Source organism: Vibrio mimicus CAIM 602, from assembly GCF_000338875.1.
GTDB classification, from domain to species: domain Bacteria; phylum Pseudomonadota; class Gammaproteobacteria; order Enterobacterales; family Vibrionaceae; genus Vibrio; species Vibrio mimicus.
Genome location: NZ_AOMO01000026.1, coordinates 1 through 57,104, shown reverse-complemented (window position 1 = coordinate 57,104; position 57,104 = coordinate 1). Strand labels below are relative to the sequence as shown.

Annotated in this window: 49 protein-coding genes and 4 pseudogenes; 29 read left to right on the top strand and 24 right to left on the bottom strand. The window is 46.2% G+C overall.

Annotation, left to right across the window (positions count from 1 at the left end; translation table 11 throughout):
* Positions 1-123: IS4 family transposase (locus tag D908_RS21825; protein ID WP_005523887.1), on the top strand; the 123-nt coding region annotated here is incomplete at its 5' end.
* A 43-nt stretch (positions 124-166) separates the two neighbouring features.
* Here the strand turns inward: D908_RS21825 and D908_RS11990 are convergent.
* Together D908_RS11990 and D908_RS11995 are read right to left on the bottom strand one after the other, a co-directional pair.
* Positions 167-2,038 carry a methyl-accepting chemotaxis protein gene (locus D908_RS11990; protein WP_005523882.1) on the bottom strand — a complete coding sequence of 624 codons (1,872 nt, stop codon included), beginning with the start codon at positions 2,036-2,038 and terminating at the stop codon, positions 167-169.
* A gap of 150 nt (positions 2,039-2,188) precedes the next feature.
* A complete protein-coding gene (locus D908_RS11995) occupies positions 2,189-2,797 on the bottom strand; it encodes a hypothetical protein (protein ID WP_005523881.1) in 609 nt (202 codons plus the stop codon).
* Positions 2,798-2,964: 167 nt separating this feature from the next.
* Here D908_RS11995 and D908_RS12000 point away from each other — a divergent pair, with 167 nt between their 5' ends.
* Positions 2,965-4,071 (top strand): 1-acyl-sn-glycerol-3-phosphate acyltransferase, encoded by a 1,107-nt coding sequence (locus D908_RS12000; protein ID WP_000204888.1) that lies wholly within the window; start codon positions 2,965-2,967, stop codon positions 4,069-4,071.
* An 83-nt stretch (positions 4,072-4,154) separates the two neighbouring features.
* Here D908_RS12000 and D908_RS12005 read toward each other — a convergent pair whose 3' ends face one another.
* Complete coding sequence (locus tag D908_RS12005; protein ID WP_005523880.1) at positions 4,155-4,754, bottom strand: hypothetical protein; 600 nt, start codon at positions 4,752-4,754, stop codon at positions 4,155-4,157.
* A 158-nt stretch (positions 4,755-4,912) separates the two neighbouring features.
* Positions 4,913-5,215 (bottom strand): YfcZ/YiiS family protein, encoded by a 303-nt coding sequence (locus D908_RS12010; RefSeq protein WP_001294882.1) that lies wholly within the window; start codon positions 5,213-5,215, stop codon positions 4,913-4,915.
* A 508-nt stretch (positions 5,216-5,723) separates the two neighbouring features.
* Between D908_RS12010 and D908_RS12015 the strand changes: the two genes are divergently transcribed.
* Positions 5,724-6,185 (top strand): TetR family transcriptional regulator, encoded by a 462-nt coding sequence (locus D908_RS12015; protein WP_001126281.1) that lies wholly within the window; start codon positions 5,724-5,726, stop codon positions 6,183-6,185.
* Positions 6,186-6,330: 145 nt separating this feature from the next.
* Here the strand turns inward: D908_RS12015 and D908_RS12020 are convergent, their stop codons facing one another.
* The 6 genes from D908_RS12020 to D908_RS12045 all read right to left on the bottom strand — a co-directional run bounded on the left by D908_RS12020 (position 6,331) and on the right by D908_RS12045 (position 10,791).
* Positions 6,331-7,110: a heme ABC transporter ATP-binding protein gene (locus D908_RS12020; RefSeq protein WP_005523879.1), complete on the bottom strand. Its 780-nt coding sequence runs from the start codon at positions 7,108-7,110 to the stop codon at positions 6,331-6,333.
* The gene (locus D908_RS12025; RefSeq protein ID WP_235047346.1) at positions 7,110-8,051 is read right to left on the bottom strand and encodes a FecCD family ABC transporter permease; all 942 of its coding nucleotides are present in this window, start codon (positions 8,049-8,051) and stop codon (positions 7,110-7,112) included. Before D908_RS12025 ends, D908_RS12020 begins: the two co-directional genes overlap by 1 nt.
* A gap of 101 nt (positions 8,052-8,152) precedes the next feature.
* Positions 8,153-8,986: a heme/hemin ABC transporter substrate-binding protein gene (locus tag D908_RS12030; protein ID WP_005523875.1), complete on the bottom strand. Its 834-nt coding sequence runs from the start codon at positions 8,984-8,986 to the stop codon at positions 8,153-8,155.
* Positions 8,987-8,996: 10 nt separating this feature from the next.
* Positions 8,997-9,413: an ExbD/TolR family protein gene (locus D908_RS12035; RefSeq protein WP_005523874.1), complete on the bottom strand. Its 417-nt coding sequence runs from the start codon at positions 9,411-9,413 to the stop codon at positions 8,997-8,999.
* Positions 9,410-10,096, bottom strand: a complete 687-nt coding sequence (locus D908_RS12040) for a MotA/TolQ/ExbB proton channel family protein (protein ID WP_005523873.1) — start codon at positions 10,094-10,096, stop codon at positions 9,410-9,412. The genes D908_RS12035 and D908_RS12040 overlap by 4 nt, the downstream gene beginning before the upstream one ends.
* Positions 10,096-10,791, bottom strand: a complete 696-nt coding sequence (locus D908_RS12045) for an energy transducer TonB (RefSeq protein WP_032467569.1) — start codon at positions 10,789-10,791, stop codon at positions 10,096-10,098. The genes D908_RS12040 and D908_RS12045 overlap by 1 nt, the downstream gene beginning before the upstream one ends.
* Positions 10,792-11,036: 245 nt before the next feature.
* Here D908_RS12045 and hutW point away from each other — a divergent pair, with 245 nt between their 5' ends.
* From hutW to D908_RS12090, 10 genes and pseudogenes are all read left to right on the top strand, one after another.
* Positions 11,037-12,398, top strand: coding sequence for a heme anaerobic degradation radical SAM methyltransferase ChuW/HutW (gene hutW / locus D908_RS12050; protein WP_005523870.1), 1,362 nt, complete (start codon positions 11,037-11,039; stop codon positions 12,396-12,398).
* Between the two features lie 23 nt (positions 12,399-12,421).
* Positions 12,422-12,925: a heme utilization cystosolic carrier protein HutX gene (gene hutX / locus D908_RS12055; RefSeq protein ID WP_005523869.1), complete on the top strand. Its 504-nt coding sequence runs from the start codon at positions 12,422-12,424 to the stop codon at positions 12,923-12,925.
* Between the two features lie 29 nt (positions 12,926-12,954).
* Positions 12,955-13,485, top strand: a complete 531-nt coding sequence (gene hutZ, locus D908_RS12060) for a heme utilization protein HutZ (RefSeq protein ID WP_000372765.1) — start codon at positions 12,955-12,957, stop codon at positions 13,483-13,485.
* A 379-nt stretch (positions 13,486-13,864) separates the two neighbouring features.
* On the top strand, positions 13,865-15,601 hold the full coding sequence (locus D908_RS12065) for a methyl-accepting chemotaxis protein (RefSeq protein WP_005523867.1): 1,737 nt from the start codon (positions 13,865-13,867) through the stop codon (positions 15,599-15,601).
* Between the two features lie 318 nt (positions 15,602-15,919).
* Positions 15,920-16,905: pseudogene (locus D908_RS0119170) on the top strand (cytochrome-c peroxidase).
* Between the two features lie 167 nt (positions 16,906-17,072).
* Positions 17,073-18,212 carry a PucR family transcriptional regulator gene (locus D908_RS12070; RefSeq protein ID WP_000599526.1) on the top strand — a complete coding sequence of 380 codons (1,140 nt, stop codon included), beginning with the start codon at positions 17,073-17,075 and terminating at the stop codon, positions 18,210-18,212.
* A 163-nt stretch (positions 18,213-18,375) separates the two neighbouring features.
* Positions 18,376-19,728 carry a GntP family permease gene (locus tag D908_RS12075; RefSeq protein WP_005523866.1) on the top strand — a complete coding sequence of 451 codons (1,353 nt, stop codon included), beginning with the start codon at positions 18,376-18,378 and terminating at the stop codon, positions 19,726-19,728.
* A 20-nt stretch (positions 19,729-19,748) separates the two neighbouring features.
* Positions 19,749-20,882 (top strand): glycerate kinase, encoded by a 1,134-nt coding sequence (locus D908_RS12080; RefSeq protein WP_005523865.1) that lies wholly within the window; start codon positions 19,749-19,751, stop codon positions 20,880-20,882.
* A 135-nt stretch (positions 20,883-21,017) separates the two neighbouring features.
* The gene (locus D908_RS12085; protein WP_005523864.1) at positions 21,018-21,857 is read left to right on the top strand and encodes a DUF6279 family lipoprotein; all 840 of its coding nucleotides are present in this window, start codon (positions 21,018-21,020) and stop codon (positions 21,855-21,857) included.
* A gap of 83 nt (positions 21,858-21,940) precedes the next feature.
* Positions 21,941-22,570: a hypothetical protein gene (locus tag D908_RS12090; protein WP_000831849.1), complete on the top strand. Its 630-nt coding sequence runs from the start codon at positions 21,941-21,943 to the stop codon at positions 22,568-22,570.
* An 82-nt stretch (positions 22,571-22,652) separates the two neighbouring features.
* Here the strand turns inward: D908_RS12090 and D908_RS12095 are convergent, their stop codons facing one another.
* The 4 genes and pseudogenes from D908_RS12095 to zwf all read right to left on the bottom strand — a co-directional run bounded on the left by D908_RS12095 (position 22,653) and on the right by zwf (position 26,622).
* Positions 22,653-22,793: a hypothetical protein gene (locus D908_RS12095; protein WP_000988286.1), complete on the bottom strand. Its 141-nt coding sequence runs from the start codon at positions 22,791-22,793 to the stop codon at positions 22,653-22,655.
* Positions 22,794-22,945: 152 nt separating this feature from the next.
* Positions 22,946-24,394 carry a decarboxylating NADP(+)-dependent phosphogluconate dehydrogenase gene (gene gnd / locus D908_RS12100; RefSeq protein ID WP_000675468.1) on the bottom strand — a complete coding sequence of 483 codons (1,449 nt, stop codon included), beginning with the start codon at positions 24,392-24,394 and terminating at the stop codon, positions 22,946-22,948.
* Positions 24,395-24,407: 13 nt separating this feature from the next.
* Positions 24,408-25,124 carry a 6-phosphogluconolactonase gene (gene pgl / locus D908_RS12105; protein ID WP_000607051.1) on the bottom strand — a complete coding sequence of 239 codons (717 nt, stop codon included), beginning with the start codon at positions 25,122-25,124 and terminating at the stop codon, positions 24,408-24,410.
* Positions 25,121-26,622, bottom strand: a pseudogene (gene zwf / locus D908_RS12110) (glucose-6-phosphate dehydrogenase). The gene pgl and the pseudogene zwf overlap by 4 nt, the downstream one beginning before the upstream one ends.
* 504 nt (positions 26,623-27,126) lie before the next feature.
* On the opposite strand from zwf, the gene D908_RS12115 reads away from it, so the two are divergent.
* The 6 genes from D908_RS12115 (at position 27,127) to D908_RS12140 (ending at position 36,757) form a co-directional block, all read left to right on the top strand.
* Complete coding sequence (locus D908_RS12115) at positions 27,127-27,873, top strand: phosphatase (protein ID WP_005523859.1); 747 nt, start codon at positions 27,127-27,129, stop codon at positions 27,871-27,873.
* Positions 27,874-28,063: 190 nt separating this feature from the next.
* Positions 28,064-28,447, top strand: coding sequence for a cytochrome b562 (locus D908_RS12120; RefSeq protein ID WP_005523858.1), 384 nt, complete (start codon positions 28,064-28,066; stop codon positions 28,445-28,447).
* Positions 28,448-28,904: 457 nt separating this feature from the next.
* Positions 28,905-33,665, top strand: a complete 4,761-nt coding sequence (locus D908_RS12125; protein ID WP_005523857.1) for a CHASE domain-containing protein — start codon at positions 28,905-28,907, stop codon at positions 33,663-33,665.
* Positions 33,662-34,606, top strand: a complete 945-nt coding sequence (locus D908_RS12130) for a GGDEF domain-containing response regulator (RefSeq protein ID WP_005523856.1) — start codon at positions 33,662-33,664, stop codon at positions 34,604-34,606. The genes D908_RS12125 and D908_RS12130 overlap by 4 nt, the downstream gene beginning before the upstream one ends.
* 154 nt (positions 34,607-34,760) lie before the next feature.
* Positions 34,761-35,108 (top strand): hypothetical protein, encoded by a 348-nt coding sequence (locus D908_RS12135; protein ID WP_001069518.1) that lies wholly within the window; start codon positions 34,761-34,763, stop codon positions 35,106-35,108.
* 236 nt (positions 35,109-35,344) lie between these two features.
* Positions 35,345-36,757: a PepSY-associated TM helix domain-containing protein gene (locus tag D908_RS12140; protein ID WP_005523855.1), complete on the top strand. Its 1,413-nt coding sequence runs from the start codon at positions 35,345-35,347 to the stop codon at positions 36,755-36,757.
* A gap of 50 nt (positions 36,758-36,807) precedes the next feature.
* Here D908_RS12140 and gloA2 read toward each other — a convergent pair whose 3' ends face one another.
* From gloA2 to D908_RS0119160, 3 genes and pseudogenes are all read right to left on the bottom strand, one after another.
* Entirely contained in the window at positions 36,808-37,191 is a 384-nt protein-coding gene (gene gloA2 / locus D908_RS12145) for an SMU1112c/YaeR family gloxylase I-like metalloprotein (RefSeq protein ID WP_005523854.1), read from the bottom strand.
* Positions 37,185-38,123 (bottom strand): LysR family transcriptional regulator, encoded by a 939-nt coding sequence (locus D908_RS12150; RefSeq protein WP_005523853.1) that lies wholly within the window; start codon positions 38,121-38,123, stop codon positions 37,185-37,187. Before D908_RS12150 ends, gloA2 begins: the two co-directional genes overlap by 7 nt.
* Before the next feature lie 146 nt (positions 38,124-38,269).
* A pseudogene (locus D908_RS0119160) lies at positions 38,270-39,539 on the bottom strand (O-acetylhomoserine aminocarboxypropyltransferase/cysteine synthase family protein).
* A 438-nt stretch (positions 39,540-39,977) separates the two neighbouring features.
* On the opposite strand from D908_RS0119160, the gene D908_RS12155 reads away from it, so the two are divergent.
* Positions 39,978-41,171, top strand: a complete 1,194-nt coding sequence (locus D908_RS12155) for a glycine C-acetyltransferase (protein WP_005523852.1) — start codon at positions 39,978-39,980, stop codon at positions 41,169-41,171.
* Positions 41,172-41,173: 2 nt separating this feature from the next.
* On the top strand, positions 41,174-42,205 hold the full coding sequence (gene tdh, locus D908_RS12160; protein WP_005523848.1) for an L-threonine 3-dehydrogenase: 1,032 nt from the start codon (positions 41,174-41,176) through the stop codon (positions 42,203-42,205).
* Between the two features lie 413 nt (positions 42,206-42,618).
* Here the strand turns inward: tdh and D908_RS12165 are convergent, their stop codons facing one another.
* The 3 genes from D908_RS12165 to D908_RS12175 form a co-directional block, all read right to left on the bottom strand.
* Positions 42,619-44,913, bottom strand: a complete 2,295-nt coding sequence (locus tag D908_RS12165; RefSeq protein ID WP_134815414.1) for a hypothetical protein — start codon at positions 44,911-44,913, stop codon at positions 42,619-42,621.
* 333 nt (positions 44,914-45,246) lie between these two features.
* A complete protein-coding gene (locus D908_RS12170) occupies positions 45,247-46,983 on the bottom strand; it encodes a hypothetical protein (protein ID WP_005523846.1) in 1,737 nt (578 codons plus the stop codon).
* Between the two features lie 51 nt (positions 46,984-47,034).
* On the bottom strand, positions 47,035-48,108 hold the full coding sequence (locus D908_RS12175; RefSeq protein ID WP_005523845.1) for a DUF4297 domain-containing protein: 1,074 nt from the start codon (positions 48,106-48,108) through the stop codon (positions 47,035-47,037).
* A gap of 514 nt (positions 48,109-48,622) precedes the next feature.
* On the opposite strand from D908_RS12175, the gene D908_RS12180 reads away from it, so the two are divergent.
* Positions 48,623-49,948, top strand: a complete 1,326-nt coding sequence (locus tag D908_RS12180) for a DUF3644 domain-containing protein (protein WP_005523844.1) — start codon at positions 48,623-48,625, stop codon at positions 49,946-49,948.
* Positions 49,949-50,183: 235 nt separating this feature from the next.
* Here D908_RS12180 and D908_RS20425 read toward each other — a convergent pair whose 3' ends face one another.
* From D908_RS20425 to D908_RS12200, 4 genes are all read right to left on the bottom strand, one after another.
* Complete coding sequence (locus D908_RS20425) at positions 50,184-51,407, bottom strand: Arm DNA-binding domain-containing protein (protein WP_082320925.1); 1,224 nt, start codon at positions 51,405-51,407, stop codon at positions 50,184-50,186.
* Positions 51,389-51,571 carry a hypothetical protein gene (locus tag D908_RS12190; RefSeq protein WP_000083580.1) on the bottom strand — a complete coding sequence of 61 codons (183 nt, stop codon included), beginning with the start codon at positions 51,569-51,571 and terminating at the stop codon, positions 51,389-51,391. Before D908_RS12190 ends, D908_RS20425 begins: the two co-directional genes overlap by 19 nt.
* A 5-nt stretch (positions 51,572-51,576) precedes the next feature.
* Entirely contained in the window at positions 51,577-51,840 is a 264-nt protein-coding gene (locus tag D908_RS12195; protein WP_005523838.1) for a hypothetical protein, read from the bottom strand.
* 218 nt (positions 51,841-52,058) lie between these two features.
* Positions 52,059-52,724, bottom strand: coding sequence for a LexA family protein (locus D908_RS12200; protein WP_000781499.1), 666 nt, complete (start codon positions 52,722-52,724; stop codon positions 52,059-52,061).
* Positions 52,725-52,842: 118 nt separating this feature from the next.
* Here D908_RS12200 and D908_RS12205 point away from each other — a divergent pair, with 118 nt between their 5' ends.
* From D908_RS12205 to D908_RS12230, 7 genes and pseudogenes are all read left to right on the top strand, one after another.
* Positions 52,843-53,079: a helix-turn-helix transcriptional regulator gene (locus D908_RS12205; protein WP_005523832.1), complete on the top strand. Its 237-nt coding sequence runs from the start codon at positions 52,843-52,845 to the stop codon at positions 53,077-53,079.
* Between the two features lie 43 nt (positions 53,080-53,122).
* A complete protein-coding gene (locus D908_RS12210) occupies positions 53,123-53,380 on the top strand; it encodes a hypothetical protein (protein ID WP_001260727.1) in 258 nt (85 codons plus the stop codon).
* Positions 53,380-53,544: a hypothetical protein gene (locus D908_RS22290; RefSeq protein ID WP_005523829.1), complete on the top strand. Its 165-nt coding sequence runs from the start codon at positions 53,380-53,382 to the stop codon at positions 53,542-53,544. The genes D908_RS12210 and D908_RS22290 overlap by 1 nt, the downstream gene beginning before the upstream one ends.
* Positions 53,545-53,712: 168 nt before the next feature.
* On the top strand, positions 53,713-54,681 hold the full coding sequence (locus D908_RS12215) for a helix-turn-helix domain-containing protein (RefSeq protein WP_032467567.1): 969 nt from the start codon (positions 53,713-53,715) through the stop codon (positions 54,679-54,681).
* Between the two features lie 63 nt (positions 54,682-54,744).
* The gene (locus D908_RS12220; RefSeq protein WP_005523820.1) at positions 54,745-55,563 is read left to right on the top strand and encodes a TIGR02642 family protein; all 819 of its coding nucleotides are present in this window, start codon (positions 54,745-54,747) and stop codon (positions 55,561-55,563) included.
* A gap of 113 nt (positions 55,564-55,676) precedes the next feature.
* Positions 55,677-56,522 (top strand): hypothetical protein, encoded by an 846-nt coding sequence (locus tag D908_RS12225; RefSeq protein ID WP_082320924.1) that lies wholly within the window; start codon positions 55,677-55,679, stop codon positions 56,520-56,522.
* A pseudogene (locus D908_RS12230) lies at positions 56,515-57,104 on the top strand (terminase); the annotation flags it as partial. The gene D908_RS12225 and the pseudogene D908_RS12230, both read left to right, overlap by 8 nt.

Here is a 57,104-nt window from a genome sequence, read left to right as displayed (position 1 = left end):
GGGTGGCACGATAGTAAACGAACAGGAATAGTGGGCTGGGAGCGACTTTGGGAAGGATGGTTCAAACTACAAACCATCCTTGAAGGTTACGAGCTTGCAATGTCTCTTGAGCATGAAATGTGATCAAGAGACAGCCCAATGGGAGGTTTTTTAGTTTTGGTCAGGATTACACTTTGAACTTATTCAAAATCGCATCCTGTTCACGGATGTTTTCTGTCTGCACTTGCATAGACATGTTTGCTTCATCCGCAGAGATGGCGACTTGATCGGACAGGTCTTTGATCTTCACTGTGTTGTTGTTGATCTCTTCAGCAACTAGGCTCTGTTCTTCCGCTGCGGAAGCGATTTGAATGTTCATATCACTGATTTGTTGAATCGCGTGACGAATTTTCTCTAACGCTTCATTCGCGCCCTGTGCCTGAGTTACTGCATTGGTCGCCGTATCCTTGCTGTGTCCCATTGCTACGGCAACGGCATTGGCTCCTGATTGCAGTTTCTCAATCATGCTGCGAATTTCAGTCGTAGACTGTTGAGTACGCTGCGCTAGTGTACGAACTTCATCGGCAACCACGGCGAAACCACGTCCTGATTCACCCGCACGAGCCGCTTCGATAGCCGCGTTGAGCGCAAGCAGGTTGGTTTGGTCTGCGATGTCGTTGATCACTTTCAATACGGTTTCGATGTTGGCTGTGGCACTTTCTAGCACTTTCACATCCGATACGGCGGCATCAATCGTCGCTGAAAGGGTATCGATCGCTTTGGTGGTTTTGGTTACCACGTCGGTACCGGAAGCGGCTGCTTCATCGGCTTCTTTCGCCGCCGTCGCTGCACCTTGTGCGTTGTTTGCTACATCGGATGAAGTGGTGGCCATTTCATGCATTGCGGTTGCGAGTTGTTCCAATTCATGCAATTGAGAACGCATCGCTTCTGCCGATTGTTGTAACGTCATCGATGTCGATTCTGAACCTCGTAAGATCTCAGCACCAATCGCTTTAGATTGAATTAACTGTTTCTGTAAGTTTTCAGTAAAGGTGTTGAAGCCGATGGCAAGTTTCGCAAACTCTTCATCTGTGTTGGTGCTTAAACGCTGAGTTAAATCACCCTCACCGGAAGCAACGTTTTGAATCGCATCGTTCAGTGTATCCAGTGGTTTCATGAGTAGGCGAACGATAAACAGCAGAATAAACACGCTGACTGCTAACGCTATCGCGGTAAAAATCAGTGTGCTTCTTCTGAGTTCATCCAGTGCGGCGTAGGCAATTTCTTCATCAATCACGACACCGACGTACCATTTTTCACCTTTGACATCAGAAAAGCTGACGGCATAAGGTTTGCCATTGATGATCACTTGATGGGTATCGGGATTAATTCTGCTTTCACCTAAAAACTCCGACATAGGTTTGCCGTTGTACTCTTTTTTCGGGTGAGCGATGGTGGTGCCATCTTCGGCCACGATGAATACATAGCCTGCATTAAACAGTTTGACTTCGTTTACCAGTTGGGCAAGTTCCGCCAAGCTAACATCGTAAAAAATGGAGCCAAGGAACTGGCCAGTTTTATCTTTTACTGGAGCGGCGATAGAAACCAGAATTTCCCCTGATGCAGAATCGGCGTAAGGAGCGGTAATGACGAGCTTGCCCGCATTTTTGGCGTCTTTATACCATGGGCGAACACGAGGATCCCATGTTGGTCCAGGGTTCCAACTTGGGTCGTTGTTGATATTGGAGCCATCTTTTTCCAAGCCAAAACCAACTAAGAGGAAGGTATTTTTGACTATGGGTTGGCTGATAACGGCGCGCACACTGTCAGCTTCAGGATTACTTTCAACCAAACTGGTTGCGTATTGAGCGATGTTTTTTCTTCCGTTGATCACTTCTGCAGTGGTTTTACTTACGCCATCCACAATTTCATCAACGCTGGCCGCAACCATGCTGCGGATTTCATCACGGACTTTGAAGTATTGGCTTCCAGAAAGTAATGCAACGGTAGTAAGCAAAAGTACAGACGAGGCAGCGACAATTTTATGGCTGAATTTCATCTTGATTCCTTTCTATAACTATAGGGTTATTGTTATTAATAAATTTATAGTTACGTTTCTGAAATTCAGCCAGTTAGCGATCACACTTTTATATAGAGTTTGTGATAACGATTTGATTTGTATTGGAATATATTCTGTGCAATTACATGCTTATAGTGTGCGACCTAATATGAGCATACACAGTTGCTGATACTGCACCGCGCTACCAGAAAATAATTGCTCAATAATGCTCTGTGTCTGAGCACCGGATTGCGAACGCTTTAAGGCTTCGCGCACCAGTAAGACCACATGCTGTTCTTTGGTGACACTCGAATGTGCTTCTGGTTGCCAGGTTGCGAGTGCTTGGCTCAGTGGTGAGTTTTTGAGTTTAGGCTCACAAGAGGTGAGATCCAGCATCAACAATTGGGTTAAATGAGCGAAAGCTGGGTGGTCACGCTCACAGCCTTGTAGGCGATTAAGCAGCGCAATGGCCAGTTCAGACAGTTTGATAAAGCCCGCATTGTGAGGGAAGTGTGCATTTAAGCGCAGTGAAAAATCGACGCGAGTGATCTGCGTATCAGGAAAAAATGTGAGGCCACACAAGCAGTCGAAAGGAATCCAAAGCGTTTGTCCGCGTTCCACGGCATACTCATGTTTCCCGAGTCTACAGAGTACTAAACCTTGTTCAACGCGGATCAGACTGTGTTTTAGCGAGCGTTTACGAGCCGTAATCTCAAGGTAGGGATAATGGCGCGTTTCAGACTGAATAGCGTAGTTCATAAGATGCCTCGGGAATTTTAAGGGCGCTAAGATTAACGCTTATCGCATAAAAAGCCAATTCCCGTTATTTTGGGATACATTACTCTGGTCTGACCTTAGACATCCTTGCTGATAGCATGGCTAACTATGCGTAGAATAGGCCAGCTTTTTATCTGATGTACAAACCTATGACTTCAACAACTGATCCTTATATTGATATTCGTCCTTACAATGATGACGAGATACCTGCAGCGCTCTCTCGTCTGATCAATGACCAAGAGTTCATTTCTGCGATTTTACAACATCGTTTCAAACACCATGCCGCTTGGTTACGTGCGTTGATGGCACCACTCGTTAAGATTTACCTGAAGCGTAAATGGGCGAAGCTGGACAGCGTAGAAGCCATTCAGCTTGAGGTGAAAAAATACCTAGACCAAACGCTAGAGCAAACCACCCAAGGTGTGACTTACAGTGGTTTGGATAAGCTGGCGAAAGATCAAGCCTATTTGTTCATCTGTAATCATCGCGATATCGCGATGGATCCCGCGTTGGTTAACTACGGGTTACATATGGCTGGCCACCGCACCATGCGTATTGCAATCGGTGATAACCTGCTGAAAAAGCCCTGTGCCACAGAACTGATGCGTCTGAACAAGAGCTTTATTGTGAAGCGTTCTGCGAAAGGCCCGCGCGAGATGATGAAAGCACTCGGTACACTCTCGGCTTACATCAAGCATTCACTGGATACGGGGCATTCCATTTGGATTGCTCAGAAAGAAGGACGTGCGAAAGACGGTAACGATCAAACCGATCCTGCGATTTTGAAAATGTTCCATGTTGAAGGGCGTCGTCAAAAGATTGAGTTTGCTGATTATGTCCGTTCACTCAACCTAGTGCCTGTGTCGATCTCTTACGAAAACGACCCTTGTGACATTGCCAAAGCTCGTGAGCTTTACGAGAAAGCGACACAAGGTAGCTATGAAAAAGGTGAGTTCGAAGATATCGAAAGCATCATTCAAGGCATTGTGGGTGATAAAGGTCGTGTGCATGTGGCTTTTGGTGATGTGATTACGCAACCGTTCGAGACACCAGAAGCGCTAGCGCAAGAGATTGATAGACAGATCCACCAAAACTATGTGCTGTACCCGATCAACCGCTTAGCGGCTGGGCAGGACGATCAGGACATCAGCGAAGACGTTCGCGCAGTATTAAAGGCGAAACTGGCTCAGTTACCAGAACCTGCGCATTCTTATCTGCTGGATGCTTACGCGAATCCTGTTCGCAACCATATCTAAATCTAACCCGAAGATGTTTTATCGCCGTCATTGAGAAGAGGAGCTTAGGCTCCTCTTATTTTTTACTGCTCTAAGCGGCTCTTTTAACGAGCCACTGCGCCACCAAGAGTCAAATTCGTCGGCCATTGACTGATTTGGTTTCCACCTAGGTAAATATTGCCTTTGACCGTCATAGTTTCAGGGAAACGGGTAATTTTAGAACCGCCGATGTAGAGATTGCCTTCAATCACGACACCGTCAGGCAGCTCAGTCAGTGGTGTACGAATCACACTCAAATCACCTTTTACGGTTAAACGGGGAGGGAGGTTGGTGAGTGGGGTATCGGTGAGGTTCAGATAACCGCCGACACTAATGCCTGAGGGCCAAGACTGAATTTTCGTCCCGAGTAAATTGGCATAACCCTTGATTTTGGTACCACGCGGGATCTTTTCTAACAAACTGTTAGAGGCATCGAGGCTGCCATCAATCGTGGTGCCTTTGGGTAAGGACTTCATAGATGTTTTTGCGATGTTCAAATTGCCTTTGATGTGGAAGTTTTCAGGCAAGGACGTATAAGGCTTGCCTCGTAAATCGAGATTCCCATAGTTATCCAGATGGTTGAGTACCATGTACAGATCGAGAGCGATCGCTTGCGAGTAACCCGCAATAAGCGAGAGAGAAAGCGCAATAATACGAAACATCATGGAGTACCATTTATCCTGTGTGGCGAGTTCTGCAAGTATAAAGAGTATCGGCGGGAGTGGAGTAAGCTTTATTTCTCTTCCTATTTGGAACAGGAATCGGATAGAAAGTGAATAAAGAAAAGCGGGCTAAAAGCCCGCTCAATGTTATTGCTTCACAACTAGCGTGCTAGCGCACGTGTTTTCAGTTCAAAAATCAGTTTTTCAGCACTCACTTCAAATTTAAAACGCGCATGCAGCTCAGTAGCATTATCGGCAGCAGGAGCCACTTCATATTCCACGTTTGCACACACTTGTTTTGCCAGCGTAATGTACTCGGCTAGCTTGCCTTCGAGATGCGCTTTATCAGAACCAAACAGAGAAACTTCAGCAACATCGTCACCTTCACGAATGATAAAGCCGATTTCTCCGGCACAGCCGCAAGCTTCACAGACTTCATTTTCTACACAGGCTTGTTCACTCATACTCTAATCCTCTTACTAATAATGTGGCCATTTTAGTCCTCTCTTCGCGCTTACGCTACAAAAATGGTCTGCTACTTTATGGCCGTGATATAGAAAATAATGCAACAAAATGCTTAATAAAAGCATAATCCTACGGCTGAGTAGAGTAGGGACTTCTGTGATCTTCTCCGGTAATTTGGCGTTCCAAGTGTCGGAAAATTGTCAGAATTTCGACCAGTTCATTGTCAGGCTCAATACTTTGTTGGATTATTTGCATACCAAAATATGATTTATTGCGGTGATATAGCCAGCTCTGTTTTTTGCAAGTGACCTTGTTCAAAAAAAGTAACAAAGACTTATGTAAAAGCGAGAAATCATGGGTTGGCTGTCTAGTATTGAATTGGCGAGCCAAAACGTAAAAAATGGGTTCACTTCGTCTTTGTGTTTGCCCCGATCATTTTAATGAGAATTATCGTGCTGCTTGGTTTGTAAGCAGACAATGAATTGACGTTAGAAAAGAGCCTTAACCATGCCTAAGCGTAGTAAAGAAGATACTGAAGTGACGATTCAGACTATTATGGATGCAGTTGTCGACCAGTTGCTTCGACTGGGTTATGACAAAATGTCTTACACCACACTCAGTCAGCAGACTGGCGTTTCTCGAACGGGTATTAGTCACCATTTCCCGAAAAAAACGGATTTCGCCTCCGCTTTAGATGGGCGGATTTTTAAGATGTTTATGGAACATCTTGATTTTGACAATGATATCGAAGCGTTTCGCTCGAGTTGGTTACAAGCGATGGAAAAATCGGAGTTCGTAGCGATTTTACGTTTGCTTTTTCACCATATCGTGACGGCAGAACGCGCCCATGATTTTGCTCATAAAGGCGTGACTCGTTTGTACAAAATGACTGAAGAAAAATTTGGTCAAGAAAGCCAAAAAGAAGTGGAGTGGCTGCTTGGGCGCTCGCTCGTTAGCATGGTGAACTAAGAAAGTTCACCATTCTTTTCCTAATTAAACTGAATTAATCATGAGTTGAATCCCCATGTTCATGGGGATGGCACTTCTTATTTGTTGTATCTGATTGCTGTATCTGATGGTCTAGCAATAAACATAAGCTGAACTATGTGTCACTTTAGGTTGGGTAAACCATCGGAAAATCTTGGGTTGGGTGCGCCTCTATCAAGGCCTGATAACCATAAACTTGTTCAATCCTTTCTGCTGTCAGCGCTTGCCAGGGCGTTGCGTCACACACTATCTTGCCTTGATGGAGCAGAATCATGCGGTCTGCATACTGGGCTGCAAGGTTCAAATCATGCAAAACGATGACCACAGCGCATTCTTCCTCATTAGCTAACTGTCGCGCTAATTGCAGCGTATTGTGCTGATGAGCCAAATCCAGTGCCGATGTCGGCTCATCGAGCATCAGAATTCGTTGTTTTCCCGCTTGATGCAATTGAGTCAAAACACGAGCCAGATGTAAGCGCTGCTTTTCGCCGCCAGAAAGGGATGGATAGAGGCTTGAGGCGAGATGCAGAACATCAGTTTTCTGCATGTAATCGCGTGCGACACGCTCAACCTCTTTTCGGGGTAATTTGAGTGGAATAGCCCCCAACTCAACGACTTCCTGAACCGTAAATGGGAAGCTTAGCGTGCTTTGCTGGGGCAAAATCCCTAAATGGCGAGCCAGCTTCTCGGCTGGCCACTGCTCAGATGGACGATCAAAATAACGCAGCGATCCTGTGCTAGCCATTTCCCCACTGAGTAGCTTTAGTAAGGTACTTTTGCCTGCACCGTTAGGGCCAAGTAAAGCCGCGACTTCGCCACAACGTAGAGTGATGTCCACATGGTCGAGTACGAGGCGTGATCCGTAGGTGACACAGAGGTCTGAGCCTTGAATGGCGATAGTACGCATCAGAATATTCGCCCTTTTTGTTGGAATAACAGATAGAGGAAGAAGGGAGCCCCCACCAGTGCAGTGACGATCCCAATCGGTAATTCAGCAGGTGCTACAGCAACACGCGCTACCATATCGGCAAGGGTCAGCATTAAGGCACCCAATAGGGCAGAAATGGGCACGAGGTTACGATGATCTGGCCCGACTAACATGCGGCCAATATGGGGGACAACCAAGCCCACAAAGCCGATCATTCCCGCTGCACTGACCGCGACACCCACACCAATCGCCGAGAGCAAAATCATCTCACGTTTAAGTTTTTGTACGGGCACTCCGAGGTGACGAGCTTCGGCCTCTCCGAGTAAAAGCGCATTCAGCGCCATGGCTCGCCAGCGAAAATAGCCAAATAAAAGCAGTAAAGTTGCGCTACACAGTAAGAGGCTAGCAGTGTTTGCCCCCGCCATTGAACCCATCGACCAAAGGGTGAGATCGCGCAGCATTTGATCACTGGCCAGATAGTTGAGATAGCCAATGCCCGCACCCGCGAGAGCCGAAATGGCCACCCCTGCGAGCAGCATGATGGTGACTGAAGTGCCGAACTTGGATGTACCTAAGCGATACACCAAAACCGTAGTCAGCGCACCACCGATAAAGGCTGCGATTGGCAACATCAGTCTAGTAAACCAAGATGCATCGAAGGTCACTTCGCTTAATAATACGATGGCGAGAGCGGCACCAAGTGATGCGCCGGAGGAAACGCCAATAATGCCGGGCTCGGCTAAAGGGTTACGAAACAGCCCCTGCATGGCGGTGCCGCACAAGGCCAGAATTGCCCCAACCAGCAAACAGAGCAAGGTGCGAGGTAATCGAATGTCATGGATAACCAAGTGAATGGAATTGGCGAGCTGCTCTGAGCGGAAAAGCAGGCTATGAATACTGTCGGCGATGGTGATGTTCATCGGCCCGACGGTAATCGAGTAGAGTCCTGAAAAAACGACGGCCAGCAGAAGGAAGCTGACAGTCACAGCAAATGGAAATCGTCTTAACACTGGGTGGAGCCTCAAGGGTAGAGCAGAGCTTGAATGCGTTGTGCTTCTTGTAAACTTTTTAGCCCTAGCCCACCCACCAAAGCGTGTCCATCAATCGCGACGATATTTTTGTTCTGGCCCGCAGGGGTTGCCGTGAGCATAGGTACGGCTTTGAGTACCGCATCGGCACCGCCGAGTTTTTCTAAGCTGCGGCCGCTCACCAAAACCATGTCAGGCTGCATTTCAATCATGGCTTCCATGGAAAGTGGCTTATAAGAGGAAATCGCATCCGCCGCGGGGTTTTTTGCTCCGGCTAAACGAATAATGGTGTCGGGCACGGTATCGCTCCCTGCAACATTGGCAGCGCGCCCTTCATGCAGCAGCAAAAAGAGCACTTTTTTAGCTGTATCTGGCTGCTTGGCTTGCAGGGCATTGATTTGCTGCTCAACCGTTTCCTTAATCGCATGCGCATTTTGCTCGGTATGGGTGAGCTTAGCAATTTGATCAATACGGCTTAACAACCCTTGTGCTGTGGAATCACTGTTGATCACGCTGACTTGGATCCCAGCGCTGCGCAGCTGTTGCAAGGCGGTCTCCGGCCCCATTTCATCAGAACCAATCAGTTGAGTCGGCGCGAGAGCCAGCAAACCTTCGGCGGCTAAACGGCGGTGATAGCCGATAGTTGGAAGATTGAGTGAACTTGGCACTTCACTGGTCACATCGACAGCGACCAATTGTTGCTCTGCGCCCAGTGCCAACATTAGTTCAGTGACGGCGCTTCCCGCACTGACGATCCTTTCTTGAGCAACGCTCACACCTGTTGTGCAGCAGGCCAGCAATAAAGCCAATGATTGAGTCAATTTCATCTTGTTTCCATTAAGAGTGAGGGGGTTCAGTGAGTAACTGGGTGGCCTGAATGCCATGCTCTTGTAAAAAGCCCAACAGTTTGACCAGTTGTTGCACTTCTGCGCCTTGATCTGCGCCGATCACAATCGGTCGCTTACTGCTTTGCACGGTTTCGAGCAGTGCCAGCGAGAAGTTATGCCAATCTAGATAAGGTTTGCCATCAATGGCCCAATAAGGCTCAGTAGCGAGGAGATTGATGGTGATGGACTCTTTATCCACCTCATTTACTACTGGAGAATCGGTTGTTGGCAAAGCCACTTCTAAAGACTCAAGGCGTACCGAAGCGGTCAGCAGCAAAAACACCATCACGATGAAAATGATGTCCAGTAGTGGTGTGAGATCGGGCGTGAGCCCTAAATCGTTGGGTTTGGTGGGCGACTTAATCATACATTTTCCGCCGGTGATTCCTGTGGAATCACTACCGATAAAGATCCATCGGTGTGTAACGTCATGCCCTCTAACCAGAGATTGACGTAGTTGAGTGTATGTTCCAACTTAGCCATGGTTCGGTCGGCCCACAGATTCAACAGTTGAGCTCCTGCTACAGCGGGTAGCGCAATCATCAAGCCTGCGGCGGTGGTGTACATGGCAATCCCTAAACCATCTGCCAACACGTTTGGAGTAACACTGCCTGTCGTTGCTGCCACGCCCTTAAACATTTCAATCAAGCCCAACACCGTACCCAGCAGACCGAGCAACGGGCTGATCACGCCAATCAGTGTCAGCAAACGTAACCCCGAGCTAAATTGGTGACGCTGCTCTTGCAGCCAGATACCCGCAGCGTCTTCACGCAGCACTTTGTCGAACTGATGATGGGCTAATAACATGGCTACGCCGCGGTAGAGTACCGGGCGCTTACTGGAAAAATGCTCGGTCAGTTCGGCGAGTTGCGTTGTGTTGTTTGGAGAGGCCGCCCGCAACGCATGGCGAATCGCTCCTTTGCCTACGGTGAGGCTGAGAAGAACTTGAAATAGGCGCTCTGCCAGCAGCATTACCGTCAATGCAGAGCAACTGAAAAGTGGCCAAGCCATTAGGCCCAGCTGTTGTTGGAGTTGTTGTAACGGTTCCATTAGCCTTCCAATTTGAAACGAACAGGGATGTGAACTCGGTGAGCGACGGGCACACCATCAAGAATGCGTGGGGAAAATTTCCACTGTTTAATCGCTTCAAGAGCCGATTTATCTAAAACTTCTGTCCCTGATGAGGTGATCAAATATTGCTGGATCTGATTACCTTGCTCATCAAGCCATATTTCATACATTACAGTGCCTTCGATGCCGCGTTTTTGTGCCACACGCGGATAACGAGGTTGTACTGGAGCACTGACGAAAGCGGGCTTGTCGACCAAAATCGGTTGGCTACTGACCCCTTTGCTTGCCGTCGTAGGTTTGGCAGCCGTTTGCTGGGTTTTTGGCTCGTTCTGAGTGTTTGTTTCAACTTTCTCTGGTACAGGTTTAGCTGCCGGTGCTTGCTTTGCTTGTTCTACCGGTACGGGGTTTTTGGTTGCTTGCGGTTGTGGCTTGGGCTTGACCGCTGCTTTCGGTAGCACGGGTTCCGGCTTAACTTGCTTTTGAGGAGGCGACGGCTTCACGGGATCGGTTGGGGCGGGCGCGGATTTTGGCATCGCGACCATGTTGAGCGAAACGTATTGGCTCGGATTTCCGGCAGGCATAGCAAAGACTTGGGCTTCATCCGTCGTGATAAGCAATAAAGCATGAAAAGCCATAGAAAGCCCTCCCGCAATAACATATCTCTTCAGATTCACGTTTCTCTTCCTCGCTGATGAACAACATATTCCAGCATGTCGCTTTAACTCGTGTTGATGACGGAGTGCGGTTTAGCTATGGCGACACGCATTCCTTTCAGGGTGTAGAGCAAGTATTATTGCTCAGCGATTAAATAAGATCAATTATCAATTGCATTATCATTTGCATCAAATTATCATTTTTTCTTGTGTTGAATGAAATGAAGCGCAGCCCTTGCTGTATAAGTGTTGGCTTGAGAAATGGTATGTTGATTTTAGATAGTTTTGATGAATCGATCTTGGGTGCAGAAACATCTGATCCCTTGCGTTTCGCTTTCAAAAACAAACACTCAGCCCACGCAGGTGGCGTTGCGACGCCAGTGCCTGCTCATGAGCAAACGACACTATGGCAGCAGGTCACACAGCAAGTCAGTCAGCGCCAACAGGTTCGTTGTCTTTATATTCATGTGCCGTTTTGTCGGGTTCGTTGCACCTTCTGCAATTTCTTTCAAAATGCGGCCAGCCGCCAGTTAGTGGATGCGTACTTCGCTGCATTAATGGAAGAACTCAAACAAAAAGCCGCCTTGCCTTGGACGCAGACAGGCGTATTTCACGCGGTCTATATTGGTGGGGGAACACCTACTGAGTTATCACCGCAGCAAATTCGTCAGTTGGGCAGGGCGATTCGTCACTCGTTTCCGCTGACGGTGGATTGCGAAATTACCTTAGAAGGTCGGATTAATCGTTTCAGTGACAAGATGTTCGATCAGGCGCTTGAGGGTGGTTTTAACCGTTTCTCTTTTGGTGTGCAGAGTTTTAATACCCAAGTGCGCCGTCGTGCAAAACGACTTGATGACCGCGAAGTGGTGATAAAACGAATCGCCGCGTTAGCCGCGACTCAGCAAGCGCCGATTGTGATTGATTTGCTGTATGGTTTGCCATATCAAACGGCGCAGGTGTTCGAGCAAGATCTGCAAGACTTTATGGATACAGGCGCACAAGGCATCGATCTTTATCAACTGATGGTTGGGGGCTCAGCGCCAATGCTCAATCTGGTTGAGAAGGGTAAGTTGCCACCGCCCGCGACCACGCCAGATAAAGCCACCTTATATCAAATCGGGGTAGAGTTTATGGCGAAGCATCATCTGCGCCCAGTCAGTGTGAACCACTGGGCACGTGATAATCGTGAACGTAGCCTTTACAACAGCCTTGCGAAAACGTACGCAGAAGTCTTGCCGATTGGCTGTGGTGCTGGTGGCAATATTAGCGGTTATTCCATCATGCAGCATCGCCAACTATCTACTTATCTTGATGCGATGCAAAATGGCCAACCTTTAGTTGCCATGATGGCTCGCCAGCATGCGTGTGAACCGTTATTCGCGGCCTTAAAATCGGGTTTTGATTCAGGGGTCGTTGCCAAACAGCGCTTGCCAAAATTCAATCACCACTCCACATTTGACTGGCTAATGCCGCTATTTTTACGTTGGCAGTCAGTGGGCTTAGTGGAAGTAGAACACGAGTATTTGACCCTCACCACCGCTGGCCGTTTTTGGTCGGTCAGCTTGGCGCAAGCGTGCATTCAAGTGCTCATTCATTCGTACCAACATCAGCAGCAGCGTATCGCATAAGCATCACGAAATTGGAAAAATTCATGGAATCATTACAACAGCAAGTCGCTCAACTGCTTGAGCAGCAACCCACTCTATTACCCGCCGCAATGGCAGAACAGCTTAATGTGACTGAATTCGAAGTGGTCAATGCGCTGCCAGATGATATGGTCGCCGTCGTGGATGGCAACCAAGCACAAGCCATCTTGGAAAGCCTGCCGGATTGGGGCCCAGTGACCACAATCATCACCGTCGCGGGATCTATTTTTGAAGTGAAAGCACCGTTTCCTAAAGGCAAGGTGGCGCGTGGTTACTACAATTTAATGGGGCGAGAGGGTGAGCTGCATGGCCACCTGAAATTGGACAACATCAGCCATGTTGCGCTGGTGAGCAAGCCATTCATGGGGCGTGAAAGCCACTACTTTGGTTTTTTTACTGAGCAGGGTGACAATGCTTTCAAAATTTATCTTGGGCGAGATGAAAAGCGCGAATTGATTCCAGAACAAGTTGCACGCTTCAAAGCGATGCAGCAACAACACAAACAATAATAACTATTGCCATCGTTGAGGAGAAAGAGATGGATCAGCAAGTTAAGCAAGAGCGCTTACAAGGTCGTCTTGAGCCTGAAATCAAAGAATTTCGCCAAGAACGTAAAACGTTGCAGCTCGCGACAGTGGATGTGCAAGGCCGCCCAAATGTCAGTTACGCTCCTTTTGTACAAAATCAGGAAGGGTATTTTGTGTTGATTTCGCAAATTGCCCGTCATGCGCGTAATTTAGAAGTGAATCCGCAAGTTTCGATCATGATGATTGAAGATGAATCAGAAGCTAAACAGCTGTTTGCCCGTAAGCGTTTGACGTTTGATGCAGTAGCAAGCATCGTTGAACGTGATAGCCAATTGTGGTGCCAAGTGATTGCTCAAATGGGGGAACGCTTTGGCGAGATCATTGATGGGTTAAGCCAACTGCAAGACTTTATCCTTTTCCGTTTAAAACCAGAGCAAGGTTTGTTTGTGAAAGGTTTTGGCCAAGCGTACCAAGTTTCGGGAGATGATCTGGTTGATTTTATCCATCTGCAAGAAGGCCACCGTAAAATTTCTAACGGCTAAACCTGCCGATGTCCTCTATTGATCATCCCTGACTAAAACGTAAGTTTTGGGTTCGTAGATTAAGCGACTGAGCTATCAGTCGCTTAGTTTTTAGCCGCTACTTAATGTTTAGTTAGAGAATGCAGCCAGTCACTTTGCTTTCTGCTGTTCATTTTTCATTAAATTTGTTTGATGGAAGTCACGCTGAGTTGGCATTGCTAATGATTATTAAGTCAAAAAATGCAAGCCATGCATCATTTACATCCCTTCTTATTTAGTACTCACAGAAAAAAAGCGTAATTCGCCTACAAGTTTTCTGGTCATCTTCTAAGCTGAAAGTAACAACAAGAAAGTCATGATAAATGACCGTATCTGCACTTTTTTCCTAGAAGGAACTTCCATGAAAATTAACACAACGATGAAGCTTGTTTTTGCCGCTATTGGTGTCGGGATTGCGATCACTATGGTTACCGTATTTCAACTCGATAGCCTTGAAAAGCAAGCCGACCAACTGGCGAAGATACGTTATCAATCGTATCAGGCTGCGGACGAGCTACGCCAAAGCTCGGATGACCTTACCCGTTTAGGCCGAACCTATGTGGTCACTGGCGATGAAAAATACGAAAAAATGTACATGGATATCCTAGATATTCGTAATGGGAAAAAGCCTCGCCCTGAAAACTATCACACGATTTACTGGGATCTCGTGTTGCAATACGGCCAAAAACCTAAGCCAGATGGCAAAACAATTGCTTTGCAGCAAATGATGAAAGATCTGGGTTTTAGTGACAAAGAGTTTGCCTTGCTTAAAGAAGCACAAAATAACTCGGATGCCTTAGTCAACATGGAAGTGAAAGCCATGAATGCGGTAAAAGGCTTGTTCCCGGATGCCAGCGGTAACTATACGGTGAGAGGTGAGCCTGACGTAAACATGGCCATCCAATTACTACACAGTGACGAATACCATCGTGAAAAAGCAAAAATCATGGCACCGATTGATCGCTTTTTCCAAGAGCTTGAAGCTCGTACAGCAAGACAATTTGACCAAGCCGCCGCCGATGTTCAAAAAGTGGTGTTGATTGGGAATATCTCTTTAGTGTTGGTGGCCATCATTGCGATTATTGGCTACGTCATCGTCAACCGTAAAATTGTGGCACCCGTTGATAGAATGGCGCTCCTTCTACAAAAAGTGGACGATAACTCAGACCTTACTCTGCGGGTTGATGAGAAAGGTGAAGACGAGTTAGGAGTGATCGGGCGTACAATTAACAAAGTGCTCGCGAGCTATGGCACCACGATTACTAAGATCAACCAAGTGAATCACACCATTTCTTCTATTTCGGAAACTATTCGCAGTATCACAGATCAAAACGTGAAAATGGCAAGCCAGCAAGACCAAGAGTTGGAAATGGCTGCAACCGCGATGGAAGAAATGACCTCCGCGTTGTCGAGCGTGGCACAAAGCACCAATATGGCAGAAGAGTATGCGGGTAGTGCAGAAAAAGAAGCCAACAGCAGCAAGCATGTGTTTGAAAAAACCATCCGGGAGTTCGCGGATTTGGATGGCGAGTTCCAAAAAACCTCAGAAATCATTCAACAGCTGGCAACCGAATCCAATAACGTGGGCAACGTGCTTGATGTGATCAAAGCCATTGCTGAGCAGACCAACTTGCTGGCTTTGAACGCGGCGATTGAAGCGGCTCGTGCGGGTGAACAAGGGCGCGGGTTTGCGGTGGTAGCTGATGAGGTACGTTCCTTGGCGCAACGTACTCAGGAATCGACAGGTGAAATTGAAACTATGATTTCGATGCTGCAAGAAAAAGCCGAAATGTCGACCAAAACGATTCGTGTCAGTGCCGATAAAATGCAATCCACCAGAGGCAATATGGGCGTAGCAAATGAATCTTTGGTTGCGATTCAAGGTTCTGCCGTCGAGATCCATAAACTCAATACTTCGATTGCAGCCGCGACCGAAGAACAATTGGCAGTGAGTGATGAGATTTCCAGCAATCTCAGCACCATCAAAACACTCTCAGGAGAGATGAACCAAGCGATTAAACAACTGGGGCCAGTGGTGGTTGATCTTCAACATAACGTTGATGACCTCAATAGTGCGATTGCCCATATTCGTACTTAACATCGATGATGTTGCATCAAAAATACCTTCGCTTGCGAAGGTATTTTTTTGCCATATACGAAATTGACCTAAATCAAGACAAGGTGCGATAGAAATTGTTGGTAAATTGTTTCATTGGACAGGGTTATTCTTCGTGAGGGGTTTGATGGTCAAGTTTTTGAGTGTTTACTTTTTTGTAACATCGATTTTTGTCATTAAGTTTATCGCTTTTTCCCTTTTTAACTTCCCTAGACTTTCCCTTACTTTGGCGCCAGCGCATCGATTAAGAAATGCGCAGAGTAGTGAGGACACTCGCCATTTGCTCAAAAAGGAAGTCATATGAAGCGTATGTTAATACTATCTGTGTTGGCCGTTGCCACGAGTCCTTCTCTGGCAGAACGTTTAGCACAAGAACCGATCAAGCCAATTGAACTTATCCAAGGGCTTGATAGCCAAAAGGTTGAATTAGGTAAAACGCTCTGGTTCGATCCTCGCCTTTCCGCCTCCAATACTATTTCGTGTAATTCTTGTCACAACATAGCGAAAGGTGGCGTAGATAACTTACCAAGTTCAATAGGTCACAAATGGGCGATTGGCCCCATCAATTCGCCAACGGTGTTTAACTCGGATCTGAACTTTGTTCAATTCTGGAATGGTCGCGCGAAAGATCTGCAAGAACAAGCGGCAGGCCCGATTGAAAACCCGTTGGAAATGGCGTTTAGCCATGACCTAGCGATTGAGACATTGCAATCCATTCCGCAATATCGTCAATGGTTTAAAGCCGCCTATGGCAAAGAAGAGTTCACGATCAACGAAGTGACCGATGCCATCGCCACCTTTGAAAAAACCTTACGCACTCCTAATGCTCCTTTTGATTTGTGGTTAAAAGGGGATGATGCCGCGCTCACCACTGCTCAATTACAAGGCTATCAACTCTTTAAAGAGAAAGGATGTACCGCTTGTCATAGTGGAGAACTTGCGGGTGGGCAGATGTACCAAAAATGGGGTTAGTGAAGCCATTTGTCACTCAAAACCCGGATGAAGGCCGTAAAGCAGTGACGGGAAATGACGTCGATAAATTCGTGTTTAAAGTTCCTACTCTGCGTAACATCGAGCTGACTTATCCCTACTTCCATGATGGCTCTGTGTGGGATCTGCAACAAGCGGTGGAAGTGATGGCGGATATTCAGTTGGGGCAAAAGTTAACCCGCGAAGAATCTGGCAAAATCACCGAGTTTTTGAAGTCACTGACGGGTGAACAGCCACAGGTTGTATTACCTAATCTTCCACCCTCAACGTTGGAAACGGCTCGCCCGCAAATCTAAAGAGGAAATACTCTATTTTTAAGCTGCCTACGGGCAGCTTTTTTGTGCATCATCACAAAACGCCGTTCTTATCACTGACTCGAAGCTGGGAAAGATTTATATACCCTCAAGCTTGGTTTCGCTGCCGATGAATCAAGTGAAAACCTAGTGAAGAGTGGAGACGAGAAATGATCTTAGATGCGCAACTTGCCCAGCAAATTGTCGATCGAACCATGGCCATCATCGGTTACAACATCAACGTGATGAATCAGGCGGGGGTGATCATTGGCAGCGGCGAGAAAAAACGCTTAGGTCAGGTGCATGATGGCGCTATTTTAGCCTTGAAGCATGGTGATTCAGTCGAACTGACCGCACAGAGTTGTGTGTCACTAAAAGGTGTGAAACCGGGCATCAACATGGTGCTGCGAAATCAGCAACAAGTGGTGGGTATTGTCGGGATTACCGGAGAGCCAGATGAAATCCGCGATTTTGCCAACTTGGTGAAAATGAGTGCCGAGATGATCATTGAGCAAGCGGCTTTGGTGGAGCAGTTGCAATGGGATCGAAGGCACAGAGAAGAGTTTATTTTTGCTTGGATCAACAACACGCTCGCCCCTTCAGAGCTAGAAGCATGGGCTGCAAGGCTTTCCATTGATTTGTCGAAACCGCGAGTCGCGGTAGTAATTGCTTTTCGCCAACCGCGCAGTGGGCAAAGTTTGGATCAAATCCGCCAAGTGGTTGAGCTGCTAGAGCACCCAGAGCGCGACAACCTTGTTGCTGTTGTTTCAATGCAAGAGATTGTGGTGCTCAAACCCTGCCGAACACCAGAACATTGGACCAGCGAATACGAAAGCCTGCGAATTGATAAGCTAATGGCAAGGCTGAAAACCTATGACATTACGGGGTATGACATTGCGCTGGGGCAACTGTTCTTAAATCCCAATTCGATACACCTTTCGTACCAAAGCGCCAAACAGGTGTTGCGTATTGGCCAAGTGCGTCAGCCACAAAAACACAAGCACCTCTATGAAGAGTTGCGTTTGCCAGTATTGCTTTCCCCTTTACGTGAGTGTTGGCAAGGCGAGCAATGGGTAAGTGTGATGACTCAGTTACAAACCGCCGATAGGTCAGGGCAGTTGTTGCGTACGTTAGATGCGTTATTTAAAGCAAATGGCAATTTGAATGAATGTGCACAAAGTTTGTTTATCCATCGTAATACACTGCGCTATCGATTAGAGAAGATCACCGAAATCACGGGTATTGATACCACTTCATTGCTTGGTCTGGCGGAACTTTATATTGCGTATCAGCTCTCAAATTCTGAGTGAGTTTGTGCATTTGCCCAAAATTTAACATTCTATTGATAAATGTATTTGTTGTTCTGCCTAAAGGAATCGCTCCGTGCAGGGCCGATAATATCCCGACCCTACCAAGAAGCTGGAGGCATACGATCATCCAGCTTCAGCCTATAAAGAAGACATGGAGTGATTTATGAGTCTGATCTTAATTCTTTTGGCGGTGATAGCCTTCATTGTGCTTGCCACCACCAAATTCAAACTGCATCCATTTTTGGCTCTGCTTATTGCTGCCTTTGTGGCAGCGTTTGCCTATGGTTTACCGGCTGACAGCATTGCTAAAACCATCACCACGGGTTTTGGCGGCATTCTCGGTTACATCGGGTTAGTGATTGTACTAGGTACGATCATCGGTGTGATTTTAGAGAAAAGCGGTGCGGCCATTACCATGGCAGATACCGTAATCAAGCTGCTGGGTGAGCGTTTTCCAACGCTGACCATGAGCATCATCGGTTACATCGTTTCGATCCCTGTGTTTTGTGACTCAGGCTTCGTTATCCTCAACTCATTAAAAGAGTCGCTGGCAAAACGTTTAGCGACATCCAGTGTGGCAATGAGCGTGGCCTTAGCAACAGGCCTGTACGCCACTCATACCTTTGTGCCACCCACACCGGGCCCGATTGCTGCGGCAGGTAACCTAGGTTTGGAATCACAACTTGGTCTTGTGATTGCAATTGGTCTGTTTGTGGCGGCAGTGGCGGCGATCGCCGGTATGTTGTGGGCGAACCGTTTCCAAAAGGTTGAAGCAGATATCGTCGATTCTCAAGAAAGTTCAAAACAAGATTGGCAAGCGCTGAAAGCTTCTTACGGTACATTACCGACCGCAAGTCAGGCATTTGCCCCCATTTTTGTGCCTATTCTGCTGATCTGCCTTGGTTCTATCGCGAAATTCCCGAGTTTCCCTGTCGGTAAAGGCATGCTGTTTGAAGTGCTGACTTTCCTGGGTCAACCACTGACCGCATTGTTGATTGGTCTTCTGTTGTCAGTGCGTTTGCTGAAATCAACCGACAAAGTAGCCGAGTTTGGTGAGCGTATCAGCCAAGGTATTACTTCTGCAGCCCCTATCCTGCTCATCACAGGTGCAGGTGGTGCTTTTGGTGCAGTATTGAAAGCGACTCCGCTAGGGGATTACCTAGGCACAACGCTCTCTGCATTGGGTGTGGGCATCTTCATGCCATTCATCGTGGCCGCGGCTCTGAAGTCAGCACAAGGTTCTTCTACGGTAGCGCTGGTTACTACCTCTGCGCTTGTTGCGCCACTTCTGGGTCAACTGGGTTTAGACAGTGAAATGGGACGTGCCCTTACCGTAATGGCGATTGGCGCGGGTGCGATGACAGTCTCTCACGCGAACGACAGCTTCTTCTGGGTGGTTTCACAGTTTAGCCGCATGAGTGTGGGCTTGGCCTACCGCGCACAAACCATGGCGACCTTAGTACAAGGGGTGACTGCGATGGCTGTGGTTTATGTTCTAAGCTTAATATTGTTGTAAAAGATTGAGGAGCGTGTGATATGAAAGTGGTTATCGCCCCAGATTCCTTTAAAGAGAGCCTGACGGCTAAGCAGGTGTGTGATGCTATTCAGGCCGGGCTTGCACGGGTATGGAATGATGCAAAATTTGTCGCCATTCCCGTAGCCGATGGCGGTGAAGGGACAGTGCAATCACTGGTGGATGCAACACAGGGACGCATTGTTGAAGTCAAAGTCATGGGGCCACAAGGTAAGCGAGTGGAAGCCTTCTATGGAATGTTAGGTGATAATCAAACCGCGGTAATCGAAATGGCTGCTGCCAGCGGTTTACACCATGTTCCCCCCGCCCAGCGTGATCCCAAACTCACTACCAGTTTTGGAACAGGTGAGTTAATTCGTCACGCATTGGACCAAGGGGTCACTAAGCTCATCATTGGTTTAGGTGGCAGCGCAACCAATGATGGTGGTGTGGGTATGTTGGCCGCACTCGGCGCACGTTTTACTAACGCAGACGGTGAGCCGATCCAGCTCACTGGTGGTGGTTTACGTGAACTGGCAAATATTGACCTGAGCGATTTCGATCCTCGCCTTCAGCATTGCGATTTGCTGGTGGCGTGTGATGTGAATAACCCGTTGTGTGGTGACAAAGGCGCTTCTGCCGTGTTCGGTCCACAAAAAGGCGCAACACCGGATGATGTTCGATTGCTGGACGGTGCCTTACAACAGTTTGGTTTACTCACGGAGAAAGTCACAGGTAAAGCCGTGTTACAAAGTGCAGGTGCGGGTGCTGCAGGCGGCATGGGCGCTGCTTTGCTGGCTTATACCCACGCCACATTGCGCCCCGGCATTGAGATTGTGCTGGATACGGTACAACTGGCTCATCAAGTGAGTGATGCCGATTTGGTGATTACTGGTGAAGGGCGGATTGATAGCCAAACCGTACATGGCAAAACGCCAATGGGCGTGGCGAAAGTGGCGAAACGGTTTGATGTGCCGGTGATTGCTCTTTCTGGTTGTACGGGTGAAGACTACCAAGCCGTTTATCAGTGTGGAATCGATGCCGTATTTGCGGCGGTTCCGCGGGCAATGACATTAGAAGACGCATTGAAAGAGTCCGATTTTAACCTTGCCGATTTGGCGGAAAATGTCGCCAGATTGTGGGTTCTCTCAAAATAAACCCGAAAGCTGACGAAAGTCAGCTTTCTTTCTTTTCAGGCTTAAGCCATTCTTTTTTCAATCTCTTGATTCCGTTTTGAACGATAGCCGCGGTTATTGCGTAGAACCTAAAGAGTAATTTGGAAAGGACTTCCTATGTCGAAATGGCTTCGCTTGCTCTTACTTTGTAGCGTGTTGGTTGGGTGTGGTACTAAATTCGTCTACCACAATCTGGATTGGTTTGTGATTGAGTTCGCGGAAGACTATATCGATCTCAACGATCAGCAAACCGCATTGATCGAACAAGCTATGCCCAACCTTTTACAATGGCATCGCACTGAAGAACTGCCGCTGTATGTTGAGCAAATCGATGAATTGTTGGTGTTACCACTTCGTGACGTGACCGTAGAACAGATCGCCTTGTATCGGGATCGCGCGCGAACACACTATGAACGCTTGATTCGTCGTGTCCTGCCTGATGTCACCGTGATAGCCGGGACATTAAACGCCGACCAAACCGAACAATTCATGGAAGCGGTTCTCAAACGCCATGAGAAATTTGCGAAGAAGTACCGCGCGATGGATGAACCCGAGCTTCGCCAGTTTTATCAAGAGCGGGTGGAGGAAGATTTAGAAGAGTGGTTGGGAGCACTCACGCCAGAACAGAAAACGTTAGTTAAAGAGTGGAGCCTCAATATTCAATCTACCATCAGTGACTGGATGGTGGTTCAAGTCATCTTTCGTGAGCAGATTCAGTCGTTGTTTGATAAGCGCCACCAGCCCGAGCAATTCCAAGCTCATCTTGAACAATTACTGCTGAATGCAGAACATTACTATAGCCCGATATTGAAGGCCAAACTGGCGTATAACCGCGAGTTAGCGCAACGATACGTGGTTGAGATCCTGCGCATCAGCTTGCCCAAACAACAACAGCATTTCCGACAAGAGTTACAAGATTGGAAAGAAATAGGCTCGGATCTGCTCGCTACAAATTAAACAAAGGTGTGACTCCCCCTGTTGAAATACGCGATTCAAGCGGTTAGATTTTGAGTCATAAAACAAAACCATAGGATAATAAAATGAAAAGGACGTCGTTGTTGGCTGCTCTGGCTTTAGTTTTGCCTTTGGCTGCGAATGCTGCACCTTCATACAGTCATTACACCTACGTAGCGGGTGGAATGCAGTTTGCGGATATTGATAGTGATGATTTAACCCAGTACATCGGTGCACCTTATTCCAATATGGATACTGAGCAACTGTATGGGGTTTATTTTAACGCCAGTTTCTCTACGGCCCGCATTCCTGTTTTTTTCAAAGCAGAGCTCAGCGGTATGTATTCCAGCGAACTAGAAATTGAAAACACCTTCGGTGGCATCGGGCTTTATCAGTATTTCGGTAATCACTCGGTGTATGGCGCTGTAGGTTATAACAAAGTTGAAGTTTCACGCGAGACAGATCAATTCGTCCGTGAATTCAATGAGGGCGGTGCGAGTGGTGAAGTTGGTGTGAACTTGCAGGTATTGCCTTTCTACAAGTTGGTGCCTAGAGCGCGTTTCACTCGTTTAGCGGGTGAAATTATGGATGACTACCAACTGAGTAACCAGATTATGTTTGGCCCAGTCTTGGCGGTTGAGCTGAACATCGGGCACAACAAGTTTCAAGATACTTCGCAAACCAGTTACCAAGCGGGGATCCGTTTCTCGTTCTAGAACGAGCATAACCGTATCGATTGGTTAAATAAGAAAAGCACCCAAGGGTGCTTTTCTCGTTATCAGTGCAAGCAGGTTTGAATTACAAACCGCCTTGTTGCTGTGCTTCTTTCACCATTTGTTGGCGCTGAGCTTCCATGTCAGATGCAACGTCACTGTCCTTATGTGTTGACTGTTCCAAAGCCTGTGGAACCAAAACATAGTACTTGTTGATTGTCATCATCGATTCTCTTAAAAGCGAAATGTGCAGAAAAAAATAGAGGATGCCGGTAAAACCGACATCCTCCCTGAACGGCGAAATTATAGGCTGATACGAAAGAAGTAGCTAGCTCTAATTTCATCCTTATCAGTATGACGCTTTCCTACTAGGTGCGATTACACGTCGTAAGTGGTAGACGCAGTATTACCGCCTGTACCTGTCCAATTGGTGTGGAAGAACTCACCACGCGGACGGTCAATACGCTCATAAGTGTGCGCACCAAAGTAATCACGCTGTGCTTGCAGCAGGTTCGCTGGCAGACGAGCAGTGGTGTAACCATCAAGGAAGGTCAGTGCTGAAGTCGTACATGGCATTGGAATGCCGACTTCCAGCGACTTCGCTGCCACTTTACGCCATGCAGCCAGACAGTTGTCCAGAATACCTTTGAAGTACGCATCAGAACCTAAGAACGCCAGTTCTGGGTTCTTTTCAAACGCATCACGGATGTTGCCTAGGAACGCAGAACGGATGATACAGCCACCGCGCCACATCAGAGCCACGTTACCGTAGTTCAGGTTCCAACCATTCTCGTTTGATGCTTCACGCATCAGCATAAAGCCTTGTGCGTAAGAGATGATTTTTGAAGCTAGCAGAGCTTGACGCAGTGCATCAACCCAAACTTGTTTGTCACCTTCCACTTGCGTTTCAGTTTTGCCAAACAGTTTTTCTGCTTCAACACGTTGATCCTTCAGCGCAGACAGGCAGCGAGAGAACACAGATTCCGTGATCAGAGTCAGTGGAATACCCATGTCCAGCGCGTTGATGCCCGTCCATTTACCTGTGCCTTTTTGGCCAGCAGTATCGAGGATCTTCTCAACCAGTGCTTCACCATCTTCATCTTTGTAGCCAAGGATGTCAGCGGTGATCTCAACCAAGTAGCTGTCTAGTTCAGTTTTGTTCCAGTCAGCAAACACGGCTTGCATTTCATCTGCCGACATTCCCAGACCATCTTTCATGAACTGGTAAGCTTCAGTGATCAGCTGCATGTCGCCGTATTCGATACCGTTGTGAACCATTTTCACGAAGTGACCTGCACCATCGTTACCAACCCAGTCACAGCAAGGCTCACCAGCGTCAGTTTTTGCCGAAATGCCTTGGAAAATCGGTTTTACCGCTTCCCATGCTTCAGGTGCGCCACCTGGCATGATGGAAGGTCCGAAACGTGCGCCTTCTTCACCACCAGAAACACCCGTACCGATGAAGTGAATGCCTTTTTCACGCAGTGCTTTTACACGGCGGTTAGTATCTGGGAAGTTGGTGTTACCACCATCAATGATGATGTCGCCTTTGTCGAGCAGTGGAACCAGTTGCTCGATGAAGTCATCAACCACTTGACCTGCACGAACCATCAGCATCACTTTACGTGGTGTCGCCAGTTTATCGACCAGCTCTTGCAGCGTATAAGCGCCAACAATGTTAGTACCTTTTGCTGGGCCTTCTAGGAACTCGTCCACTTTAGCCGCGGTACGGTTGTGTGCCACCACTTTGAAGCCGTGGTCGTTCATGTTGAGGATCAGGTTCTGGCCCATTACTGCAAGGCCGATTACACCGATATCACCTTTCATTTATTGCTCTCCTTCACGCAATCTTTGCTGCGGCGTCTGAATCTAAGTACCACTCGGTCACTCCTGAAGTGGAGTGAATTTTTGCTGCCGGATAAGGCAGTTGCTCGGCTGGAGTGGTGTGAATTTGTTCTACGATCTCGGCTTTACCTGCGCCAAGAACGAGATAGCTGATGCGTTTTGCGGCTTGCAGCACTTTCGCGGTTTTTGAAACGCGTAGCTGTCCGGATTCTGGATGACTTGCCACCACCGAAAGATTCGCGTCTGCATAGTCAGTTTGCCCTGGAAACAGGGATGCGGTATGACCATCCGCACCCACACCCAGTAGGATCCAATCAAACACTGGCGTGCCGTTTTCATTGGGGATCACATGCGCCATCGCTTGTGCAAAACGTTCCGCTTCAGCTTGTGGCTCGTTTTCACCCAGAATGCGGTGAATGTTCTGCGCAGGCATGTTGATTTTGCTAAACAGCAGCGCATTGGCTTCACCGTAATTGCTTTCTGCATCATCCGGTGCCACACAGCGTTCATCACCCCACCAGAAATGCAGGTTTTGCCACTGAATGTCGTTCGCGTAAGGCTGGCTTGCCAGCAGCTTAAACAGCATTTTTGGTGTGCTGCCGCCAGACAGGGAAATGTGTACTGGCTGACCTTGCTGGCTGTACGCCAACATATCGTCAGCAAGACTTTTCACCACGGCATCCGCAGTTGGGAAAATTTTATGGTTGATCATAATTCGCAGTAATCCGTGTTAGTGAGGTTTTTACAAGGGAAGCGCCACTCACGGCCGTCACGGCGTAGCAAGTCATCCGACTCTTTAGGGCCCCAAGTACCACAGGCGTAGCATACAGCGATTGCGGATCTTGTTTGAAATCGAGGATCGGCTGCACAAACTTCCAACAGGCTTCTACCGCATCAGTACGAGCAAACAGTGTCGCGTCACCATTGAGTGCATCCAACAGCAGACGCTCATAAGCGGTCAGCATTTTGATTTGCTCAAGTGAGGCGTAGTGGAAATTCATCGACACTTCTTTGGCTTTGAAACCTGCGCCCGGTTCCTTCAAACCGAAGCTCATCAGAATGCCTTCATCAGGCTGAATACGGATGATCAGCTTGTTCTCTGGCGCATTTTGCCCAAAAACAGGATGCGGTGTACGTTTGAAGTGAATGACCACTTCGGTTACACGCGTTGGTAAACGTTTACCGCTGCGCACATAGAATGGCACACCATTCCAACGCCAGTTATTGATGAACATTTTCAGCGCAACGTAAGTTTCGGTGCGTGAATCAGCGGCCACGCCCGGCTCATTACGGTAGCTTGGTAAAAACTGCCCACGCACTTCCGATTCGGTGTATTGACCGAGCACCAGATTATTGCGCAGATCAGATTCAGAAAGCGGTTGTAGGCTTTGCAGTACCTTGTTCACTTCATTACGAATGGAATCGGCGTTGATCGCCGCAGGCGGCTCCATACCGACCATAGCCAGCACTTGCAGCAGGTGGTTTTGGAACATATCGCGTACCGCACCAGAACCATCGTAATAACCGCCACGCTCTTCTACACCTAGGAATTCTGCGCCTGTGATCTCCACGTAATCAATAAAGTTACGGTTCCACAGTGGCTCAAACATGCCGTTGGCAAAGCGGAATACCAGCAGGTTTTGCACGGTTTCTTTACCAAGGTAGTGGTCGATACGGTAGATCTGATGCTCTTTGAAGTGGTGGTGGATTTCCACATCCAGATCTTGTGCAGATTGCAGATCGTAACCAAAAGGTTTTTCGATGATCAGACGCTTCCAGCCTTGGCTCTCATCGTTGAGGCCATGTGCCGCAAGGCAAGCTGGGATCACGCCATACAGGCTTGGTGGCGTCGCGAGATAGAACAAAGTATTACGCTGTTCAAACTGATAGTCGCTGGCTAGCGTATCGAGTCGGGTCGCCAAGTGTTGGTAATCACTCACTTCGGAGGTATTCAGTGCTTGGTAATGAACGTGTTGCATGAACTCGTCCAAAATGGCTGGTTCAGTTTTTTCCAGCTCTTGCAGCGAACGTTTCAACTTTTCGCGGTAAGTTTCGTCACTGTATTCGGTACGGCTAACACCCAAAATCGCAAACGATTTTGGCAGTTGCTGACTGGCATAGAGGTGATACAACGCAGGAATAAGCTTACGGTACGTCAAATCTCCCGAAGCACCGAAAATTACGATGCTGCTGTTTTCAGGTATTACCATCATCTTTCCTTTAGAAACGAGGTACTCCCTTGATTTTTCGGTGAATATTTGTCCATCTTCACAGGAAAATCTTTGGGTATTGTTAGCATGCGCCAACCCTAGCAGCGCAATACACAAATCAAAAACCGATCTTGCCTATAGGTCCAATAGGAAAAATCAATCAACGGGGAGAACTACGTGCTAGCGAAACTCATCCCCGGCTCGGGGGCGTATTGTCTACGACTCTTTGACATACATCAACTATTGATAACGCAATCGATTGAATTGTGAATAACGAAAAAGTTAACTACCAGTTTTTAAAGGAAAAATATGAAAAGTAAGTTTATGCCTTCATTTAACCTATTTAGAAAGAATCGACACCACGCAGAGTGACCTACAAAGGTTGCATATCCCATTTCAAAGCAGGGACAAACGATTTCAGTTGGCAGAGCGAAGTATTGTACATAGCAAGCCAAAGTGGAGACTGCTACACTGGCCGACAATGCGTTTGGAAGGACTGTTGAAATGAATTTAGCCGTAGATACTCACACTCATACTTACGCCAGTGGCCATGCTTATAGCACGCTGATTGAAAATGCGCGTGCGGCGAAACAGAATGGCTTAACGCTGTTTTGTACCACTGACCATGCCGAATCTATGCCCGGTGCACCGCATTACTGGTTTTTCTCCAACCAGCGAATCCTGCCCCGTTTTCTTGAAGGCGTTGGCGTGATTCGCGGTGTGGAGGCCAACATCCTCAATACTCAAGGTGAAATCGATTTGCACCCCAGTGTGGATCACAACTTGGATTGGGTCATTGGCAGTTTCCACGAGCCGGTGTTTCATCCCTCTTCAAAAGAGGAGCATACCCAAGCGTTGATTAAAGCGATTGAAGGTGGCCGAGTCGATGCATTAGGGCATCTGGGTAATCCGCATTTTGATTTCGATTTTGAGCAAGTGATTGCCTGTGCGGAAGCCCATAATGTGGCGATTGAAATCAATAACAGCACACTAAAAGGGCATAGCCGTGTGGGCAGCATTGATCGTTGCTACGAGATTGCTCGAGTTGCGAAATCGCTTGATGTTTACATCACCACTGGCAGTGATGCGCACTTTTGCTTGGACATCGGCGGATTGTCTCTGGCAAGTCAATTGATTGATGAAGTTGGCATTAATCCGCAACGCGTTATCACTCATACCGCGCGTCAGTTCCTCGATTTTCTTGAGTTACGTGGTCGTCAGCCGATTGAAGAATTTGTGGGTTTATTTTAGCGTCAACTTTGGTCCGCACCCACTTCGGTTCACGTTGACTTTCTTCCTAATTCGATGACAACGCACCTAATCGTTTGGTCTTAATGCAGTCTGGAACTCCTCTTTCCGGCTGCATTTTGCAACAAAACTCAACTCACTGTCGCCGTGAGAATGACGTACAATTCGGCTCCCTTCAAAAGTGAGTAGAAAAATGAAAAGAACACTGATTCTAACGGCGGTATTGCTCGCCACTCCGGTTTTTGCCGCTGGGCAAGATCTTAAATCGATCATGCAGGACATGAAACTGGCTTTTAAACAGGCTGCTGAAGCGACGACGATCGAAGCAATGCAAACTCCGGTGACCACTCTCGAAACTTTGGTTGAGCAAGCCAAGCGTGGTCAATACCCTGTTGAAAAAGAAGCCATTTACCAAGAAGGTTTCAACAAGCTCGATGTGACACTGGAGAAGGTAGAAGCCCATCTGCAAGCTGGTGAGCTTGAAGCGGCCAAAGCCAGCTTAAAAACCGTGGACGACCTGCGTATTGAATACCATGACAAACGTAATCCAAGCTTCTGGAAACGTCTGTTTGGCTAATCGAATGGGTTAGTCGGATCACCTAACCAGTCCAACTGCTGCGCTTGCACAAAGGGCAGCAGTCGTCTTTTTATTACAGCTCTTCCCATAACAAATCTTCTTGATTCCTATCTCGTCATCTCAAAGTTGCCTAAGTCATTGCTAACGTTGTACTTGTGAATCCTGCGCCAATACCAGCTTATTGTTCCACGTATCTTACTTATCTCTCATAGGACAACAGACGTAGTGCATTTACGGTCAGGTGATGACTTTGAGTAAAAACAGAGAGTTGTCCTATAGACGAGGTTCAAAAATAATCAACTTTCAGAGGAATGTTGTTCTTTCCCTTCTACACTAAAAGGTAGTGTGGGTTATGAGTTTTATTTCATGGTGTTGATACTTCAGGAAATTCAATGGAGGCCCAGCGTTATGCCTCTGCCTTATAGATACGGTTAAACACTAAGAGTGATTGCTATAGATGAGCAAAGAAAACTTAGGCAAGTTTGATGTGATCACCAGATGGATTCCTCTGTTGGTAGGGTTTTTACTCACTTTTTCTGCCGCTGGAGTGTTGCATTACCAGAATCAAATTGAAGCCCGAGAGCACATTCATGAGCTTGCTAACCAAGCGGAATCACTGATTAAGGAAAGGTTCAGCCGTTTCGAATATGGCTTACGTGGGGCGAGGGGGGCAGTGCTTGCCGCAGGGGTTGATAAGCTTACTCGTAAGCAATTTGAGGACTACATCAATAGCCGCGATATAGAACGAGAGTTTCCGGGCGCTCTAGGGTTTGGGTTTATTCGGCGAGTTCCCGTGGATAAGGAAGCGGATTTTATTGCTACCGCGCGCCGAGATGATTTTCCCAACTTTACCATTCGCACACTCACCCCTCATGATGGCGACCGCTTCATTATCCAATACATCTATCCTGAGAAACCCAATCTTCAGGCGATTGGGCTAGATATCGGTTCCGAAACCAACCGTCGAAAAGCGGCGCTGGCTTCAGTTCGAGAGCAGCAACCCTATCTCACCGCGCCAATTACCTTAGTTCAGGCGGATAGTAAGCCGCGTCGTGGCGTACTCATTCTGTTGCCGGTCTACCCAAGCCGAATGGAACTCAAAACCCCAGCTGAAAGAGAGAAATACTTTTTAGGATGGGCATACGCCCCCTTAGTTGTGGACGATGTGTTATCCGATTTAAGTTCGGTCATGGCCCATGCCATGATTCAACTCAGCAATACCACCGAGAATGAACCCTTCTTTCGCTCTCAAGTTTCCAACAATAAGTACTACCCAGAAGAAAGTATTACCCGAACGATTTCAGTGCTTGGGCAAGAGTGGGTGCTTGAACTTGTGCCCAATGATCTGGCTTTCCAGCATGTCCGGTGGGATATCCGCTGGGTTATTGTGCTTGGTCTTGGGGTGACGTTTTTAAGTGTATTAGCGCTGAATGTATTGCGGACAAGCGCTGGCGGAGAAACGGTCGCGGAAGATGTCATGCCCAAAGGGCTAAAAGGCGTGTCCTTATTCTGGAATAGCTCAGTAAGAAGACGCACTTGGCCGCCTGCTATAGCCGCTTTGCTACTTATCTTCCTCACCATTGCATGGCTGATTGTTGAGCGTGAACTCAACGATGTGAAAGCAAATCTAACCAATGCGACAGGCACTTCTTTGGCTCGATTAGAAGATGCAGCAAAGCAATATAGCCGAGATACGGTTTCTCTGGCCAAAACGCCACCGTTGCATGCATTGATAGAAAATCAAGGTAATAACGAAGCTGTGGAACAATGGAAAGCGCGGCTTGCCGATGTGTTTAAGGCTTACATGTTGGCGACCCCGGAAATTTACCAAATTCGCTTGCTCACCGCTCAATCTGGTTGGCGTGAGCAGGTGAAAATTCAGCAAAGCGAAAAGTTGTTCGAAACGTTCAAGGATGATGCTCTGCAAAATAAAAGCGGAGAGCTCTACATTCGGGAAACCCTGAAAATGGGTGCGGATAAAGTCTACATGTCCGATATCAGTCTGCATCGGGAGTTTGGGGTAATTGTGCACCCTGAACGCCCAATTTGGCGCTTTTCCACCCCCATTTTTGCCGATGATGGGACACCGTTTGGGATTGTCATCATTAATATCAGTGTGAAACCCGTTTTGAGTGAGATTGCCGGAAATGATCGCCATGATGTGATTATCTATGTCACTAATACAGAAGGCGAATTTATCTATCATCCTGATCCGGAAAGCACCTTTGCGTTTGAGCATGGGCACTCTTTTCGTTGGCAAGATGCGTTTAAAGAGGCTGACTTTCTCAGTTTAGATGTGGCGGGGGTTCTGAGCATTAAAGGTTGGCGGGGAAATTTCTGGGAAAAACAAGCGAAATTGTTGCTTGATGCCGGCTCGGATCAACGTTTTATTACCATTCATACCGCGCAACCGCAGCTACCTGTACTCATGCGTATTGCGACACAAATATTGATAGTGATCGCCATCATGATGGTTTTTGTATTGATGAGCGTCAGTATTCAGTACTGGTTGTGGCTAACTTCTATGGTGAAGCAAAGGGAAGAGTGGAACCTTCAATTGCAGAACCAAAAAGAAAAAGAAGTGCTTCGGTTTAAAGCTTTATTGGAATCTTCTCCTGAGGCGACGCTGATTGTGGATGCCAATGGCATCATTAAAATGGTCAATGAAGAAGCGGAAAAAGTGTTTGGGTATGGGCGAGATGAATTAGAAGGGTATCCCATGCATCGCCTGTTTCCTTATGATCTCGAATCAGCGCGAGCGAAACATGCGCAATGGTACGAGTTACGGCCGGGTAATCAAAGAATAGAGATCGCTGTGAGGTCTGATGAAACGGAATTCCCCGTTGAAATTAGTTCCAGCTCCGTTCAGATGGATGACGGGCTATTAATTTCCGTCTCCATTCGTAACATTACAGACAGGTTGGCGTTTGAGCAGACACTCAAAAAAGCATTGCACGATGCTGAGCAAGCCACTCAGGCAAAAAGCGTGTTCCTTGCCAACACCAGCCATGAAATCCGTACACCGCTGAACGCCATTCTTGGCTTAACCTATTTACTGTCGGATGAATCGTTAACCGAATCTCAGCATCGTTTGGTGGATAAAATTGGCATTTCAGGAAAATCGTTATTGGGGATCGTCAACGATGTTCTTGATTTATCGAAAATTGAAGCCAATGAGATGATACTTGAAGCGTTACCGCTCGATCTCAGAGAGTTTCTCGAAGAAGTGGCCAGTGTTTTCTCCACTCAAGCCGAAGCTAAGAATCTCAATTTCAAGCTTGAAATGGGTGTGGATTTGCCGCATTGGGTCATCGCCGACAGTATGCGCCTGCGGCAGATATTAACGAACTTGCTGAGTAATGCGCTGAAATTCACCAGTGTGGGACATATTGCATTGCGTGCAGAAGTTATCGACAAATTTAGCTGGAAGGGTGCAGAAAAAAACATTGTCCGTTTCTCTATCACGGATACTGGGATAGGAATATCAGAAGAAGCGCAGAAACGTTTATTCAAACCATTTTCGCAAGCTGACGCGAGCACAAGCCGCCGATTTGGAGGCACAGGTTTAGGGCTTTCTATTGTTCACAAACTGTTGGGATTGATGGAGGGGAGAATTGGCGTAGAGAGCAGTGAAGGGCAAGGAAGTACATTCTGGACAGAAATGCCGTTACAAACTCTGTCGGATGAAGACATTATCCTACAAGAACAGCAGGCGCAGACTCTGTTCGTGCTGATCGCGGAAGATAATCCTAAAGAAGCGAAACATCTTCAATCTGTCGCGCATTCCCTCGGTTGGCGTTCGGAAATTGTGCATGATGGTGCCGCTTTGGTGGATGCCGTGAAGGTGAGAAAAACACAAAAATTGCGTCTTCCGGATGTGCTTATTGTGGACAACCAAATGCCTGCAATGGATGGGTTAACTGCAGTACATCACCTCGCCGAAATATTCGGAGCGAAGAGGCCGCCTGTCGTATTGATCAATTCCGATGGCAGCTTAGAACAACACAAAATTGAAGAAGACGAACTTGGGATCAACAGCCTATTAGATAAACCCATTAATGCTTCTGCTGTGTTTAATGCAGTGAATAGCGCTGTAAGCCAACATTCTGGAAATGCCAACCGGGTTTTACAATCGACACGTACTGAAGCGATCAAGGCGAAATGGCTGCTTGGTTTTCGAGTGCTGGTGGTGGATGACAGTGCCACTAACCTTGAAGTTGCAGACTATGTACTGACCCAAGCGGGAGCGACCACAAATGTGGTCGCCAGTGGTGAAGATGCGATTAACAAGCTAAAGCAGAAAAACGAGTATGACGCAGTGTTAATGGATGTTCAGATGCCGGGAATGGATGGGCTGGAAACAACGCGCTATATACGCAATACATTAAAACTACACTCATTGCCTATTATTGCTTTAACCGCGGGCGCGTTAGTTGAGGAACGTAAACGTGCCTTTGCGTCTGGGATGAATGACTTTTTGACCAAGCCGATCAGCCCATCACGTTTGATTAGTGTGTTGCGTACCCAAGTTGCAAAGTATCGAGGAGAGGATTACTTGTCTGAAAATATCAGTTCACAACCGCTTAGCGTTAATGATTGGCCGCAAATTGAAGGGCTTAATCATGAGCAGGCACAAGAGTTTTTCATGGGTAATCAACAGCTCTTTTTTACCGCCTTGAGTCATCTGATAGAAGACAATACGAATCTCACCGAAGGTGAGCAGGATTTTGATGGCCTAGACGCTAAGCCGTTACGTCTGGCTACCGCTGAACAAGTTCATAAATTGCGCAGCACTTCTGGAATGATAGGTGCTGAAAAAATGCAGCAAATGGCTTCGGAAGCAGAGGTGATACTGCGCCAGCAAGGTGTGCCAGCCAATGCCATTATGGAGGAGCTTTCCTCTGAGTTGCTCACCTTGATTCAAGTGAGCAAAGACGCGATTGCAGTTTGGAAAAAAGCCTCTCAGCTTGAACTGTCTCTGGCAGAGAGGGATGCGGTGGATACGATTTCACCTGAAACGCTCAAACTCTTGCTGCAGCTGTTGGCTGACCAAGATCTGGAAGTATTAGATCTGGTTGAACAGCATCGTGCTGCTCTGCATTCGGCAATGGGCGGTGAAGCCTTCCAACAACTGTCAGATTCATTGGAACGGTTGAACTTTAAACAAGCGAAAAGCCTACTTGAATCACTCACTCAACACATGGGGGTATCAGCATGAATGAAGTGGGCGATACGACATTACCTGACATCCTCATCATTGATGATGACAGCACAGTCGTGATGTCATTGCACAAAGTACTATGCAAAATAGGGCGCATTCGCTTTGCTTCGGATGCCGCTCAGGCTTTCTCAATGATAGAAGCATTAAAGCCCGATCTTATTTTGCTGGATGTTGAACTGCCGGATATGAACGGCTTAATTGTGTGTGCCAAGCTCAAAAGTAACCCCGCGACGCAAGACATCCCAGTGCTGTTTATTACCAGCAAAACGGATACTGGATTTGAAGAAAAAGTGTTTGATGCAGGGGCGGCGGATTACATTGTTAAGCCACTTAAACCGCGTGTTGTCGCGGCTCGTGCCCAAACTCATCTGGCTTACCACAAAGCGATTCGGTTGCTGGATAAAATGGCGCACACTGATAGTCTCTCCAGCCTCGCCAATCGGCTCAAGTTTGATGAGCAACTCAATGTCGAATTTAAGCGTTCTCGGCGGCAAAGTGAGCCTCTTACCGTTGTTATGATCGATATCGATGAGTTTAAGAAATTTAACGATCATTTCGGGCATATCGCCGGCGATGAATGCATTCGGAAAATTGCGCATACCCTACGTAGCATTACCAAAAGACCCGCAGATTTAGCCGCGCGTTATGGCGGTGAAGAGTTCGCGCTTATCTTGCCAAGCACTGAGGAAGAGGGCGCTAAATCCATGGTGAATGAGTTAATTAATGCGGTTGAGCAGCTTGAAATAGCGCATTCACCAGAGGCGATGAACCAATGCGTTACGGTGTCTGTGGGCTATACCGTTCTTTACCCCGAACAAGTGGATTTTGAACAACTGAAAGCTGTCGATGTGGCTCAAACTGCGGATAATGCGCTTTATACCTCAAAACATAATGGCCGCAATCAAGCTACGTTTGAACCCATTCCCACCACGACATAAGACAAGATTTGAGAGTCAGGCGTACTCATCGCTTTGCTCTCCATTAACGCGTTTGTAAACAAAGCTTGGTTTTTTGTTAAAAACTTAGGCACGTCCCACTGTTATGGTTATCACTAATGGTTATAGTAGTGCTCAATCCATAAAGAGTGTTGTTATGAACCCACAACGTGCTTTTCACCGTTTGATGCTGAAACTCAGCCTGTTTAGCTGGCTGATGGTTTCGCTCATGCCCGTGCTAAACGCACACGGCAATGCGGTAGGCGTATGGGCGACACTCTGTACCATCAATGGTTTTGAATTAGTCAAAATTGAAGATGGCAAACCGCAAACTCAGCACAGTAAACCGTGTCCGTTTGCCCATTTCTCCAATTTTCATCACACCGAACTTCCAACCACACTACTTCCAATTCGACAAACGACGGCGCAAGTAGACGGCTACACTTATTTGGCTCTAAGTGTCCGTTTTGAAAGCCCCGTCCCTCGTGCCCCGCCTTTGGCTTAACTGAATTATTACCTAATAACAATAAAACCATTTTTACCCTTCCTACTTGAAGCTGCAGCGGTGTTGGCTACGTTCATTCACCCCAATCACATAGTTTGTCTATGCTCATGGGGATGAACTCACTCGCCGCCTACCTGCAACTCCAAGTATTTTGGGTACAGTAAAGTCATACGCACATATCCCATTTGGTCTTTCGATCGAAGGGATAATTTGCGTTTAAAAAAGGAAGAAATACGTTGAGTACCGTTACTACACCTCAACCGACGCTGACTGCGCGTCGTAAAACCCTCTATTTTCTCACTTGGCGTTGGCATTTTTATGCAGGTCTGTTTGTTGTGCCTTTCATGTTGATGTTGGCGCTGACGGGCTTAGTCATGTTGTTTGATGATGAAATTGAACAAGCCCGCTACGCCGATGTGTTGAAAGTGACACCTTTAACGCAGGTAATGCCAGTTTCTCAGCAACTTGCGGCAGTGCAAAATGCGTATCCCGAAGCGCAAGTTACCCAGTTTATTCCTGCGCCTCAGCCTGATTTAGCCAACCGTTTCTCAGTGCGTTTGAGTGATGGTTCGACCCGCTTTGTTACCGTAAACCCTTACAGCGCAACTGTACTGGGTAGCATCGATCGCAGTGAAAGCTGGTATGAATTGGCGAACAGCATTCATGGCACTTTATTGATTGGTGATTGGGGCGACTATTTGATTGAAGTCGCGGCGAGTTTGGGGATGATTTTGCTCGTGAGTGGTATCTACTTATGGCTGCCGCTGGATGGTGCTCGTAAAGCGGGGTTTCTCAAAATCCGAGTTGGCAGTGGCGCGCGAATTTTATGGCGTGATCTGCACGCTAACTTAGGCGGCATGCTTTCATTGGTCCTGCTGTTTTTCCTGATTTCCGGTCTTTCTTGGGCGGGAATTTGGGGCGGAAAACTGGTACAGGCATGGAATACTTTCCCGACTTACTACACTTGGGGAGAAAAGCCGCAATCTTTGCTCACTCACGCAGAACTGAATCATGGTGCGGAAAAAGAGATGCCGTGGAACTTGGAGCAAACGCCAGTGCCGCAATCTCATCATCATGGTGGTGAGCATGAAATGGTTGCGGTTAATCCTCAATTCGGTATCGACCAAGTGGTTGCTCAAGCCAAGGCTCTGGGTTTTACGCAGTACCGCGTTGCTTTTCCGCGTGGGGAAACGGGTGTTTATACTGTTTCTGCCAATACCATGGCAGGCGATATTGTCGATCCGCGTGATGATCGCACTGCGCATTTTGACCAATATTCAGGGGCACTGTTGAGTGAAGTTACTTGGCTAGATTACTCACTCTTTGCCAAAGCAATGGCGGCGGGTGTCTCGCTGCATCAGGGGGATTTGAGTGTATGGAACAAAATTGCCAACGTGCTGTTTTGTCTCGCCTTTATTCTTATCTCAATTTCAGGAGTGGTGATGTGGTGGCTGCGTCGCCCAACTGGTCAGGCGCGGCTTGGTGTTCCGCCCCGTTTTGAGCAAGATGGAGTATGGAAAGCTGGCTTAGCCACGTTACTGGTGATTGGTGTGGCATTCCCACTGGCAGGAGTAACGATTGTTGTTGCTCTGCTGCTTGATTGGTTACTGGTGAGCCGCATTACTAAGCTGAAAGTCGCTTTTAGTTAAGTGATAAGTACGTAAAGAATGTACAGGCCAGTTTCGATTGGCCTGATTTTTTAGGCTTGATACAACTCAAGTGGCAACCCATCCGGATCGGCAAAAAAGGTGTAGGCTTTGCCTGTGTATTCATCAATGCGGATCGGCTCCACACACACGCCTTTTTGCTCTAGCTGAGCTTTTATTTCAGCCACATCATCCACCACAAACGCCAAATGGCGCAGTCCTTGTGCTTCAGGAAAACTTGGCCGTTCTGGTGCGTTGGGAAAAGAGAACAATTCGATTTGCGAGCCATCAGGCAGGGCTAAATCCAGCTTGTAAGAGTCTCGCGCGGCGCGGTAGTTTTCTGCTACAACGCGCAAGCCCAGAATTTCTGTATAAAACGCTTTCGAGCGAGGGTAATCCGAACAAATGATCGCAGCATGATGAATGTGTTTTAGCATGTGGACTCCTTACCATTGAGCTTAGGACTGAGATGTTCGAGCACAAAATCAATAAACACCCGTAGGCGAGTTGGCATGTATTTGGTTTGCGCGTACTGCATGGCAATCGCGCCGTGATAATTACTCTTAATATTCCACTCTTGCAGTACTTGCACCACCTTGCCCGCAGCCAGCGCATCTTGCACCACAAAATCATGGAAAATCCCGATACCGAGATGATTCTTCACCCCAGTTAAACGTAACTGCGATTGGTTCACGGCGTAACGACCACTCACAGCAACTGTGTGTGTTTCGCGGCCTTTGGCAAACGTCCAGATATGATCTTTATCGGTTTCAGCGAGGTAGAGGCAATCATGCTCGGCTAAATCGGTGGGGTGAATCGGTGTACCCCGTTGCGCCAAATATTCAGGGCTGGCACACAGCACCAAATTGGTTTTGCACAGTTCGCGCAGCACTAGGTTTTCATCCGGCTTATCCGTCAGACGAAAGGCGACATCAATATTGTGTTTGAAGAGATCAATGTCACCATCGGCGGCGCGAAGCTTGAGCTGAATGTGCGGATATTGGGCGAGAAATGGCACCACAAACGGCTGCAATACGGAATTTAAAAACGCCTCTGGCGCAGCAACTGTCAGGGCGCCAGCAGGTTCGGCATGTTCCGAACTGGAGATTTCGATCGCTTGCTGCGCCGCATTGACCATCAATAAGCTTTGGTCATACACCTTTTGCCCCGCTTGGGTGATGATGAGTTTGCGCGTAGTGCGTTCAAACAGTTTGACTGACAAGGCTTGTTCAAGGCGAGTAATCAGCTTACTGAGCGCGGAAGGTGTTACGCCAAGTTTGCTGGCCGCAGCGGTAAAACTGCCTTCATTGACCACCACAATAAAAGTGGCGAGGTCGGGCAGTAGGGCAATCAATTTGGGAAGTAACATAAGTGTCGATGAGTCGGCCAACAAGTGGCGTCACTGTCGCAGAATCATCGGCTAAATGCAATTTGGTGAAACTAAAGTGAGGGGTTGTCGGGCAAGAACAGTATCCCGCCTAGATCTAGATATAGACGGGACAAGGTACGCTTCGCTTAAGCGTTCAGCGCTTGTTCTAAGTCGGCCAGAATATCATCGATGTGTTCAATCCCGACAGAAAGGCGGATCATCTCCGGTCTCACGCCCGCTTTAAATTGCTCTTCTTCACTCATTTGACGGTGAGTGGTGGACGCGGGATGGCAAGCGAGTGATTTTGCATCCCCGATATTGACCAAGCGTTTGAATATTTGCAGCGCATCGTAAAAACGCACGCCTGCTTCATAACCGTCTTTCAAACCAAAGGAGAGAATTGCGGAAGGTTTACCGCCCATGTACTTTTGCGCCAACGCGTAATACGGCGAGTCTTCCAATCCGGCATAGCTCACCCAACTGACTTTCGGATGCTGTTTGAGATATTGCGCAACCTTGAGGGCGTTCTCGGTGTGGCGTTCCATACGCAGTGGCAGTGTTTCCAGACCTTGTAGGATCATGAAGGCGTTCATGGGAGAGAGGGCAGATCCGGTATTGCGTAGTGGCACAGTGCGTGCGCGGCCAATAAAGGCGGCGTCGCCAAAGGCTTCGGTGTACACCACACCGTGATAAGACGGTTCTGGTTGATTAAATACGGGGAAGCGGTCTTTGTGTTGCGCCCACGGGAACTTACCGGAATCGACAATCACGCCGCCCAAAGTTGTGCCGTGTCCGCCACAATATTTGGTCAGCGAGTGGACGACGATATCTGCACCAAAGTGAATGGGTTTGCACAATGCAGGGCTGGCGACCGTGTTATCGACCATCACGGGCACACCTTTGGCGTGAGCATAAATCGGCGAGCCGTTGTAAATCAATAATGTTACCCGCTGGGTTGCCAATGCTTTCGCAGTACACCGCTTTGGTCTTGTCATCGATAAGCTCAATCAAACTCTCTGGGCGATCGTCCTTGGCGAAGCGCACTTCAATCCCTTGGCTTGGCAACATATGTGCGAATAGGGTGTAAGTGCCGCCATACAGTTGCGGGGTGGAAACAATGTTATCGCCCGCTTGCGCCAACGTCAGAATCGCGTAGTTGATAGCGGCACTGCCCGCACTCACTACCAGCGCGCCAATTCCGCCTTCGAGTGCGGCCATGCGCTTTTCCAACACATCATTGGTTGGGTTCATGATCCGCGTATAAATGTTGCCCGGCACCGCCAAGTTGAATAGGTCTGCGCCGTGTTGTGCGTTATCAAATTCGTAAGCGACCGTTTGATAAATCGGAGTAGCTACAGATTTAGTAGTAGGGTCGGTGGTGTAGCCAAAATGAATAGCCAGTGTTTCGTCTTTCATAGTCCGTCCTTTGACTGGATAGGTGATATCCCTTCCTACTTGAAGCTGCAGCGGTGTTGGCTACGTTCTTTCACCCCAATCACATAGTCTATCTATGCTCATGGGGATTCACTCACTTGCCGCCTACCTGCAACTCCAAGTAGTTTGGGTATAAGCCATCTTTGAAGTTTAATGTTGAGAAATCAAGCGTTCGGTATTCAACACGAGAAGCATGACACAATGAATCCTCGATAAATTTACAATAGAAAGGGCTTATCTGTGCCTGAGGTTCACGAATGCTTTTCCGTTATCGCAGATAATCGCTTGAGTGACCTTGGATTACACTAAGGGAAAGGTTTTTTACAGTGTAAATATACCCTTCCGACTTGAAGCGTACCCGCTAAGTTGTTTGGGTATAGATCCTGTTACCCGCAAAACGAAAACAAGAAGGAATACGCAATGTCTTCTGCTTTTTATCAGCAACTCCGTACTCAGCTTGAGGAAGTGAAAGCTGAGGGGCTTTATAAATCCGAACGTGTGATCACCTCGCAGCAACAAGCGGCGGTCGAAATTTCTACTGGCGAAGAAGTACTGAACTTCTGCGCTAACAACTACCTTGGTTTAGCCAATCACCCAGCGCTGATTGAAGCAGCGAAAGAGGGGATGGATAGCCACGGCTTTGGAATGGCTTCGGTACGTTTCATCTGTGGTACGCAAGATATCCATAAACAGTTAGAACAGAAGCTCTCTCAATTTCTAGGTAAAGAAGACACCATTCTTTACACCTCATGCTTTGATGCGAACGCGGGTTTGTTTGAAACTCTGCTCGATAAAGAAGATGCGATCATCTCTGACGCACTAAACCACGCTTCGATCATTGATGGTGTGCGTCTGTGTAAAGCGATGCGTTTCCGCTACTCGAACAACAACATGGTCGAGCTGGAAGAGCAACTTATCGAGGCGGATGCTGCCGGTGCTCGGCACAAGCTGATCGTCACTGACGGTGTATTCTCAATGGACGGCGTAGTCGCTAACTTGCCTGCAATCTGTGACTTGGCGGATAAATACAACGCCTTAGTGATGGTGGATGACTCTCACGCCGTGGGCTTCATGGGCGCGAGTGGTCGCGGCACACACGAATACCACGATGTGATTGACCGCATCGACATCATCACCGGCACGCTAGGTAAAGCCATGGGCGGCGCATCCGGCGGTTACACCTCTGGCAAGAAAGAGGTGATTGATTGGCTGCGTCAACGTTCACGTCCATACCTATTCTCTAACTCAGTTGCACCTTCGATTGTTGCGGCGTCACTGCGTGTGTTGGATTTGTTGCAAGAGAGTGGCGATCTGCGTGAGCGCCTATGGGAAAACGCAGCGCACTTCCGTACTCGTATGGAAGCGGCGGGCTTCACCATGGGGGGCGCTGACCACGCCATCATTCCAATCATGCTAGGCGATGCCAAAGTGGCTGCAGAATTTGCGGAACGCGCACTGGCCAAAGGCATTTACGTTATTGGTTTCTCATTCCCGGTTGTACCAAAGGGACAAGCGCGCATTCGTACGCAAATGTCAGCCGCACACAGCCGTGAACAACTGGACAAAGCCATCGACGCCTTCATTGAAGTGGGTCGTGATATGGGACTTATTTAATTATGAAAATCAAAGCACTTTCAAAACTGAAACCAGAGCAGGGCATCTGGATGAACGAAGTGGACATGCCTGAGCTTGGCCACAACGACCTGCTGATCAAAATTAAGAAAACCGCCATTTGTGGTACGGATGTACACATTTATAACTGGGATGAGTGGTCACAAAAAACCATTCCAGTGCCTATGGTAGTCGGTCACGAATACGTGGGTGAAGTGGTTGGGATTGGCCAAGAAGTGCGTGGTTTCCAAATTGGTGATCGCGTTTCTGGTGAAGGTCACATCACTTGTGGTCACTGCCGTAACTGCCGTGGTGGCCGTACACACCTGTGCCGCAACACCATTGGTGTGGGCGTAAACCGCACGGGTTGTTTCTCTGAATACTTAGTGATCCCAGCGTTTAACGCATTCAAGATCCCGGATGGTATTTCAGATGATCTGGCGTCTATCTTCGACCCGTTTGGAAACGCTGTACACACCGCGCTTTCATTCGACTTAGTGGGTGAAGATGTTCTGATCACCGGTGCTGGCCCAATCGGCATTATGGCCGCCGCTGTTGCGAAACATGTAGGTGCGCGCCATGTGGTGATCACCGATGTGAACGAATACCGCCTCGATTTAGCCCGTAAAATGGGTGTGACTCGCGCAGTGAATGTCGCTGAGCAAAACCTAGAAGACGTGATGAAAGAACTCGGCATGACCGAAGGTTTTGATGTGGGCTTAGAGATGTCTGGCATACCAAGTGCATTCAGCGCAATGCTCAAAACCATGAACCATGGTGGCCGCATCGCTCTGTTAGGTATTCCCCCATCATCAATGGCGATTGATTGGAACCAAGTGATCTTCAAAGGTCTGGTGATCAAAGGCATCTATGGCCGCGAGATGTTCGAAACTTGGTATAAGATGGCGAGCCTGATCCAATCAGGTCTCGATATCAGCCCAATTATCACTCACCACTTCAAAGTGGATGACTTCCAAAAAGGCTTCGACATCATGCGCAGCGGGGCTTCCGGCAAAGTTATCCTCGATTGGCAGTAACCGAAAATCTCTCCACAGAGCGCTCCGAAAGGGGCGCTTTGTTTTTGGCTAACACTGTTTTTATAAACAGTAAAGTGGAAAATAAAACCGTATTCAACCTTTCAAAAAGCCCCAATTTAGCCCCAAACACTTTCAAAAATTCCACTGCTAGTAGCCAGTTTAGCCCCAAGATTTCGAATCAAAGTTGAGGTGTCTGTTCTTCACAAGGCTAATGGTTGGTGTTTTTTTGTTGCTCAAAATCGTTTTTGGACAAAAGTTGTTTAGATCATTGACACTAACTAAACCCTCAAAGATTAGTAAAAATATGGCGATAGCTTAAAACACGTGTACACTTTCAATCATCTTTACCAACACTAAGCTAAGCCTTAGATTATGGCTAACCTAAGACTTAATTGTATTCCTAACAAGAGTGTTTATATCTTGATCCTTCTTAGTTTAACTTTGAAAAAATCAATATCGTATCGAGTTTTTGCATAGTACAGATCACCTCGTTTAAGGCTCTTAGCCGCAAAATCCAAAAGAGTTTTAGCTTCTATTAATCGTTCTTCCACACCATCTAACTCTTTATTTCTTTGCCAGTAGTAGAAGCGCGCTTTAGCTTTATTTAGCAAACAAAATGAGTTAGATCTAGATAAAGCTCCAGCTTTCTTTAGCAACTGATCCCCTTCTTCGAGATCATCACAACGATATCTACATTGTGCAAGGTTAACGATAGCGTCACAGTTGTTTTCATTAAGCTCAATAGACTCACGCCATAGTTTTTCAGCTTTCACTTTAGCTATATTACTTGCTACCTTGTGGTACAGGAACCAAGCATAACGATCTTTAAGTGCGGAGTTCATCGGGTCTTCAGCAATCGCCATTTCGTAGAATTCTTGAGCTTCTGGATAGTTTTCTTTTCTTACAGCAGTTCGAGCGGCCTTCGCATATGGATGACGGAACGCTTCTGCGACCCTATCTAACTCATACTCCTCCTCGATTTTGTGGAAATTACCAACTACTGCATCCAACTCTTGGGCTTTACTTTCAAAAGAAATTTTCACGCTTTGAGGAAGATCTTTGATTTTTTTGTTGAAGAATCGAACTGCAAGCTCTTCTAGTTCAATAGAAAACTTTTCCCCATGATTGGTCAATGAACCAAAATAAGTTTCGTCAAACGTAGTATGAAATTCCGTCAATGGTATTTGCATAATCTTACATGCTTCCGATACGGAAAAGTGATCTAATGGGCTCTCAGCAATAACAAGAAGCATGTACACGTTTTGCTGTAACTCTGTCATCCGAGCCCATGCATCTTCATATAGGAATTCTAGTAGCTCATGGTTAGATTTCTTAAAAACTGAATTAATCGCATCATCGATTGATGATTGAGTTCTACTTATATGGGTAACCAATGTATGAAGAAGTAAGGGCTTAAACATTAGTGATTGACTTATTTTTCGTAGCCTTGCTTCTCCAGCCTTTAGGAGTGAGTCAGCATGATTTTCTTTCGCTAACCTATCAAGCAAAGTTATACACTCTTGCTCACTCAACCCCTTAACTGCAATTGGAGTTGCATTAATGAACTCTCGTCTTCTTGAAGTTACAATCATTCGCCCCAGCTTTTTGGTTACTCCCTGTAAGAAATCACCTAAATCTTCAACTTCATTTGTAGAAGTAGCTAGGGTTTCTGTGTTATCGAAGACAAAAAGCACATCGTCTCGGTCTAACCCCTCATCTTTCAGGAAGTTAGCAGCTTTCTGAATTAGACGGTCGCCATGAGTTTCGTACCAATCTTTAGTTAAAACAGGATTAAATGCTTTGATTAGTTCTCTGATACACTCGTCCATAGAATCAGAAACCCCTTTCAGGTGCACCAACCCCTGATCAGTCCAACGCGTCATTTTAGCCGTGAAAAATGAAATGACTTGAGGGCGTGGGTGATCAATAGCTACTTTTCCTTCTAACAATTTATTCAGAAACTCTAGAACTAAAGTTGTTTTTCCGAAACCACCATCGCCAAATACCAAACAGGCGCGAGAGTCATAGTCATTAAACCATTCCGCTAGTTTTAATAATTCTCTTTTACGGCCCTCAAATGTATCTGTTTGTCGAAGTGGTACATTGTGTATAAAACTATGAGTTACCGCGCTATTCTCTACTGTGATGTCATTTGAAGCTAAATAGTCGCCATATTTTGCTTGTGATCGCTGACTAAAAATACATCCTTTTTCAAGTTCAGCACTGAACCGTTGAGCATCTTCTAAGGAGAGTACTTGCCCGCTTAACTTCCAAATACTGCGCTGGCATTTGGCTTTTCTTACAACAATAGGTCTATAAGAACGAACTAGTGGGAGAGTAAGCTTTACGTCATATGATTTCAGTTCATGAGTTTTATGATCGAACGAAGGAAGTAACCCGTTTAGAATATTTAAGCTAGTATGAATAAGTTCTTTAGATTTAGGGGCCCAGATATTTGCATCTTTTTGACTCAATATCCCATGGGCAGTTGTATCATTTCTAAACGTAACCCATTCATTCAATTGAGCAGATAACCCACTATCTAAGCCATTCTCCTTGTACCATCCTTTGCAAAGATTTCTGTCTACGTAGGTTCTGAGTAGCGGGATAAGGGCCTCAAGTATCTCTATAGGTGTACCATCTGAAGGCTGCTCCATTCTTCGGATAAAACGAGAAACATCTTGCTCATTTTCTGGCACTTCAGACACGCATAATTCCAGGCTAGTCAAAGCTGTTACCTGCAATAATGAACGCAAAACACTTGTTAGAAAGTTGACTTCCTCTGTAGGTGACAAACTTGAAGGCAACTCAGATAGTATTTGAAGATATAGATCTTTCATAGTTCGATTTTACATGGCTCTTTTAGTTATGAATTAACAATCAAAATTACATTAATATATACCAAACGACTTGGAGTTGCAGGTCGGCGGCAAGTGAGTGAATCCCCATGAGCATAGACAACTCTGTGATTGGGGTGAACGAACGTAGCCAACACCGCTGCAGCTTCAAGTAGGAAGGGTATCTTGATATAAAATACTTAATTATTCAGTAGCGGTGTTGTTCAAGACCTCATTTTCGTATTCAGAACGCAGATCTTCATATAGTTCACCTTGTAACAATCGATTATCATCGAGTTCGATAACGTGTGCTTCTTTCTTGTATGCAGCTAAAGCATCATTGTCATCCATTGCACACAAAATCACTTGATATCCACGCGGAATATTTTCAGTAATAACATCTATGACCTGTTCATATCGATGTTTAGCCTGCTCTTGTTGATTCGGTGTGTCTAAAACAAAGGGAGCAATTTGGCAGTTACCAGCATATTCAATTTGTCTAAGGACTGATAACTGATACGCCAGAGTACCTCGTGTTCCTTCTGCAGCTCCACCACCAAGAAGCTTTCTATAATCCATAGGAGACTTAACACCATTTAGATTCACCCCAGTAGCAGCTAGAGTTGTAATACTTTCAACTAAATTACCGATAAACAAATCATTGAGGTCATCCTTCTCTTTCTTCTTAAGAAGTTTCCTCTGTTCCTTTTTGATGTCTTTCTGGTTGTCTTTAGCCTTCTGGGATTGAAACTGAAAATGCTCTTTCTTCTGCAAAACACTGCTGTTTACCTTTTTTTGCGAAACGGAATACAAAGCGTGTTCAAATGCACATTGGGTATCAGACTTTTCCTCAGATGAGTCCTCTTTTATGTATTTCTCATTGATTCGATCGATTTCAGATGCGACAAATTCTAGCTCTTGGACTAGCTCTTCTCTTTGTCTGTACTTTTCGACTAGAGCATTTTTTATACTATTGGCTTGTTGTTCAAGCCCTTCTTTATCCGCTAGCAAACCCGCACGGCTAAGCAATGAATTGTCATGCTCAGTACCGCATAAAGGGCATTCCAAAGAATCCGATGACACATTTTCTACAGCGAAAATGTAATCTTCCTCAAGCTCTCTTGCCGAAGTGCTTGCTAAAATATGTTGCTGTTCTAAGTCGTGAATTTCATTTACTAGAACTGATTGCTGATCGAAGAGGTTAGTTTGATGCTTCGAAAATTCTTTAAGTTCTACTTCAATCTCAACCTGTATAGACTCTAGCTCTTTCTGTGTAACAGCGACTGTGATTTCTGGAGCTGCTTCTTCAAGGACACTTAAAGCCTCGGAAATACGTTCAGCTTGCTGGGTTGCCTCTCTATCTGCAGCCTTTTGTTCGAATATTTCGCTTTCGAGTTCAAAGTGCTTACGCGACAAGTATCCACAGAAATACTTAATTAGGTTTGTTCTGAAATTGCCGTACTGTTGTAGTCTTTCAAACCCGTTCCATGGTTCATCCCAACTTTTCTGTTGATCGATGTAGAAGGGTAAAAAGTAATACGCTGGAGGAGGGCAATCTAACTCACCAATTTTGTTTTCCAGTAACAAATCAAAGCCAACTTCTCTTGCAAAGTCCATTGCAAAATTCCCTGTTACTTTGGAGTATTTCTGCAATGGCGAATTTTTTTGTCCGAAGTAGAGGCCATCCACATAGCGACTAACAACATACTCTTTTTCGTTTACTTTGAAGTAAAGGACCGTTTTAACGTCAAGTAGTTTCCAGTCTTCATTAAACTTTGGGTCACACCCAATAGCCCAAAATAAGCTTTTTACTAACGTTGATTTACCAATGCTATTGTCGTTTCCTGTAACGAGATTGAGCCTCTTCGGAAACATGAACTGATTCGCCAACTTTTTCGAATCGGACAGTAGAACTAGACGTTGAAATTGCAAGCCTTTCATTTTTGTGTTTCCTAAGATTTCTTATCAATAATTTGTAATTCTTTTTCATTGTCAGACCTTTAATAAGCAGTAGACAACTTCGAGCAACAACTCATCTTGATTACTTACTTTCGCACATAAGCCATCATCATTAGCTTGTTGAAGCAAGGCTTCTATATACGTCGAGTCATCGTTATAGTTATCTTCGTCAATTTTGATATGGGACTGCTTGAATAAGTCTGTAATTTCAATGTCCAAGGCACTCATAAAGCCCGCTCGGCGTAATGCAAGTAAGGCTAGTTTTCCTTTGAAAGTACGCTTCTTCTTTGATTTCCAACCTAAATCATTAGCTAAGTCGTCGAAATCACTTTTTAAGTCATCAACACAGGGGTGACTTGAATGCAGAGAAAGTACTTTATGAACTTCCGTAGAAGTGAGTGACTTTTTATCAATAAGCCTTACCCAATCCTTGTAATCATACTCTATGCGGCCTATTCGCCCCATTTCATCAACAACAGAGCGATAGATGTTTACTGGATTACACAAAGCCCCGGGGAATAAGGATTCGACGAGCCGAGCAAATTGAGATAATACATAGTCTTCCTGATTTTTGAGTTGTATCTCAGGAACTATGAATTGTAGGTGCTCTGGTAATACATCAATACCTAACTCGGCGTTTATATTTTCGGTCAACTTAGCCAGATCAATCTCAGCAATATCACCTACTTTGAGCACATCCAGCTTAAGATCTTTATTAACCTTGAAATTAAATCCACTTGATGAAACTAACCCGATCTTGGTGATACGATCTTCATATTCAGTATTGATGCAAGAGCTCAGTAACTTACCAAGAACGGAATTCTTTAGTTCTTTATTCGTGCCTTTTTTTCTCTTTGTTAAAGCTGCTGATGTAAAAGTCGCGCCCTGATTCTTGACTTGGTAAAACTCAAACTTAGCTAGTTTAGCGTCTAAACTATCCGCAATAACGATATCTTCATGATACTCAATTAGCAGAGCATACTCTTTGTTATTTTTATGCTTTTCAATAACTTCGCACAGCGCCCAATGGAATTGAAAGTTATATTTTCCAAAGGTGCTTGCTCCTGCGAATTCTCGTTGGGCTGCTGCGAGTGGATTGTCTGCCATATGCTCTATACCAACCAAAAAATGACTACTCTTTTAAGTGCGCATAAGCATATGACATTAGTTGAAATTAAGCTATTGAAGATCCTTAACATCAGTTGGTTACGGACTATTTTGAGATCTAACCGCAAGCTGAAGTCAAAAGTGGCAAGGCGACGAAAAGCATAAGAAAATGTAGGCCAAATCTCAAACTAGGTAATGTCATGAAGCCTATCACTAGCAAGGAATGGGGCAAAACTGTGCCAGAGCCAGAGCCAGAGCCAGAGCCAGAGCCAGCAGTGCTCTAGACATTTTTCGACTAGCGCTTTTGCTAAATTGGTAGGATCGGATGAGGAGAGGTATAGCTCAACTGGCATTTTTAGAATGATCTCCAAACTGAAGCAAAAAAACTTTGCACAGAAGACTGGTCAATTCAAATTGTTTAGGAGTATTCGATTATTTGATGCCACTCTCTGATCATCTTGGTGTTATGCAATAAAGTGTAGCACAACAAGATGAATAAGTTATTGGAAATCAGATGGCTAAAGTCGAAATGCAGTTATTGCTGTACCAATTCTTGCGGAAGCATCAAACAGAGAGTTCAACTTTCACCAAAGAAGAGCTTATCGCGCATGTAGGCTGGAAGCCAAGTACATTCAAATCTTACTACGGGAAGGGTCAGATAACTCAATTCTTAGCAGAGATTGGAGTTAATACATACGAAGCAATCAATGTACTAGATGTAAGTTTTATCGAGTTCAAAAAGCGTTTATCTCAGAGTAAGCACTATCAAGAGCTAGGTCATAAATGTAAATCTAACTTAGCTAAAGCCCTGCTCAAAAAGTCCAAAGATAACATGATGCTTGCATTAGAGCTTTACAACAGACCGTCACTTGAAAACAAGTTAGATGGATTTGTAATGATGTACTCAACTGCTTGGGAGCAGCTTCTGAAAGCAATAATCATTGAGCGAGATGGTGAAGAAGCGGTATTCGAGAAAGCGAATAAACAAGGCGTAAAGAAAACAATATCTTTGAGGCAATGCTTGGATAAATTGTTCAAAGAAAATGACAATGTAAGAAAGAATATCTCTCGTATAGCTGATTGGCGTGATGGTGCTGTTCATCTACTTATGCCTGAGCTTCAAGGGTTGGCTTCTCGCATATTCCAATCTGGTGTGCTGAATTATTCATCTAAGTTTCAGGAGTTTGCAGAGGTACCATTTATGCGCTCTCAGCATGCTGGAATGATATCACTAGTTGGTGATTTTAAGATGCCACCAGAGCCAGTGTTGCGATCATTGTATGGTAAGGTAGCGGAAGATATGCTCGAACTAGCTAAAACGGTGCAAGATGAAATCGAGAAAGAAGATGATATTGAGTTCGCTATACCGATTAACGTATCACTTGTGTATGCTCGTGATGAGAAAGACAGTCAGATAATACTTGCTGCAGCTAACGGTAAAGCTCAGGACTTGGAGCAGTTGAAAAAGGCTCTTGTAGTTGAGAAGCAAGTAGATCCAGAGAAAACTCATACTTTCACTCAAAAGACTGCTATTGATGCTATTAATAAGACCCTTCATGCTAACTACGATATGGCAAAACTAGAAAAGTGCTTAGTAGCTCGAGACAAAAAGGGAAAGCCAACAATAAATAGTCATTGCTTCCAAGCTGCAGTCTCAAAGCTGAACTGGAAAGCAACTTGTAACAAGCACCACCACTATCAAAAGATATCTAACACACATATTTATTCCCAAGATGCGGTTGATGAGCTCGTTAGGCAAATTACGACGAAGGATAATTTTATCAAGCAAGCAAAATCTCAAGCTAAGAAGAAAAGAAATAAACAGGCTGCTCTTGCTTAATATTTTCGATATGGCTCTTTTTGATATTGGCTAGGAGCCAGTTATTAATCTCCCTCTAATTTTTAGGCCGACTACTTGCATTAGAAAAAGTAACCCGACTAAGTGTCACGCAATTTGACAATGGTGTTAGTGCTAACAACGAATGGAGCAAAAGTTTGTTGTCATACCCACTTGTTTGGTCATGTACAGTTTCGATACTCCATTCTATAGGTTCAAAAAACCGCCTAATTGGCGGTTATTGATTCCTGACTCTTTCTAGCTCTTGCCATACCCGTTCGGATTCTTTCTTGTTCGACTCAACCAGCCATTTACCATAGACCCTTGCGACCATGGTGATATCTGCGTGACCCATTTGTTGTGCCAAGTAACTTACGTTGACGTTAGCATGGGTGATCATCCAACTGGCGTAGGTATGTCGCAGTTGATACTGATTACGGTAACGGACACTTCCTTTTTTACACAGTGCCGTCCACATTCGGCCTAGTGCTCGTTTGCCGTAATAGTCATAACCACTGACCTTCTGCTCCCGAACGACTTTGGGATTAAACACAAAACGCAGAGACTCTTTTCTGTAGGCCTGACCGGGTAATTCGACATCGTACTCTTTAGGCTCGAACGAGTAGGTTAAATATTGTTGAGCTTTTAAAGCATCTAAAGCTGGTGGTAGTAGGTCAACAAACCGCTCTTTGTCTGTTTTGGTGGTTTTTAATCCGCGCATATCATAAGTCGAACGGCGGATATGAATCGTTTTATTCTCAAAATCCACATCCTCCCACGCCAGTGCACAAAGCTCGCCACTACGTATGCCACTATAGACAAGCAAAGTCACGATATTGCGGTGCTGCAGTTGGTGGCAGTGTTTCAAAATGTTGTCGATCTCCGCCATCGAAAAGGGTTGAATATCGACTTCGCTTTCTTTCACCCTTTGCAAAACCTTGGACAAATCGCGACTGACGTATTCCATTTTATAGAGCCAAGCAAGGAAAGCGTTGATTGTCACCAGATTTCGGTTAATGGTGCGCCCCGTTTTTCCTTTAACGAGTTCTTGGCGAAACTCCGTCAAAGTGCGTGGTGAAAGAGTGTCGCTACTTCTTGTTTTGCCATATATTTCAATAAAATCTCTTAACACCCAATCATATCTTTGCAACGTAGATCGGCGGATATCGTGATCTTTCGAGGCAAGGAATTGCTTTGTGAGTTGTAGCAAGTTTTTTGCTTGCGGTACACCTGATGCATGTTTCGACTCTGGAAAATGCGCGGAGTAGTTAAAAGTCCCGATTTTCATTTCATAGAGAATGGCTTCTCTTTTCTGTCTAGCAAAGTTTATGTTTTGTTTGTTTGGTGTTAGACCTAAGGATTCCCTATATCTTTTGCCGTTATAGTAAAAGACGATCCTTAAGCTGTTGCCATGTACTTCAATGCCTGATGGAAGATTATCCGTTATTTGGTTCGATGCCATTTATTCCACTCCTCAATATCAATCATCCAAGTACCACGAATTTTTTTCATGACCGTTGATGGATAAAACCCATCGAGAGCTTTCTCTCTTAGCGTCTTTGCACTGAGGCCTATGACCTCGGCTGCTTTTTTAAGAGTGATGATGGAAATTTGTGATTGACTCATATTGCCTACCTTTCGATGCCATATTGTTCACCAATCTTTTTGGTGGAGTGCATTGCGCCAAGCTTTTTAGCGAGTGGAGCGGCATCATTGGCAAACATGTTGAGAAATGATGGTGTAATCGTGATTTCTGCAGGGCATTCGCGGCTTAACCCCCAGCTATCGTCAGTGGGATAAAGCGTTAGCGCGATTACTGAACGATGTAAGCGTTGGCTAAAGTAAGGTGGTGAAGTGGTTACTGTTCCGTATTGGGTATCAATGGTTGCCGCCATGGATATTTCCTCGCATTGTAATTTTGGACTATGAGCAATAGTTGCCCTTGATATGCGCCATTAGTCTCGCAGCAGTATTAAATATTACATATTGGAATTTAATTGTAAATTACAAATTGGAGTTTTTTGGTTTTTTACTAGATAGGGGATGTCTGATTGTTACAATTTGGGCAATAAAAAACCGCCTTGCTTGGCGGTTCGTATCTAGTGGGAGGTCGCTAAAAGAGTTTTAACTTTGCATCAATAACAACACCGATAATTTTACAGTTACCATTAACGGCGATGGCGTTATAGGAGGGGTTGAGCGGTTTTAAGTACTTCTGACCAGCATCAATAACTAGTTTTTTGAATGTTGCTTCATTCACATCAGTCAGCTTGGCCACAACCAGAGAACCATTCTGATGATCTCGCTCCGTATCTACCAGAACAAGAGTGCCTTCAGGAAAACTGACTCCTACGCCAGATGTCATAGAGTCACCTTCAACTCTCAACCAAAAGCAGCGTTCACTTGTTCGTTCAGTCGTTTCGTACCACTCATTAATTTCCTCAGCTGTATAAGGCTCAATTGCTTCTGACCACATTCCTGCTTGTACTGAACTTAAAACGGGGAAGGACTTCTGGTACGAAGGTTGTATTTGGGGACGTGAAATATTCGCCCATGCTTCATCGGGATACTCCACTAATCCATCAGAATTTAGAGTGACGTGGTCTAACCCTACGATTTTCATCATAGCGGCTATCTCTTCGATACTCGGCTTACGATTTCCACCCAGCCAATGAGCAATCGCGCTTTGGGATTTGTCCAAACGCTCTGCAAGCACGGCTTGAGTGATGCCGTTATCTTTCATTCTGGCCTTAACCAGATCTTTCCAATCCATCTTCATAACGATGATTATTACTTAATGTAATTACACTTGAAACATCCAAAATGTAATTTATCTTGTTTTTATAAATTCCATTTCGTAATCTTTATGCGTATTCCTATGGAGGCAAAATGTTTACATGACCAATATCAAGCAGATTCTTAAAAACATTGGCAAGTCACAGGGATTGCTTGCGAAAAGTATCGGTATTTCCCAAGGGGCCGTAAATCACTATGCCAATGGTAATCGTAAGCCTAGCTACGAGATGGCATGGAAAATTGTTAAAGCTTTGAATGAACTAGGAGCAAGTTGTTCATTCGATGATGTTTTTCCTGAGCCAGCTTTTGAGGCGCGGCAGGAAACAAAGTGTGGTTAGTCGTTGATCTATCAAGCTAACAGTAAATCTAGAGGTACAGAGCATGAGAACAAGCTCATTTTGGACCACAGTGGAGCAGCTTGCCTGTATCACGGTGAATACCTGTCGCGTAGCGTTATCGCAGGGGCAGGAGACATTAACTTTCGAAAGAGATCAAATTCAGCGATTGAAGGATAAGTGTGAGCATTACCTTCGAGTATTGGATGAGGAAAGAGAGTTGGCTTTAAACCGCGGCAACGGTTTAAAGCCGAGTGAAAAGTCTTGCGAGGAAATTTCACATACCACTTCGGAGAAGCAGTGATGGGAAGAATAGCATTAAGAGCTCGGATTGAGAATCTTCAATGGCGTCTGTTCAAGGTTGAGAAAGGTCAGCTAACCGAGATTACCTACGACGAAATGGCTGACCTTTATGAAGCTAAGCGTCTGTATGTCAAAGCTGTCTATGAGGGGTTGGTCCGTGGTTAGAAAGAGGATGCCATGTTTTCCGTACCGAATGCTCGGTGAGTGGATCTGGTTGGTGGCAAGCTTACTTCATCACTTTCTGATTGCGAGGAAACGGGCTTTCTATTGGCCATGGGGAACTATTCGTAGACGGCCAGTGGCTTTGGATAGATTGATCATTGAGGTAATACGATGTCCGTTAAGGTAATGAGCTACGTATGGGATATTTCTCTTTTCAAGGGCTCTGACAAACTCATTATGCTTTGTCTGGCGGATCATGCTGATGATGCCGGCGTGTGCTGGCCTTCCATTGAAACCATCGCCCGTAAAAGTGGTGTCTCACCAACTACAGTCAAAGCAACCTTGAAGAAGTTGGAAGCGGGGGGCTGGATTGTTAAACGAAACCAGTTCAAGAAAGCCGATTCAGGTCGATTAGTGCGTTCCAATAACCAGTATCAACTGCCCGTGAAGCGATTGAAATCTACCGCCGATGAACAGTCGGATTTCGAACAGACGGATTTCGTCCATTCAAAACTCGAACATTCGAAATACGAACAGACGAATTTACCCGAGGGGGTAGGTCAGATCTCGGCTGGGGGTAGGTCGAATTTCGGCTATAAACCATCAATAGATCCATTATTAGATCCACCAGAAGATGATGCGCCGCTTTTCAGTGCTCAAACTGATCCTATTTTGGATCCGGTTGTGTTTGAGATCCCACTCAAAGGTAAAAATGTTTCGTATCAGGTGACTCAATCTCAGTTGGTGGAATGGCGCTCGCTCTATCCTGCCGTTGATATTCACCAACAGCTTCGCAACATGATCGGTTGGTGTCAGGCAAACCCAACACGCCAGAAAACTGCGCAAGGGATCCAGCGATTTATCCACGCTTGGCTTTGCAAAGAGCAAGACAAGGGGCGAATCGTCGCGGTGTCTCAGGCTGCGGCAAAGCCCATTGATGATGCGCAGTTGTTGAAGCGAAAGATCCAGCAAATTGAAATCGATATTAATAACGAGAACGTCGCGCTGATTTCATTTAAACAGCGCAAGTCCGCGGTATCAGAGCAGGCTGCGCAATCGGCGGAGCGTAAAATCAAAGCCATGATGGCTCAACGAGAAAGTTGGCTTCGAGAGCTTTCGGTGCGAGCGAATGAGCCTTGATGTAATGAGCCCATACCGTTTTGCCATTTTTAGACCATATTCTCAGAGTAAGGAGTCACGACAGTGAGTAAAAAGCTTGAGCTTTTAACACTATTAAGCGCCGCAAGAACCATGAAATGGGAAGAGTCTGTCAGTAAAAATGGACCGACCAAAGAGCAGCTTCTTGGTGCGATGGGCTTAGCGCAGCGCGATAATCCTATTGGTATGGCAATCCTTAATGCCAAATACTTGCATTGTGCTTATTCGTTGGTGGTATTGATGGATTTTCTTGGCTCACTGGAGATTCATCGCTTAGAGATCGCTTTGGCTTCGAATGAGCTTAAACATTTGCATTATCTGGTCATGGCGGATGTGTTGAATGTTCCGATAGACAGTCAGCAAGCTCGTTTGGCTTCAGTTTGGCGACGATACAGCGCCTACGCAGCGAGGACCCAGAAATCGATTGAAGCACTTAGTAAAGCCACGCGCTCGATGGAGCGAGCAATTGAGATCAAAACCAATCCATTTGAGAGCAGTCGTTTGCAGGCCAACATTGTGTCACACCAAACGCGTATTGACGCGCAGAAGCAGCTATTGGCCGATTACGCACAGAAAAAGGCGGCAGAATCAGCAAAATGTCCGCGTTGCAAAGCAACAGGTGTTATTCCCAAAACGCAGCGACCTTGTGAGAGTTGTGATGGTGTAGGTGAGTTTCGAACGACGGAAGCGGATTGGAAAGCCTCATTTTTGGGAGCAGCTTTGCCGACTCACAAAGAGCTTATTATTCGTCATTGGCCTGCGATTATTCGCCTACTTCAAGAGTGGAGAACGCAATTGTATCGGCATGAAGCCGAGGCACTTTCGACGCTTGAAAAGCGCTTATCTGCTGAGTTCGAAGATTGAGTAAACTCGAGTCGCTCATTGATATGACAAGGTAATTGCGGTAGATTTTCCAACAATAGCGAGGCTGCATCTTTTGATGCGGCCTTTTTTATTGCTCGCAATTCGGAGCCTTAATGATGGCAAAACGAGATTGGAAAGCGCTGCAACAAGAGTACAAACTCGCGTTTGAACAAACAGGCATCACAATCAAAGCGTGGTGCAATCAAAACCAAATCAATTACAACACGGCGCGTCGATATCTGCAGGTGTTGAATTCGCCACTCGAAAACAGCGAAAACCCAGCAAAAAACGTTCAATCCCCACGTGCTATCACTTCTTCTCCCGATGTGGAACGGCTCGCTCAATGTGATCAGTTAGGAGGGAGTAGGGAAGAAAAGGGTTTTAAATCAAAAGGTAAGGGTGAAAAAGCATCAGTGATCAGTGAAAGTGATCAGTTCACTGATCACGTGACTGATCAACACTCACCGAAACCGACCCATGCGCAATTTTTACAGCGTGTTTTGCATCTAGATACGACTCATCAACGCGATGAAAGTGGGCGGTTTATTCATGGCAACCAGTGCTCAACCAAACACAATGGCTATGCACAGCGCTTAAATGATCCAGATGCCATTTTTGATGCAGCGAACTCGGATATTGACCACGAGATTGTGTTTTGTCGGGCGCGGGTGCTGAAAGCCATGGAAACCTACCAGAAGATAGGAGCAGAGCTTGGTAAGGAAGGCTTGGCGCTTGCTGAACGCGTCAAACTGTATGAGCTCTACGTCAGCACCGACAACATTGTTGATAGAAACATGGCGCGCGTGGAATCTCTACTGCGAACCAAAGCTCAGGTGAAGAAAACGGAATTGGAAGCTGAGCGGATTGCACAAGAGTCTGCTGGGCTTGGAACTGCAATTGCCGACATTGTGCAAGAAATTCAAGAGATGGGATCGGACGGGTTCGTACTGAATGATTAACCTTGGTTCCGTCCCCCAAGAGCAGATAAGCGCGCAGGATCGCGCTTTTCTTTTTTCTCGACTGAGCAATAAGTGGTGGCGGCTCAATCATCTTTACAAGATAGAGAATGAAGATGGCGAGCTGGTGACGTTCAAGCTTCGCCCTGCCCAAGCATTACTGTTTAAGATGATGGGCCATCGCAACATTATCCTAAAAGCGCGCCAGCTTGGTTTTTCGACCGCCATTGATATCTACCTACTCGATGAAGCGCTATTCAATAAACGGCTTAAGTGCGGCATCGTCGCGCAGGACAAACAAGCTGCGGGGGAGATTTTCAGAACCAAAGTGGAAGTGCCTTACGACAACCTTCCGGCATGGCTTAAAGCGGCAATCCCAACAGAAGAGCGTAAGAGTGGAGCCAATGGTGGGCGCATGGTGTTTAAGAACGGCTCAAGTATTCAGGTCGCCACCTCCTTTCGTTCCGGTACTGTGCAGCGCTTGCATATTTCTGAGCATGGCAAAATTTGTGCGAAATACCCACACAAAGCTAAAGAGGTGAAAACGGGTACGCTTAACGCGATACATCAGAATGCGATCTGTTT

What these genes read in the sequence shown, in the direction of transcription:
- D908_RS12000 (WP_000204888.1), top strand. Translation starts at nt 2,965, where the DNA reads ATGACTTCAACAACTGATCCTTATATTGATATTCGTCCTTACAATGAT.
- D908_RS12170 (WP_005523846.1), bottom strand. Translation starts at nt 46,983, where the DNA reads ATGAAAGGCTTGCAATTTCAACGTCTAGTTCTACTGTCCGATTCGAAA.
- D908_RS22290 (WP_005523829.1), top strand. Translation starts at nt 53,380, where the DNA reads ATGGGAAGAATAGCATTAAGAGCTCGGATTGAGAATCTTCAATGGCGT.
- gnd (WP_000675468.1), bottom strand. Translation starts at nt 24,394, where the DNA reads ATGAAAGGTGATATCGGTGTAATCGGCCTTGCAGTAATGGGCCAGAAC.
- D908_RS12090 (WP_000831849.1), top strand. Translation starts at nt 21,941, where the DNA reads ATGAAAAGGACGTCGTTGTTGGCTGCTCTGGCTTTAGTTTTGCCTTTG.
- D908_RS12120 (WP_005523858.1), top strand. Translation starts at nt 28,064, where the DNA reads ATGAAAAGAACACTGATTCTAACGGCGGTATTGCTCGCCACTCCGGTT.
- D908_RS20425 (WP_082320925.1), bottom strand. Translation starts at nt 51,407, where the DNA reads ATGGCATCGAACCAAATAACGGATAATCTTCCATCAGGCATTGAAGTA.
- D908_RS12175 (WP_005523845.1), bottom strand. Translation starts at nt 48,108, where the DNA reads ATGGCAGACAATCCACTCGCAGCAGCCCAACGAGAATTCGCAGGAGCA.
- D908_RS11995 (WP_005523881.1), bottom strand. Translation starts at nt 2,797, where the DNA reads ATGAACTACGCTATTCAGTCTGAAACGCGCCATTATCCCTACCTTGAG.
- D908_RS12065 (WP_005523867.1), top strand. Translation starts at nt 13,865, where the DNA reads ATGAAAATTAACACAACGATGAAGCTTGTTTTTGCCGCTATTGGTGTC.
- D908_RS12190 (WP_000083580.1), bottom strand. Translation starts at nt 51,571, where the DNA reads ATGAGTCAATCACAAATTTCCATCATCACTCTTAAAAAAGCAGCCGAG.
- pgl (WP_000607051.1), bottom strand. Translation starts at nt 25,124, where the DNA reads ATGATCAACCATAAAATTTTCCCAACTGCGGATGCCGTGGTGAAAAGT.
- D908_RS12035 (WP_005523874.1), bottom strand. Translation starts at nt 9,413, where the DNA reads ATGATTAAGTCGCCCACCAAACCCAACGATTTAGGGCTCACGCCCGAT.
- gloA2 (WP_005523854.1), bottom strand. Translation starts at nt 37,191, where the DNA reads ATGCTAAAACACATTCATCATGCTGCGATCATTTGTTCGGATTACCCT.
- D908_RS12075 (WP_005523866.1), top strand. Translation starts at nt 18,376, where the DNA reads ATGAGTCTGATCTTAATTCTTTTGGCGGTGATAGCCTTCATTGTGCTT.
- D908_RS12085 (WP_005523864.1), top strand. Translation starts at nt 21,018, where the DNA reads ATGTCGAAATGGCTTCGCTTGCTCTTACTTTGTAGCGTGTTGGTTGGG.
- D908_RS12215 (WP_032467567.1), top strand. Translation starts at nt 53,713, where the DNA reads ATGTCCGTTAAGGTAATGAGCTACGTATGGGATATTTCTCTTTTCAAG.
- D908_RS12015 (WP_001126281.1), top strand. Translation starts at nt 5,724, where the DNA reads ATGCCTAAGCGTAGTAAAGAAGATACTGAAGTGACGATTCAGACTATT.
- D908_RS12070 (WP_000599526.1), top strand. Translation starts at nt 17,073, where the DNA reads ATGATCTTAGATGCGCAACTTGCCCAGCAAATTGTCGATCGAACCATG.
- hutZ (WP_000372765.1), top strand. Translation starts at nt 12,955, where the DNA reads ATGGATCAGCAAGTTAAGCAAGAGCGCTTACAAGGTCGTCTTGAGCCT.
- tdh (WP_005523848.1), top strand. Translation starts at nt 41,174, where the DNA reads ATGAAAATCAAAGCACTTTCAAAACTGAAACCAGAGCAGGGCATCTGG.
- D908_RS12010 (WP_001294882.1), bottom strand. Translation starts at nt 5,215, where the DNA reads ATGAGTGAACAAGCCTGTGTAGAAAATGAAGTCTGTGAAGCTTGCGGC.
- D908_RS12205 (WP_005523832.1), top strand. Translation starts at nt 52,843, where the DNA reads ATGACCAATATCAAGCAGATTCTTAAAAACATTGGCAAGTCACAGGGA.
- D908_RS11990 (WP_005523882.1), bottom strand. Translation starts at nt 2,038, where the DNA reads ATGAAATTCAGCCATAAAATTGTCGCTGCCTCGTCTGTACTTTTGCTT.
- D908_RS12115 (WP_005523859.1), top strand. Translation starts at nt 27,127, where the DNA reads ATGAATTTAGCCGTAGATACTCACACTCATACTTACGCCAGTGGCCAT.
- D908_RS12030 (WP_005523875.1), bottom strand. Translation starts at nt 8,986, where the DNA reads ATGAAATTGACTCAATCATTGGCTTTATTGCTGGCCTGCTGCACAACA.
- D908_RS12095 (WP_000988286.1), bottom strand. Translation starts at nt 22,793, where the DNA reads ATGATGACAATCAACAAGTACTATGTTTTGGTTCCACAGGCTTTGGAA.
- D908_RS12080 (WP_005523865.1), top strand. Translation starts at nt 19,749, where the DNA reads ATGAAAGTGGTTATCGCCCCAGATTCCTTTAAAGAGAGCCTGACGGCT.
- D908_RS12225 (WP_082320924.1), top strand. Translation starts at nt 55,677, where the DNA reads ATGATGGCAAAACGAGATTGGAAAGCGCTGCAACAAGAGTACAAACTC.
- D908_RS12125 (WP_005523857.1), top strand. Translation starts at nt 28,905, where the DNA reads ATGAGCAAAGAAAACTTAGGCAAGTTTGATGTGATCACCAGATGGATT.
- D908_RS12200 (WP_000781499.1), bottom strand. Translation starts at nt 52,724, where the DNA reads ATGAAGATGGATTGGAAAGATCTGGTTAAGGCCAGAATGAAAGATAAC.
- D908_RS12130 (WP_005523856.1), top strand. Translation starts at nt 33,662, where the DNA reads ATGAATGAAGTGGGCGATACGACATTACCTGACATCCTCATCATTGAT.
- hutW (WP_005523870.1), top strand. Translation starts at nt 11,037, where the DNA reads ATGTTGATTTTAGATAGTTTTGATGAATCGATCTTGGGTGCAGAAACA.
- D908_RS12155 (WP_005523852.1), top strand. Translation starts at nt 39,978, where the DNA reads ATGTCTTCTGCTTTTTATCAGCAACTCCGTACTCAGCTTGAGGAAGTG.
- D908_RS12005 (WP_005523880.1), bottom strand. Translation starts at nt 4,754, where the DNA reads ATGATGTTTCGTATTATTGCGCTTTCTCTCTCGCTTATTGCGGGTTAC.
- D908_RS12040 (WP_005523873.1), bottom strand. Translation starts at nt 10,096, where the DNA reads ATGGAACCGTTACAACAACTCCAACAACAGCTGGGCCTAATGGCTTGG.
- D908_RS12210 (WP_001260727.1), top strand. Translation starts at nt 53,123, where the DNA reads ATGAGAACAAGCTCATTTTGGACCACAGTGGAGCAGCTTGCCTGTATC.
- hutX (WP_005523869.1), top strand. Translation starts at nt 12,422, where the DNA reads ATGGAATCATTACAACAGCAAGTCGCTCAACTGCTTGAGCAGCAACCC.
- D908_RS12150 (WP_005523853.1), bottom strand. Translation starts at nt 38,123, where the DNA reads ATGTTACTTCCCAAATTGATTGCCCTACTGCCCGACCTCGCCACTTTT.
- D908_RS12180 (WP_005523844.1), top strand. Translation starts at nt 48,623, where the DNA reads ATGGCTAAAGTCGAAATGCAGTTATTGCTGTACCAATTCTTGCGGAAG.
- D908_RS12020 (WP_005523879.1), bottom strand. Translation starts at nt 7,110, where the DNA reads ATGCGTACTATCGCCATTCAAGGCTCAGACCTCTGTGTCACCTACGGA.
- D908_RS12195 (WP_005523838.1), bottom strand. Translation starts at nt 51,840, where the DNA reads ATGGCGGCAACCATTGATACCCAATACGGAACAGTAACCACTTCACCA.
- D908_RS12135 (WP_001069518.1), top strand. Translation starts at nt 34,761, where the DNA reads ATGAACCCACAACGTGCTTTTCACCGTTTGATGCTGAAACTCAGCCTG.
- D908_RS12025 (WP_235047346.1), bottom strand. Translation starts at nt 8,051, where the DNA reads ATGAACATCACCATCGCCGACAGTATTCATAGCCTGCTTTTCCGCTCA.